The 57,671-nt window shown below is 46.1% G+C and carries 53 protein-coding genes (2 of these 53 cut by a window edge); 50 read left to right on the top strand and 3 right to left on the bottom strand.

What is annotated here, in order from left to right; translation table 11 throughout:
* Window positions 1-671, top strand: the 3' portion of a protein-coding gene (locus V3851_RS08950; RefSeq protein WP_331846179.1) for a galactosyltransferase-related protein. 25 nt of this gene lie to the left of the window's left edge; 671 of the gene's 696 nt are visible here — the last part of the coding sequence; the start codon falls outside the window, past its left edge; the stop codon is at window positions 669-671.
* Window positions 672-694: 23 nt separating this feature from the next.
* Complete coding sequence (locus V3851_RS08945; protein WP_331846178.1) at window positions 695-1,447, top strand: glycosyltransferase; 753 nt, start codon at window positions 695-697, stop codon at window positions 1,445-1,447.
* A gap of 75 nt (window positions 1,448-1,522) precedes the next feature.
* Here V3851_RS08945 and V3851_RS08940 read toward each other — a convergent pair whose 3' ends face one another.
* Window positions 1,523-4,159, bottom strand: coding sequence for a glycosyltransferase (locus V3851_RS08940; protein WP_331846177.1), 2,637 nt, complete (start codon window positions 4,157-4,159; stop codon window positions 1,523-1,525).
* A gap of 167 nt (window positions 4,160-4,326) precedes the next feature.
* On the opposite strand from V3851_RS08940, the gene V3851_RS08935 reads away from it, so the two are divergent.
* Window positions 4,327-5,157, top strand: a complete 831-nt coding sequence (locus V3851_RS08935) for a hypothetical protein (protein WP_331846176.1) — start codon at window positions 4,327-4,329, stop codon at window positions 5,155-5,157.
* 27 nt (window positions 5,158-5,184) lie between these two features.
* Window positions 5,185-5,388, top strand: a complete 204-nt coding sequence (locus V3851_RS08930; protein WP_331846175.1) for a hypothetical protein — start codon at window positions 5,185-5,187, stop codon at window positions 5,386-5,388.
* A gap of 1 nt (window position 5,389) precedes the next feature.
* Here V3851_RS08930 and V3851_RS08925 read toward each other — a convergent pair whose 3' ends face one another.
* Window positions 5,390-6,712 carry a glycosyltransferase family 2 protein gene (locus V3851_RS08925; protein WP_331846174.1) on the bottom strand — a complete coding sequence of 441 codons (1,323 nt, stop codon included), beginning with the start codon at window positions 6,710-6,712 and terminating at the stop codon, window positions 5,390-5,392.
* A gap of 168 nt (window positions 6,713-6,880) precedes the next feature.
* On the bottom strand, window positions 6,881-8,110 hold the full coding sequence (locus V3851_RS08920) for an aminopeptidase (RefSeq protein ID WP_331846173.1): 1,230 nt from the start codon (window positions 8,108-8,110) through the stop codon (window positions 6,881-6,883).
* A gap of 168 nt (window positions 8,111-8,278) precedes the next feature.
* Between V3851_RS08920 and V3851_RS08915 the strand changes: the two genes are divergently transcribed.
* From V3851_RS08915 to cysI, 46 genes are all read left to right on the top strand, one after another.
* Entirely contained in the window at window positions 8,279-8,548 is a 270-nt protein-coding gene (locus V3851_RS08915) for a hypothetical protein (protein WP_331846172.1), read from the top strand.
* A gap of 326 nt (window positions 8,549-8,874) precedes the next feature.
* Window positions 8,875-9,489 carry a uracil-DNA glycosylase family protein gene (locus tag V3851_RS08910; protein WP_331846171.1) on the top strand — a complete coding sequence of 205 codons (615 nt, stop codon included), beginning with the start codon at window positions 8,875-8,877 and terminating at the stop codon, window positions 9,487-9,489.
* A 177-nt stretch (window positions 9,490-9,666) separates the two neighbouring features.
* Window positions 9,667-9,921 carry a phosphopantetheine-binding protein gene (locus V3851_RS08905; protein WP_331846170.1) on the top strand — a complete coding sequence of 85 codons (255 nt, stop codon included), beginning with the start codon at window positions 9,667-9,669 and terminating at the stop codon, window positions 9,919-9,921.
* Window positions 9,922-9,934: 13 nt separating this feature from the next.
* The gene (locus V3851_RS08900; RefSeq protein WP_331846169.1) at window positions 9,935-11,542 is read left to right on the top strand and encodes a B12-binding domain-containing radical SAM protein; all 1,608 of its coding nucleotides are present in this window, start codon (window positions 9,935-9,937) and stop codon (window positions 11,540-11,542) included.
* A 61-nt stretch (window positions 11,543-11,603) separates the two neighbouring features.
* On the top strand, window positions 11,604-12,905 hold the full coding sequence (locus tag V3851_RS08895; RefSeq protein ID WP_331846168.1) for a B12-binding domain-containing radical SAM protein: 1,302 nt from the start codon (window positions 11,604-11,606) through the stop codon (window positions 12,903-12,905).
* Window positions 12,902-13,663, top strand: a complete 762-nt coding sequence (gene mtnN / locus V3851_RS08890; protein ID WP_331846167.1) for a 5'-methylthioadenosine/S-adenosylhomocysteine nucleosidase — start codon at window positions 12,902-12,904, stop codon at window positions 13,661-13,663. The genes V3851_RS08895 and mtnN overlap by 4 nt, the downstream gene beginning before the upstream one ends.
* A 14-nt stretch (window positions 13,664-13,677) precedes the next feature.
* Window positions 13,678-14,475, top strand: coding sequence for an ABC transporter permease (locus V3851_RS08885; RefSeq protein WP_331846166.1), 798 nt, complete (start codon window positions 13,678-13,680; stop codon window positions 14,473-14,475).
* Between the two features lies 1 nt (window position 14,476).
* Window positions 14,477-15,253 (top strand): ABC transporter permease, encoded by a 777-nt coding sequence (locus V3851_RS08880; protein WP_331846165.1) that lies wholly within the window; start codon window positions 14,477-14,479, stop codon window positions 15,251-15,253.
* A gap of 18 nt (window positions 15,254-15,271) precedes the next feature.
* Complete coding sequence (locus V3851_RS08875) at window positions 15,272-16,288, top strand: ABC transporter ATP-binding protein (RefSeq protein WP_331846164.1); 1,017 nt, start codon at window positions 15,272-15,274, stop codon at window positions 16,286-16,288.
* 13 nt (window positions 16,289-16,301) lie between these two features.
* On the top strand, window positions 16,302-16,742 hold the full coding sequence (locus V3851_RS08870; RefSeq protein ID WP_331846163.1) for a DUF3788 domain-containing protein: 441 nt from the start codon (window positions 16,302-16,304) through the stop codon (window positions 16,740-16,742).
* Window positions 16,743-16,787: 45 nt separating this feature from the next.
* Complete coding sequence (locus V3851_RS08865; RefSeq protein WP_331846162.1) at window positions 16,788-17,510, top strand: HAD family hydrolase; 723 nt, start codon at window positions 16,788-16,790, stop codon at window positions 17,508-17,510.
* 16 nt (window positions 17,511-17,526) lie between these two features.
* Window positions 17,527-20,088, top strand: a complete 2,562-nt coding sequence (locus tag V3851_RS08860; protein ID WP_331846161.1) for a PEP/pyruvate-binding domain-containing protein — start codon at window positions 17,527-17,529, stop codon at window positions 20,086-20,088.
* Window positions 20,085-21,389: a B12-binding domain-containing radical SAM protein gene (locus V3851_RS08855; RefSeq protein ID WP_331846160.1), complete on the top strand. Its 1,305-nt coding sequence runs from the start codon at window positions 20,085-20,087 to the stop codon at window positions 21,387-21,389. The genes V3851_RS08860 and V3851_RS08855 overlap by 4 nt, the downstream gene beginning before the upstream one ends.
* Window positions 21,386-22,024: a TetR/AcrR family transcriptional regulator gene (locus V3851_RS08850; protein ID WP_331846159.1), complete on the top strand. Its 639-nt coding sequence runs from the start codon at window positions 21,386-21,388 to the stop codon at window positions 22,022-22,024. Before V3851_RS08855 ends, V3851_RS08850 begins: the two co-directional genes overlap by 4 nt.
* Window positions 21,990-23,357 carry a B12-binding domain-containing radical SAM protein gene (locus V3851_RS08845; RefSeq protein ID WP_331846158.1) on the top strand — a complete coding sequence of 456 codons (1,368 nt, stop codon included), beginning with the start codon at window positions 21,990-21,992 and terminating at the stop codon, window positions 23,355-23,357. Before V3851_RS08850 ends, V3851_RS08845 begins: the two co-directional genes overlap by 35 nt.
* Before the next feature lie 8 nt (window positions 23,358-23,365).
* Entirely contained in the window at window positions 23,366-24,883 is a 1,518-nt protein-coding gene (locus V3851_RS08840) for an NHL domain-containing protein (protein WP_331846157.1), read from the top strand.
* Window positions 24,884-24,895: 12 nt separating this feature from the next.
* Complete coding sequence (locus V3851_RS08835) at window positions 24,896-25,147, top strand: phosphopantetheine-binding protein (RefSeq protein ID WP_331846156.1); 252 nt, start codon at window positions 24,896-24,898, stop codon at window positions 25,145-25,147.
* Window positions 25,144-26,757 (top strand): B12-binding domain-containing radical SAM protein, encoded by a 1,614-nt coding sequence (locus V3851_RS08830; protein WP_331846155.1) that lies wholly within the window; start codon window positions 25,144-25,146, stop codon window positions 26,755-26,757. The genes V3851_RS08835 and V3851_RS08830 overlap by 4 nt, the downstream gene beginning before the upstream one ends.
* A 20-nt stretch (window positions 26,758-26,777) precedes the next feature.
* Entirely contained in the window at window positions 26,778-27,680 is a 903-nt protein-coding gene (locus tag V3851_RS08825; RefSeq protein WP_331846154.1) for an SDR family NAD(P)-dependent oxidoreductase, read from the top strand.
* 1 nt (window position 27,681) lies between these two features.
* Entirely contained in the window at window positions 27,682-28,608 is a 927-nt protein-coding gene (locus V3851_RS08820; protein WP_331846153.1) for an NHL repeat-containing protein, read from the top strand.
* 18 nt (window positions 28,609-28,626) lie between these two features.
* Window positions 28,627-29,925 (top strand): B12-binding domain-containing radical SAM protein, encoded by a 1,299-nt coding sequence (locus V3851_RS08815; RefSeq protein WP_331846152.1) that lies wholly within the window; start codon window positions 28,627-28,629, stop codon window positions 29,923-29,925.
* A gap of 5 nt (window positions 29,926-29,930) precedes the next feature.
* Window positions 29,931-31,085, top strand: a complete 1,155-nt coding sequence (locus V3851_RS08810; RefSeq protein WP_331846318.1) for a thiolase family protein — start codon at window positions 29,931-29,933, stop codon at window positions 31,083-31,085.
* Between the two features lie 18 nt (window positions 31,086-31,103).
* Entirely contained in the window at window positions 31,104-32,438 is a 1,335-nt protein-coding gene (locus tag V3851_RS08805) for a coproporphyrinogen-III oxidase family protein (protein ID WP_331846151.1), read from the top strand.
* A 17-nt stretch (window positions 32,439-32,455) separates the two neighbouring features.
* Window positions 32,456-33,676: a beta-ketoacyl-[acyl-carrier-protein] synthase family protein gene (locus tag V3851_RS08800; protein WP_331846150.1), complete on the top strand. Its 1,221-nt coding sequence runs from the start codon at window positions 32,456-32,458 to the stop codon at window positions 33,674-33,676.
* On the top strand, window positions 33,673-34,650 hold the full coding sequence (locus V3851_RS08795) for a beta-ketoacyl synthase N-terminal-like domain-containing protein (protein ID WP_331846149.1): 978 nt from the start codon (window positions 33,673-33,675) through the stop codon (window positions 34,648-34,650). The genes V3851_RS08800 and V3851_RS08795 overlap by 4 nt, the downstream gene beginning before the upstream one ends.
* Window positions 34,651-34,681: 31 nt before the next feature.
* Window positions 34,682-34,933 (top strand): acyl carrier protein, encoded by a 252-nt coding sequence (locus V3851_RS08790; RefSeq protein WP_331846148.1) that lies wholly within the window; start codon window positions 34,682-34,684, stop codon window positions 34,931-34,933.
* Window positions 34,930-35,388: a 3-hydroxyacyl-ACP dehydratase FabZ gene (gene fabZ / locus V3851_RS08785; RefSeq protein WP_331846147.1), complete on the top strand. Its 459-nt coding sequence runs from the start codon at window positions 34,930-34,932 to the stop codon at window positions 35,386-35,388. The genes V3851_RS08790 and fabZ overlap by 4 nt, the downstream gene beginning before the upstream one ends.
* Entirely contained in the window at window positions 35,381-36,565 is a 1,185-nt protein-coding gene (locus V3851_RS08780; protein ID WP_331846146.1) for a beta-ketoacyl synthase N-terminal-like domain-containing protein, read from the top strand. The genes fabZ and V3851_RS08780 overlap by 8 nt, the downstream gene beginning before the upstream one ends.
* Entirely contained in the window at window positions 36,553-37,095 is a 543-nt protein-coding gene (locus tag V3851_RS08775) for a hypothetical protein (protein ID WP_331846145.1), read from the top strand. The genes V3851_RS08780 and V3851_RS08775 overlap by 13 nt, the downstream gene beginning before the upstream one ends.
* A gap of 24 nt (window positions 37,096-37,119) precedes the next feature.
* Complete coding sequence (locus tag V3851_RS08770) at window positions 37,120-38,421, top strand: B12-binding domain-containing radical SAM protein (RefSeq protein ID WP_331846144.1); 1,302 nt, start codon at window positions 37,120-37,122, stop codon at window positions 38,419-38,421.
* 5 nt (window positions 38,422-38,426) lie between these two features.
* Entirely contained in the window at window positions 38,427-39,851 is a 1,425-nt protein-coding gene (locus V3851_RS08765) for a B12-binding domain-containing radical SAM protein (RefSeq protein WP_331846143.1), read from the top strand.
* A complete protein-coding gene (locus tag V3851_RS08760) occupies window positions 39,790-41,424 on the top strand; it encodes a B12-binding domain-containing radical SAM protein (RefSeq protein ID WP_331846142.1) in 1,635 nt (544 codons plus the stop codon). The genes V3851_RS08765 and V3851_RS08760 overlap by 62 nt, the downstream gene beginning before the upstream one ends.
* A gap of 10 nt (window positions 41,425-41,434) precedes the next feature.
* Complete coding sequence (locus V3851_RS08755; RefSeq protein WP_331846141.1) at window positions 41,435-43,582, top strand: 2-hydroxyacyl-CoA dehydratase family protein; 2,148 nt, start codon at window positions 41,435-41,437, stop codon at window positions 43,580-43,582.
* Entirely contained in the window at window positions 43,566-44,339 is a 774-nt protein-coding gene (locus V3851_RS08750; protein ID WP_331846140.1) for an acyl-CoA dehydratase activase, read from the top strand. The genes V3851_RS08755 and V3851_RS08750 overlap by 17 nt, the downstream gene beginning before the upstream one ends.
* Window positions 44,340-44,421: 82 nt before the next feature.
* Window positions 44,422-45,594 (top strand): 2-hydroxyacyl-CoA dehydratase family protein, encoded by a 1,173-nt coding sequence (locus tag V3851_RS08745; RefSeq protein ID WP_331846139.1) that lies wholly within the window; start codon window positions 44,422-44,424, stop codon window positions 45,592-45,594.
* Window positions 45,584-46,366: an enoyl-CoA hydratase/isomerase family protein gene (locus tag V3851_RS08740; protein ID WP_331846138.1), complete on the top strand. Its 783-nt coding sequence runs from the start codon at window positions 45,584-45,586 to the stop codon at window positions 46,364-46,366. The genes V3851_RS08745 and V3851_RS08740 overlap by 11 nt, the downstream gene beginning before the upstream one ends.
* Complete coding sequence (locus V3851_RS08735) at window positions 46,350-47,099, top strand: 3-oxoacyl-ACP reductase family protein (protein WP_331846137.1); 750 nt, start codon at window positions 46,350-46,352, stop codon at window positions 47,097-47,099. The genes V3851_RS08740 and V3851_RS08735 overlap by 17 nt, the downstream gene beginning before the upstream one ends.
* Window positions 47,096-48,667, top strand: coding sequence for an NHL domain-containing protein (locus tag V3851_RS08730; protein ID WP_331846136.1), 1,572 nt, complete (start codon window positions 47,096-47,098; stop codon window positions 48,665-48,667). The genes V3851_RS08735 and V3851_RS08730 overlap by 4 nt, the downstream gene beginning before the upstream one ends.
* A complete protein-coding gene (locus tag V3851_RS08725) occupies window positions 48,667-49,599 on the top strand; it encodes an alpha/beta hydrolase (protein ID WP_331846135.1) in 933 nt (310 codons plus the stop codon). Before V3851_RS08730 ends, V3851_RS08725 begins: the two co-directional genes overlap by 1 nt.
* On the top strand, window positions 49,574-50,905 hold the full coding sequence (locus V3851_RS08720) for a B12-binding domain-containing radical SAM protein (RefSeq protein ID WP_331846317.1): 1,332 nt from the start codon (window positions 49,574-49,576) through the stop codon (window positions 50,903-50,905). Before V3851_RS08725 ends, V3851_RS08720 begins: the two co-directional genes overlap by 26 nt.
* Complete coding sequence (locus tag V3851_RS08715; RefSeq protein WP_331846134.1) at window positions 50,898-51,863, top strand: ACP S-malonyltransferase; 966 nt, start codon at window positions 50,898-50,900, stop codon at window positions 51,861-51,863. The genes V3851_RS08720 and V3851_RS08715 overlap by 8 nt, the downstream gene beginning before the upstream one ends.
* Before the next feature lies 1 nt (window position 51,864).
* Window positions 51,865-52,839, top strand: a complete 975-nt coding sequence (locus tag V3851_RS08710) for a cysteine peptidase family C39 domain-containing protein (protein ID WP_331846133.1) — start codon at window positions 51,865-51,867, stop codon at window positions 52,837-52,839.
* A gap of 29 nt (window positions 52,840-52,868) precedes the next feature.
* Window positions 52,869-53,135 (top strand): acyl carrier protein, encoded by a 267-nt coding sequence (locus V3851_RS08705; RefSeq protein WP_331846132.1) that lies wholly within the window; start codon window positions 52,869-52,871, stop codon window positions 53,133-53,135.
* Window positions 53,136-53,284: 149 nt separating this feature from the next.
* Window positions 53,285-54,277: a cysteine peptidase family C39 domain-containing protein gene (locus tag V3851_RS08700; RefSeq protein ID WP_331846131.1), complete on the top strand. Its 993-nt coding sequence runs from the start codon at window positions 53,285-53,287 to the stop codon at window positions 54,275-54,277.
* A 248-nt stretch (window positions 54,278-54,525) separates the two neighbouring features.
* Complete coding sequence (locus V3851_RS08695; RefSeq protein WP_331846316.1) at window positions 54,526-56,448, top strand: assimilatory sulfite reductase (NADPH) flavoprotein subunit; 1,923 nt, start codon at window positions 54,526-54,528, stop codon at window positions 56,446-56,448.
* Window positions 56,449-56,489: 41 nt separating this feature from the next.
* Window positions 56,490-57,671, top strand: the 5' portion of a protein-coding gene (gene cysI, locus V3851_RS08690) for an assimilatory sulfite reductase (NADPH) hemoprotein subunit (protein WP_331846130.1). It continues 540 nt past the right edge of the window; the window shows 1,182 of its 1,722 coding nt (coding positions 1-1,182); the start codon lies at window positions 56,490-56,492; the stop codon falls past the right edge of the window.

Raw genomic sequence — 57,671 nt, 5'->3', positions numbered from 1 at the left:
TTCCGTATAAACCGGACCAGGGGCCGCGGGATAAAGCCTTTGGCTATGTAAAGCGATTCTATGAAACTTACATGCCGGCCGCGCAGCTATGTATCGGGGAGGTCGACGGAGAGCCGTTCAGCAGGTCGCAAGCCATTAACCGGGCAGCGGCAAAAGCCAAGGGGAGCGTTTTCGTCGTTGTGGATAACGACATCATTTACGATCCTGCATTGTTGCTCCGTTCCATCGAACTGCTGAACGAACACCAATGGGTCATCCCTTTTACGACGATTCACCGTTTGTCGAAAGGTTATTCGGAAAGACTTGTCTTGACCGGGAGCGGGCAATGGCCACTGCCCGAGAAGCCGGATACGAAGACGGCAGGGGCGACTTATTTCGTCGGCGGCATGAATGTGCTGTTGCGCAGCTCCTTCGAGCAGGTCGGCGGATATGACGAACGGTTCCGCGGCTGGGGCGGCGAAGACGAGGCGTTTGCCTATGCCCTCGATACGCTGATAGGCAAGCATAGAAGACTGGAAGGAGAGCTGATCCATTTCTGGCACCCGTTCGTCGGACCCGGGGGGAATCCGCATTATGACGACAATTACCTGCTATACCGGCGGTATAAAAACGCGCTTAGCGACCCCGCGGCCATGCTACGGCTGATTCAGGAGAAGCGAGAAGCGAAATAACCCCAGGAAAGGAGCAAGCATAAATGAAATTGTCGGTCATCGTCCCGGTGCTGAACGAGGCCACATTTGTTCCCTTGTATCTGGAGAGCGTGGGAGCCTATGCCGACGAGATCATCATGGCGGACGGGGGCAGTACGGACGGGACCTTGGAGCTCATTGAGGAATATCGGCGCGAGTATCCGATTAAGCTCTTTGCCATGCGGCAGACCGGGCTCCCCTACTCCGACGATTGGAACGAATCCGCGGTCCGTAATTTCCTGCTTGATCAAGTTACCGGCGACTGGATCATGAATCTCGATATCGACGAACTGATGGAAGACCGGTTTGCGTCGGCGTTGACGGAACTCATGAACAACAGGGCCGTCGACATTTATCAGTTCCCGTTCGTCAACTTTTGGAAGGATCCTTGGACCCTTCGCGTCAACAGTCCCGGGGATGAGCGCTGGTCGAACGATATTACGCGAATGTGGCGGGCCGGCAGAGGTATTCGCTACCGTGATGAAAAGCATCATTGCACCCTGGAGGGGCCAAGCGGAGCCAGCATTTGGAGCATTCCGAGAGGGCGCAGCGATGTCAAAATATATCATTACCATTATGCGCTCGGCAAAAGAATCAAGTTCAACGACAACCGCCGCGGCGATGTCAATTTGCCGGAAAACGAAGGGGAGGCGGATTGGAATTTCCGCAATCTCCAATATGACATTGCGACCGTACCGTTTCATGGAGAGCATCCCGCCGTTGTGCAGAGGTATTTGCAAAAGCTGTCCGAAAATTAATAGAAAAGCCCTCAGCGCCAGGCGGCAACCGGTGGTTCGCCTGAACCGGTGAGGGCTTTCTTCTATCCGTAAGATTTATTGCAGGTTGTCGGCGAAGGATGGGGAGCGGCCGATCTCCTGCACGATAGCGGCCGGGTCACCGCCGCTCCAATACTCCAGCTGCGGCACGACTCTCCCGAGAACCTCAAGCTGTCCGGCGGTATAGGAGCCCGTATCCGCGATATGGCGTCCGGCGCGAAGCGGAGGCGGGGCAGCGTCGCCGCAATAGATCACGGCGTCAAATTTGGCTTCGGCAAAAAGATCGATCCGGTTCGTCAGGTACAACTGCGGTCCCGCTTTGCGGATTCCCGCCACGGGATGATTATAATGGCGCAGAACCGGGACGATGATGAGCCGGCTTTGCTCGGAAGCCAGCTCCCTGACGATGGTTTGCCACCTGGACCGGTTGGCCGTCCAGTTCTTGCCGCCCAGCACCAGGACGGTCCCGCGTCCGCTTGCTTCAAGCCGCCCTGCAGCGTCCGCCGGGTCCTCGGCACCGAAGAACAGATTTTCGGGACGCTTTGGATTCCGCCATATTTTCATCCATTTTTGTTCGAAATAAGCCTTGTTTTGGCTCCAAAGGGTTTCGTATTCGTCCGGCTGCATCTTCTTGATCGTTGCGCTCCCATGGTGATAAACAAAAGCATCCTCCACGATCATGAGCCGGTACCCCGCCCGCTTGACGCGTTCGCAATAATCGTCGTCCTCGAACATGCCGAGGCCGTAATTGGAATCGAGCGGGCCTACCGTTTCCCAAACCTTCCTTTTCATCGCTACGCAAAAGAAGCCCAGCAATTCCGTCTCCCGGCATTTTCCTTTGTAATAAAAGTAAAAGTCCTCCAGCCAATTCGGATTGGGCCCCGCCGAGCGGTCCCCGACAAAATGGTCAAGCGCCTGGTCGTTACCGACGAAATTGGACATCGGTCCGGCCATGCCGACGTCGGGATGTTTCATCAGAGGCCGAATCAGCCGGGAAATCCAGCTTCCGTCAGGAATGATCGTATCGTTGTTCAGCAGAATCAAATATTCGCCACCGGCCGATTCGCAGCCCGCGGTATTGCCGGCGGCAAACCCCAAATTGCGGTCCAAGGAGATTACCTTCAGGCGATCGTCGGAAATTTTGCCAAGCTGCTCCAAGGTTTGGTCGCCGGAGGCGTTGTCGACGACAATGGTTTCGAGATTCGGGTATTGGCCCGGCCGGAGCAGGCTGCGGAGACACTGCTGCGTATAGGACCAATTGTTATGGGTCACCAGGATAACGCTGACTTTCGGAAATATCCGCTGAGCAATCGCTGTCTGAAGCTCATCAAAGCGCTGCTTCCATGAGTTGGCCGAGGCGAATTCCGCCATTCGCTTTGCTTTGCCCGGAGTCGTAAACTTAAGGGCTTGCCCGATTGCCGCTTCGAACTGCTCCGGACCGTAAGCCATACTGATGAGATGGGGGGCTACGGCGGCGAGCTCCGGCAATGGACTTGCGATGACGGGTTTCCCGGCTGCCAAATATTCATACAGCTTGACGGGATTTGTCGCCTTGGTAAGCTCGTTGTATTTAAACGGAATAAGCGCCGCATCGAAGCGGTGCAAATATTCCGGCAGTTCGCCGTACGGTTTCTCGCCGAGCAGTTTGACGTTATCCAGACCTTCCACTTCGGAGATATCGCAGCCGAATGTGTTGCCGATCAGGATAAAGGTCCAGTCCGGCCGCCGTAAGGCAAGCCCGTGGATCAGGCCAATATCGAACCATTCCGAAATCGCGCCGAAGTACCCGATAATCGGTCCTTCGATCCCGGCCAACTCAGGGACGGATTTTCCGTTTGGCGATCTGAAATGCTCGACGTCGGCCCCATTGCGCAGCAGCACGACGGCGGGATGGAGCTTGCGGAGTTTGTCGTACAGTGATTGCGACGAGGCGAGGACGAGATCGGAAATCGATATTAGCCGTTCTTCCTGCAGCAGCATGGAAGGCGAATTGGTGGAGAACCCGGAATGGTCGTCCATACAATCGTAAATCACTTTATTGTTGTCCAGCGCTTCGACCAGGGGGGCCCAAAACGGCAGATCCACAATCGACAGCATATGCGTTATATGAAATTTCGCCTTCACGTGCTCTATAGACCACTGCAAAAAGCGCACATCCTCCGGGCTCATTTCATCCTGATAGAGATTCAGTTTGCGGTTTGAGCAAAGGGTGACGAGCCAGACCTGGGGGGCGGCTTTTTGCACTTTGACGTAGCGGATCACCTCATCCTTGGACAAACCGTCTCTGGTCAGTGCCGTCATCTCCGTCGTGACATAAAATACGCGCTGCCCATGATCGGCGAACTGACGGGATATTTGCTGCGGACGTTGCCAGCGGAAGTCCCAATCGATTACCGGGAAACGGAACACATCGTACGTGCCGGGCTTGAGACCTGCCGCACCAGCCTGAGAATATTCGTTTGCGCGCTTATGTTCCTTGAGTAGCCCGTACGGTATTGCGCTGGGACTCGCAGCTTCCGGCCTTGGCGGAAACAGTTCTCCGGCGCCCGCCAGCAGAGGACTTGATGACGGATTTGCGGAATGATTCGTGATTCGATGGGTCCGTTCCGGCCCACGGCTGCCGAGCGGATTCAGCAGTATGGGGGTCCCGGACCGGGTGTTCCTTTTCGGGAACCGGGATGTCGCCTTTTTCAACAGAAGTCTCCTCCCTAAACGATTGTCTATGTACAAAATATGATTCACTCGTGATATTCGCTTGGGTGGTACGCCCATTAGGCCATTTTCTTATCTTTGCCCGCTTGGGTTGCCGCCGAGGGGCGAATCACATAAATTACCATTACAAAAGTAAGGAGGTAGGCTAAGTGAATAGAATCAGTTGGGAAAAAGACCATTTGCCGGACTGCGATAAGCCTGTGGCGAAAAGGGTCGCGCATTCCAAAAAATCCGGCTCTCTGGCGAAAAAGTTCAAAATCTTGCGCCATAATCTGACCCGGAAATTCATCAGGCTGAAACTTCAGATTATAAAGTTGAACCGCCTGCTTGCCGAATTGACGGCCAGAGTGAACCTGCTACAGAATCAGGTGGAGACGATCAACGCCAGAGTCGGCTCCGCACCGACGGTTCCGCCTCCAAAGCCGGTCCCGCCGGGAGCCGCGCCGGGGTCGACACCACCCGGACCGCCACCTGGATTGGTACTCCCGGGACCGCCACCGGGATTGGTACCGCCGGGACCGCCGCCGGGTCCATCCGTGAAACATCCCGTTCAATCCACCCAACAAAATGTTACTCATGAACAGCCGTCGAACAACGGTACGACGGTTCGGGGAGGAGCGCCCCAGGAATCCGTGGAAGCGGTAAACGCCCGCGTCAGCGCGCTGCATCAATTGGTGGACAGTCAGCTGGTGCGGATGAACTCGCAGCAGCAGCAGCTGAACGAGGCCTTCGCCAACATTATTGCTTTACGCCAGTTGGTAGAACAAATCCAGCAGGGGTATGTCGGCGGTCCGTCCGAGGAATATCAAGGCTTGATTTCCGCTTTGACCCCGCGGTTGAATACAGTCGTAACCATCGACACGCCCGCCGGGCCGATCAACGGAACGCTTGTGGCGATCGGGGAAGATTATGTGGAAATTCTAGAGCCGGACGGCAGCACCGTTCTGATTCCGTTTGAGGAGATCCTGTCCGTATCTTAAAATCGAGATTAAGGAGGATAGATATTCATGAATTTTGAGGAGAGACTCAGCGCATTTATCGGAAGAATGGTCGAGGCGGTGTCCACGAATCAGTTTCTGGACGGGCGACTGCTTCGAACCGGCAACCGGCAGTTCACTATCCAGGTTGACAGTACCAGCTATATACCTCAGCCAAGAGAGGTCACGGTATTTACCGATAATATCGCTTATGTGCGGATTCCGCCTCAATAGGTCAATATCTCGGATCGGCTTCCCCTAGCCGGCCCAGCATCCAGGCGCGCCATTCGCGGTAGGTTTCTTTCCGCTGGCGGTGCGTGATGCTGGAAGGCCTGATCCGGCGGTGGTACAGCGGTTCGGGAACATAATGAAATTCATGATCCGCCGCCAGCCGGACAATCAGTTCCAGATCTTCATACAAACGGCTGTCGTAGGGCGCGGACAGATTCCAACCGGCTTTCTCCCGCAAGGCGGACACTCGGAACATCCGGGGGGCGACCGGAGCCGCCTCATCCAATAGCCGGCCCGGGGAAAGCGGCTGCGAAGGAAACTTGTGCCCCCGGTAAAGCAGTTCTTTGTTCATTCGCTCGGTCCATTCCGTATGACCGGCATAAATCATGGCCGCTTCGGGCCGCTCCCGCGCGGCCCGAAGCAGGCTGCCCGCGCATTCCGGGGCGAGCCAATCGTCCGCGTCCAGTTCCAGGATCCACTCGGCCCCGGCTTCCCGCAGCGCCCGGTTGAGCGCGTAAGCTTTGCCGTGATTCCGCTCCAGGACAATCGTCCTGATCCGTGGATCGCCGGCAAAGCGTTGGAGCACCGGCTCCGTATCGTCGGTGGAGCCGTCGTCGATCAATATAAGCTCCCACTGCGGAACGGTTTGTGCCATGACGGACCGGATGGCCCAAGGCAGATAAGCCGCATCATTATACGCGCATATGACGAAAGTGACAAGCGGCTTGATATCCCCGGCTGACGCTTCGTTCATCACAGGATGGGCCGGCGCTTGAAGAAGCGGGGAGATTAACGCCCATTCTTCCTCTTCCTTTTGCCAATATAGAGTCGGTTTGGGGCTTTGGACGATGAAATCCCCAGGGATGATAGCCCACGTAAAGCGGTGTGATAACTGGTAATATTTTTCCAAAATCGAATATTTTTCGAACGGGCAATCGGGCCGTTCCGCGAAGCCGGGATTCGGCTCCGCCAAGACGGCGGCTTTGCGCCATAAGAGAGGGGCGCGGGGAACCGGCGAGGCTGCCGGCCGTGGACCGGAAATCGCCGTTTCCGACGGAAACGCCGCTCCGGCGCTATGCTCCGGGAGCTTTGCAAGCAAAGCCTCCAGTTCCGGAGCAAACGATGGCTTAAGGCAATCTCCCGCCTCAAGGATTATAAACCAGGGGTCCCGGTCGTCCGTCCCCGTCAAGATCTCGTTGATCCGCCCGGCTATTCCGCCGCCCTGGATTTCAACCGGCGTAACGGACGGAAGCACGGCAGCCAGCGATTGTACCGACTGGCGGAAGAGATGGGGAAGGGTCTGCCCGGAAACAATAAACGCGATCATGGTGCTCCCCCTTTAAATATCACTTCTTTAATAATATGCGCTAAAGAGGCGAAGGGTCCATCAACCCGCAAAGCGGCGCAAAAAAAGATCATCGCCCCTTGCAAATCCCAAAATGGGTCAGGGGGGCGATGATCTTCATTATGCTGATGCGTAGGTACCGGTTACGGTTTAAGCCCAATTTCCGTTGCGGAACACCGGCTCGACCGTGCCGTCCGACAGCTCGCCGTCAATCTCGAGCTCGGCGGACCCGATCATGAAATCGACGTGCGTCAGGCTGACATTCGCGCCTTTGGCGAGCAATTCTTCCTTGGACAGCTTGGTGCCGCCTTCGATATTCACGGGATACGCGCTGCCGAGCGCAAAGTGGCAGGAGGCGTTCTCGTCGACGCCGGTGTTGTAGAAGACGCGGTTCATCCGCGAGATCGGCGAGTTATGCGGCACCAGGGCCACTTCGCCGAGGTAAGAGGCGCCTTCATCGGTTGCGAGCAGATTCGCGAGATGCTCGCGGCCGGATTTGGCATCGAATTCGGTTACTTTCCCGTTCTTGAACGTAAGCGTGATGCCCTCTACAAGCTGCCCGTTCAAATTGAGCGGGAGCGTGCTGGCTACGGTACCATTCACGCCCGTCCGATGCGGCATGGAGTAGATCTCTTCGGTCGGCATGTTGGCGACGAAATAGACGCCCGCTTCATTCAAGTCTCCTCCGCCGAGCCAAAGGTGGCCCTCCGGCAGCTCAACCCTTAGATCGGTACCGGGCGCGCGGTAATGCAAGCTCTTGTACCGCTTGCCGTTCATATATTCTTGCTTCTCTTTGAGCGTGCGAATGTGGTCGCGCCAGGCTTCGACCGGGTCCGCATCGCCCACGCGGTTCATTTGGAAGACCGCCTCCCACATCGCGTCGATCCGCTTCTCTTCCGGCAAATCGGCGAATACGATGTCCGCCCAGGCCCGCGTCGGCGCCTTGATCAGCGACCAGCTGATCCGGTTGTTGCGGGTGTAGACTTGGAATTTCTGCCGCGCCACGGCCGCCGCCTTGGTGGAGGCGGATACTTTGGCCCCGTCCACACCTTGCAGCAGCAGCGGATCGGGTACTTTAATGTGCAGCAGGGCGCCGCCCTCCGCGGCGAATTGCTCCATTCGGTCGGCTTCCCATTGCGGATAGAAGCCGAAGGAATCATCCGGCGCCTTGTCGTAGCGGATGCGCGAAAGCTGTTCGTCGATCCACTCCACCACCACATATTTGGCCCCGGCTTCATAGGCCTTGGTTACGACGAGCCGGGTGAAATCCACGGTCTCCAGCGGAGCCTGAACAACCAGCGTTTGCCCCTGCTGAACATTGACGCCGACCTTTACGACGAGCTCGGCGTATTTTGCAAGCAACATATCGAAATCTTTCACGTGTTGTGCCTCCCTGACAATTAAGCTTATCTCATCGATTATAAATCAAAGGCCCGATAGTGGCAAAAACCGTTGAAAAGCCGGACATCGGCCAGGCGAATAAGATCGGCGGAATTGTCCCAGATTAAAGTGGTAGATGAATCCCAGATTTTAAGGAGGGTGACAACTGTGGAAAATCCTTTTTCCAGTTTGCAATCGCAAAATCCGATCTCCCTGGCGCAGCAGTCCGTCGAAAATGTGCATCGCGCCGTTCAGCAGGCTGAATCCCATCCGAGCGAGGAGACGGTGCAAAACGCCCGCAATGCCCTGGAAAAGGCGGAAAGATCGATCGCCCAGGCCGACGGGCGCATGAATCCGGAACCGATCGAACGGGCCAAAGAGAGCCTGGAACAGGACCGTTATGCCCTGGAGCAGGTAGAGAACGGATTGCAGTCATAGATCTTGATTCCTTGAAGCGGAAATCAAGGTTGCAACGAGCTGGCGACGTTACGGTTGCCGGCTTTTTTGCGTGATCATAAACTTATTGAAAAATTAAAACAATTCCAGTCCAAAGTGTTAGTTAATGCAGAAGTGCACGATTTTCGGAGAACCGATACACTCCAAGAGCAAACCATCGACTGATGACCGAATAATTACATAGATGAAAGAAAGTAATCATGGAAGAAGTGTGAAATATCAATTAAACAGAAGGGATAATGTCCCAAATATAGAAACTAAAATAAGGAGTGGGAATTTCTTTTTTGAATAAGAGAGGATGGTAATATATGGTCAATGTTATGGATCCGATTTGTCAAAAGGCATGTAAGGATGTCAATTTAGAGGCGTTTTGCCCGGTTGTAAAAGTGAATACAGAAAATATAAAACTGATTATGATTTCAGAAGCATTACCGAAGGATATCCAAGATTATTTTTACAGCGGGAAAAGCGCCTCATTTTTTCAAACAACACAAACGGCTTTCGCGGATGCCGGTTTTGAAATTGATCATCCAAATGAATTAATTGAGAAAGGGATTTATTTAACCACCGCGATTAAATGCACAAAAAAGGATTATTTAGTATCGGCAGACACAATTAAGAGCTGCAGCCTTTTGCTCGAGAAAGAACTTGAAGTATTTGAGAATGCAAGGGTAATCATGTGTATGGGTGATTTTGCTATCAAAGCGGTTAATTATATATTCAAACGTAAATTTGGGGTTAAGGTAATTCCGTCAGGCTCAACCTATAGGATCCGTGACCGGGAATACATACATCATGGTATTAGATTTTATCCTTCGTACACTCAGACGGGGGATAGCTTTAATATTGAAAAGACAAAACGAATAATGATAGCTGAAGATATTAGAAATGCAATGGAATATCTCAATCGAGACATTCTGTAAACGTTGCTAACCGGGCAAAATTTATTGTGACTTTTGTAATACATTATAAAGTAGATATGGAATAATATTGTATGTAATATTATGGATGTATTGTATATATATCTTTGTAGAGTATTGTCTTCATCAACCGTTGTTTCATTTTTGTGCAAGTAATTGTATGATACAAGGGAGGAAAATATGAAAACGTTTACAAAAATAATGGATGTGCTTTGCGAGAATACTTCCTTAGGAGATAAAGTATATTTGCTGAAAGAGAATGATAATTTATTTGAGCACGGTTTGGATTCATTTCAGATGATGAGAGTGATTGTAGGACTGGAGCGATCTTTGAACTTCGTTTTTAAGGATGAGGATTTGCTCGTCGTCAATTTCAGTACGATTGAATCCATCGTCAATTCGGTAAACGCTATTACGATGAATCAAACCATATGAAAGGATGTAGACCGTGAACAGGATTTTATTATTGTTCCCTCCTCTCGGCAATCATGAGCATCCACACCTCGGTCTTCCCATTTTGAAAGGATATTTAGCGGAGCACGGTTATGATTCATGTGAAATCAGAGATTATAACGTTGTAATTATGGACAGGATTACGCGGGAGCTCATGACGGAAGATAGTGGCTCGTTCAGTCAATCAGGTGGAAATGTTATTCAAAATTACGATTTAGCTAGAAATATCATGAAAGGCAACAGCTTTTCGGACAAACTAAAAAGTGGCTGGGCGATGGATTTAATCGGGAGATATTTGAAAACGGTAGGCTTATACATTGTAAATCACAATATTGGATTTGACCCCACATCCTTCCAGGAAGTTGAGAAGGAATTCCAGCGGGTTGACCCTCCGACGGACAATAACAGAATCATTCGGTACATTTATGATGAAGTTATCCCCGACATTGCCGAATATAATCCTAACGTTATTGGCATCTCTATCGTATTTGCCAGCCAGGTTCTGTATTCGATTCTAATTTGCAGACTGATCAAGGAGCTTTATCCGCATATTAAAATTGTGCTCGGCGGTGCTCAGCCGACTTTATTCTGGACTGCTTTCCTGAACAGTGATGTTTTCTCTCCATATTTTGACGGGATTATTCGAGAGCAGGGAGAAATAGCGTTTGTGGCGTTATTGGATTATTGGACAAAAGGAATCGGAAAGCTCGAAGATATACCCAATTTTACTTATAGGACCGACGATGGCCTGCATAAAGTACATAATGTAATCAAAAGCGAAGATATGAATAATATTCCGACCCCTGATTTTAGAGATTTACCCATGGATTTATATGCTTACCCCAAATTACCCTATCAGATGTCCAGAGGATGCTACTGGGGGCTTTGTGCCTTTTGCGGCTATAGGGGATGCGCAACAGAATATATGATCGCATCGAAGGAAAAAATCACTCGCGATCTCTCCATTTTGAAGCAACGACATGGGATTCGAATATTTCATCTCATGGATGATGCTATCCCTCCCGATAAGATGCTGGAAACGGCAAAGTTTATTGTCGAAAGAGAACTCGATATTACTTATGCCGCCTTTTTGCGTGCTGAAAAAGGATTTACCAAGGAGATATGTGATGTTTTATACAAGAGTGGATTAAGAGGTGTTTTGTTTGGTATCGAATCGGCAAATTCCCGCCTTCTGAAACTTATGGATAAAGGCCTTTCTATAAGGACCATGAAGGAAGTATTGGCTAACTTTAGCGCAGCGGGCATCACTAACTATCTAAGCATTATCATCGGCTTCCCTACCGAAGAGAGGGAGGAAGCGATGGAGACCCTGGATTTTCTCAAAAACAACAAGGATATTTATTTCAAAGCCTATTTAACCCCGTTTCGTCTGTTTACCGGTATGACCGAAGAAACAGAAAAATATGAAATATCCAATGTTAATCTTAATAATCCGGTTCGACACGATGACACAGGTTATGTCTCTTTTGAATATACATACACCCCACATAAGGGCATGCAGATTCAGGAATTTATTGAGGTGTTGCGGGAGGGGAGAAAATTAGTTGATTCCTTACCGCCCGGTCCCATCTATTTCAGATAAAGCAAGATAAATTAACCGAAGAATAATTGTCTTGTTTGAGAAAGAGAAAGGAGATAAGGGTATGCCACGTTTAGCTTTGATTTCACCTAAAGGGGCTGATTTCGCTAGAGATGGGAGCCTATCGGAGTTTTTGCAGAATGAACCGAGAATGCGAAATATCCGTAACCTATGGAATAGCCCCAACCTTGGCTTATTAACAATAGCAGCCTTGACGCCATCACACTGGGATATTGAGTATATTGACGAGCATCTGCGAGCCATTGATTTTGACCGTCAGTATGACATAGTCGGTATTTCTTGTATGACGCAACAGATAGAAAGAGGTTATGAAATCGCCAGAATCTTTCAGCAAAAAGGTATTTTGACAGTTATCGGAGGAATTCATGCGACGGTTTGTCCAGAGGAAGTAGCGGAGGTGGCTGACGTTGTTGTGGCCGGTGAAGCCGAGCTGCTGTGGCCCATGTTTATCCAGGACTGGGAGTCCGGGAAATTCAAGCGTATCTATAAGGAAGGAAATCCCGGAAGACTAGATATGCGAATATCCCCGTTTCCCCGCTATGATATTATTAAAGATTACAATTATTCCACGATTACCGTCCATACTAGCCGAGGATGTCCTCATGACTGTAGCTTCTGTGCGGCATCTCGGGTGTATGGTCCGGTATACAGACGCAAAACAAACGAACAGATAATAAGCGAGTTAATCCTAATTAAGGAACACTTTGAAAATAAGTATGTTCTTTTTGGCGATGATAATATTTTTGTTTCCCGCGAGGAGTCCAAGAGTTTACTCAGAGAGATTAAAAAACTGAATATTCGATGGGTGGCGCAAACCGATATATCCATAGCGGATGATATGGAACTAGTACAGTTAATGGCGGATAGCGGATGTCAGTGGGTAGTAATCGGTTTAGAGAGTGTATCGCGCAAAAGCCTTGAGAAGGTAAATAAGTGGAAGACAAAGCAGCATGAAAATTACAAGGAATCCATTAACAAAATTCAAGGTAAAGGGATCGGCGTTATGGGGGCTTTTGTCTTCGGATTGGATTATGACGATGAGTCGGTCTTGGAGGATACGATTCAGTTTATCGAAGAATGCAATTTTTACGGTATACACGTCACGACGCCGACGCCCTTTCCCGGTGCAAGATTCAGAAATATGATGATAGACGAAGGAAGACTGCTTGACTTGCCCTGGTCATATTACACCCATTGGGATGTATTGATTCAGCCCAAGCACATGTCTTCGGAAGAATTACATGATTGCATCGTAAAGATATATAAGACATTTACCGCCGAAGAAAATGTAAATCGAAGATTTCAGATGTTTATCCAAAGACAACGGAATCTAATACAATCATGAGGAGAACCGGGCTAATTTGCGCGATGGCGGAAGAGTTTGACTGCAGTATCGAATTGAGGCGTAATGCAGTTGTCACTGACTGTTTCGGTTGGAAAATCCATACCTCAACATTACCCAACGGAAGTCAGTTGTCATCCGTCATGTCGGGGATCGGTAAAGTTAATGCGTCGTTAGCTGTAAGTATTCTTAAGCAGAAAATGGATGTTGACTTCATTCTTACTTATGGAATAGCAGGCATTCTCAACAAAGAACTGCAAATATTTGACCAAATCATCGGCAACGAAGTTAACTACCATGACTGCTGGCGCCCCAATGCGGAGCTTGATTCGCAATATACAAGATTATTTTCCATGGCGGAGACTTTTAAATTTGATTCGGTTCAGAACCAGCGTCTCATAGAATACTTGCAGCCTTTGTTGCCGGAATTACCGGAACCGATCGCAATGCGAGCGGTAAGAAATAAACCGGTTTTACGTACGGGTAAGATCGTAACTGGTGATATCCCATGTAATCAGGAGGAGACTGCCTCCCGCCTAAGAAGTGTATATCGGGCCGATTGTGTTGATATGGAAGGAGCCGCGGTTGCACAGGCTTGTTATATGCTCAACATTCCCTGTTTGACTTACCGATTCATGAGCGATTATGCAAATGAACATTCTAATCTTCACATCATGCGGAATGGTCCGTATTTGTATCCGTACATTTCCAAGGTATTACCTTTGCTTATTAACTATGTAACGGATTTTGGTGAAATTTGAAATGAGGTGCAGTCTTGAGGAAGTATATTCATCTGTTTTACTTATCATTCAGGACATCCAAAGCGTATAAGTTTGAAATTTGGTTAGGAATTTTAAACGCAGTTTTAATGCTTTGTATACAAGTTTTCCTATGGAAAGTATTGTATGCGAAAAATCCCGAAAACATCGGTCTGTCGCAGCAAGAGATGGTAACCTACTTCATTCTGGCATCCGGTCTGTCCGCTAGCTTATTTAATACAAGCGTAATCGATGAAATGGTGACGGATGTTCGGGATGGGAAGATAACTCATTATTTAAATAAACCATATAGTTATAAGCTCTCTCTGCTTTCAAAGTTTCTTGGAAGAAGTCTGTTTACGGTTCTCTTTATCGTAGTTCCAATGTTTATATTAGGAATTCTGTTCTTTGGCTTTGAAAGTCCTAATGATCCCGCAGCTTTACTATTATCGCTAGGGATTGTCATAATATCATTTCTTATTTTTTTCCATATTTTTTATATTGCCGGTCTGTCCGTTTTTTGGTTCATGGATCTTCACGGAGCAGTGAAGCTCCTCCTTGATAATGGAATTAAAATTTTATCCGGCGCTTATATTCCGCTTTGGCTATTTCCCGGTTGGCTGCATAATATTGCCAATATTTTACCATTACGAACTGGAGCCGATTTGCCTATTACAATCTATTTAGGAAAGAACGGGTATGAAGATATCGCTCTAAAACTTATGTTTAATGTGGGTTGGCTTATCTTATTGTGGATTACAAGTGCAATCATTTGGAGGATCGGGCTCCGCAAGCTGGTCATTCAGGGGGGATAGCATGTTTTTTCATTTGGTATGGTTAAATATCAAAGCCAGATTACAATACGGCCGATCTTTTTTATACGAAATGATTGCAAGCATTGCGGGTTATGCCCTTGAATTCGTGGCTGTGTGGATCATTATAAATCAATTCGGAACAATCGGCGGCTGGACTTTTTTTGAAATCTTATTTTTGCATTCCATGGGGTATTTTGTTAGGGCGACTGCCTCTGCGTTTTTATGGGATCCGATGTGGGTGATGAGCTATTATATGAAGAACGGCCAAATGGACAAATTTTTTGTTGCCCCACGCAATGCCTTTGTATATTTGGTCGGACGCCATTTCATCGCTTGGGCATTGAGCCATGTTATTTTGGGTGCAGCTACAATGGCAATTACGCTCTTCTTTCTTCCAATATACTGGACCCTCCTTAAAGTGCTGTTATTTATTTGCGCGCTGATGGGTGCACTACTTATTTACGGTTCGTTTATTGTATTCTCCGGAGCAATCTCATTCTGGACATTTAGTTCTGACGCCTTTCTGAGGGTTTTGACGAATTCGTGGAACGTGATCAATTGGCCGATGTCTTTTTACCCGCGAGGAATGCAGATCATACTTACCTTTTTTATTCCTTTCGCTTTGATCAACTATTATCCGACTATCTTTCTGCTGGATAAAAGGGGGGCCGGGGAATGGATAATGCTTGGAATACTTGGTGTAGGCCTGCTTCTCTTCGGAGCGATGTATAAGCTCTGGTGGCTTGGTGTAACCCGTTATCAAGGAGCGGGAAGTTAATGATTAGGGGGAGGACAAGTGGAAATAATCCGTGTACAAAATCTGTCAAAAGACTATAAAATCGCAAAGCCCCGAAAAGGAGCATATGGCGTAATAAGAGATATGGTCAAAAGGGAATGGGAGTATAGTACTGCGCTAAATAATGTTAGCTTCTCAATTGATGAAGGTGAAATTGTCGGATATATAGGTCCAAATGGAGCCGGAAAATCCACCACTCTAAAAATAATTTCGGGCGTTTTGTACCCGACTTCAGGTGATGTACGGGTGGATGGTATCGTTCCATACAGAAATAAAAAGGAGAACGCATCCAAAATTGCACTGATAGCGGGTCAACGGAGCAATTTATATTGGGATTTACCGGTAATAGATTCATTTAATTTGATGAAGACCATCTATAAAATTCCTAAGACAGTGTACGATGACAACATGGACAAGTTTTGTGACATTTTAGGCATCGGCCCACTGCTAAAGATGCCGGTGCGACAGTTAAGCTTGGGTCAAAGAATGAGGGCTGATTTTGCGGTTGCCTTGCTGCATAATCCCCGTATTGTCTATCTTGACGAGCCAACGATTGGTTTGGATGTGGTAGCCAAAGACAGTATCCGTGATTTTATCAAACAAGTTAATAAGGAACGTAAAACCACTATTATGTTAACTTCGCATGATATCGCAGATATTGAGCGGGTTTGTAATAAAGTTATCGTTCTTGATAAAGGGAGCATCATTTTCTCGGGAGAAATCTCCAAGCTAAAGCAGGAGTACGGTTCAAAGTATTGCGTTATGAATGTTAGTTTTGAAGATAGACATCCGGAACTTTACTTGCAAGGAATGAAGATCACTGAAAATAATGGCATTTACTCCATCCATTTCGATCGGTCTCATCATTCGCCATCCTCGGTATTATCGATGCTTTTGGAAAAAGGCTTGAAAATAGTTGATTTTACCTTAACAGAATCAAGCTTGGAAGATACGATCAAGGAAATTTACAGCACTAACAAGGATAATTATGAGGAACGGTTATTAGTGAATAATTAAGGAGTTGAATGCAATGAACTATACAAGAATGTTGGATAAATTGGCAGTGCCGACCATGGAGGATATTTATACATTTATGGGGGACAAGGCTACCGAGGCATGGGTAGACCTTGAGAAATTTCTTGAAGATAATTATGATTTTTCACCGGAAATTGTATTCGGAGGCAAGAACTATGGATGGTGTGTGAGATATCGTCGAAGCGGCAAGACGTTAACGGCGATTCATCCTGAATCTGGCGCATTTACAATTCTAATTGTGCTTGGAAAAAAAGAGGCCGAAGAAGCGCTATCCTGTCTTGAACAATTCAGTAAGGAAATGGCGTCCCTTATAATGGATACCGATCAATTACATGACGGGAAGTGGTTATGGATCAGGGTCTTGTCTTCCGAAAGTAATGAAGATATTAAAAAGCTTCTTATGATCAAAAAGAAACCAAAGAAGAAGACGGCATAATAACCAAAAAACTGGGTGAACTTGTTCGAGCAATGGAGGATAAGCATGGATCAGACGGAGATTTTTCCGAATGAGAATGTAGTTAAAGGAATTCGGGCCATTTGTTGCGATTGTTATGACACACTCATTGAGCTAAATCAGCCATTCGAACAGATCAGAAAGTTTATCACGGATCATCTGGATACTTTTTATCCCAATGTCAGCAGCTCCGCTTTTTTCGGCAAATTCTTGAGGTTTCGGGCGGTTTTGAGCAGTGAGTTGGAATTTAGAAGAGGAATTGATCTCTTGGAAGAAAGCATAATCAAGACTTGCATTTCTTTTGAGGTGAGCGATTTTTCCGGGCCTTTTAAAATGTACGTTGAGCGTCTGTTTGTTTCTTGCAAAGCCTATCCGGATGTTCATAAATTCATAGAAAATATGAGGAAATTTTACAAGCTGGGGTTGCTTACGAACGCTGACAATGACCTCCTGTCTCAAACGATTATCAAAAATGGGTTGAATATGGATTTTGTCATTACTTCGGAAGATGCCAGAAGTAACAAACCAAGCCGTCGGATTTTTGACTATGCTATGGAAAAACTTGATCTCACTCCCGCTCAAATTTTGATGATAGGGGATTCCCAGACGGATGATCTTATGGGAGCAGGAAGACTTGGCATACCCACGGCATGGATAAATAGGAGAGGGGAATCCTTAAAACCGGAAATTCCCGCGCCGTTATTTGAGGTACGATCACTTAGTGAGCTAATGCTACTATTGGTACAATAGGAGGGAGGCGATTCTAGTGAAAGCGCGTATTTGTGAATTGGCCAAATTGTCCGGATGGGATCATCAATTTTTCGGGCACAAAACTCTCCGCTTGGCGGAATTGTCTAAGCGCGGTTATCCGATTCCGTTAAGTTTTGCGATACCCGTTAATTATTTTCACGAATATTGCGGCTACAACGGCTGGTCAGAAGAATCAATTTCCGACGCAGATCCGTTAGGGGACGGTAAATATCCGGATGGGATTCTGAATGATATTAACCTTCTTTGGAAGCGCCTTTTGGAAACCGGCAAAGGGCCGTGGGTTGTTCGCTCTTCGGCTTTAGACGAGGATGGGACAAAGTTTTCTTTTGCCGGCATATACGACAGTGTTCTTAATATTTCAAGTTATGATTTATTTCTGAAGGCAATTCAAAGATGTTGGAATTCATACTTTTCCCCATATGCTGTCGCTTATCGGGCCAACGCAGGCGTCTCTTTTTACGGGATGAGTCTGCTTGTTCAAGAGATGATTGGCGGAGATAAATCAGGGTTGACTTTTACAAGGAACCCATTAGATTTACAGGATGATCATATCATCATCGAGGCACATCCCGGCTTGAATTTCGCTCTGGTAGATGATATGGTGGCCGCCGACAGGTATCGGGCCGACCGGGTGAATAATGATGCTGTAAGAGAGATAAAGACAAAATTTATTAAATATGTTCTCGACGAAGGAGTATCTTCAATCAACACGGTCAGCATATCCTCCGAACAACGCGAGCAGTCCACGTTAACGGAAGAAGAGGTGTTTAATCTTCGTGATACTGGAATCGCTCTGGAAATGTACTATGGATATCCTTGTGATATAGAATGGACCATGCGGGGTGATGATTGGTTTTTATTACAGGTGAGGCCAATCACTTGTCGTTCCGAAGAAGATATTTCTTTCGATTGTTATGACGGCAATATAAAGGAAAATGCGGAATGCAGTTTGCTTGACCGCTATTCCGAACCGGTTAGCACTTGTTATCTGTCCCTGCTGGACACATGGCAAGAACAGGTCTATCTCGATTTCTATTCGAAAACGATAGGGAAGTATGTAACCGAGAAGCCTCTTCAATTGTATTTCAACAGGGTCTATTGGAACCTGAAATATCAGCGTAAATATTATGACGATCTTCCATTCAAAGATCGAGGCTTGAGCTCGCTTCCCAAAAAACGGTCGCTAATGAGGCTAATGCTTAACGGTCATAGAAGCTGGTATAGGCGTATCGACAAATATGAATCCCGCATCGCCGAGTATGCTGCGATTAATGTGAATCAATTAGATACTTCCGAAATATATCGATTGCTGGAAGAGTTGATTGATTGGTTCTGTAATTATATAGGTAAGGACCACTATCAGTTTCTGGGTTTGGCAAACGTATGTTATCAATTAGCGATCGACAAGTTGTCATCATTGCCAAACGCCAAGGAAATATTGACGGAAGCTTTAAATAACGACCAATACGACAATATGACAATGAGGGCAAATAGAGAGCTGATGAAATTGGCGGAGGAAGCGAACCGTCGCAATGAGGTTAAGGAGATTCTTCTCGCCGATGACCCGATGTCAATATATGTTAGATTGTCAAACAAGCATGAAGCTTCTGATTTCAAGGTCAAATTTGATGATTTTATTGCTCGCCATGGTCATAGAGGTATATCCTGTGATGATTTATCGTCTCCACATTGGGTTGAACAACCCGATTATGTTCTCGGTTTACTAAGGCAATTCATTATAAATGGTACCGCCATTTGCAGTATAGACAACGAGAACCCTTCCCCTATTCATTGGCGGATCATCGCCGATACAATCTACCCGCATAATATTACTTACATTAAACGGAAATATGAACTTTATAAATTGAAATCGCTAATTCGGCTGACGTCAATCTATATGAACTTAAGAGAAAATCAAAGGTATTATTTCGATAAAAGCTGGTTGCTTTTGCGAAAATTCATGCTGGAAATCGGCTCCAGAATAGCTGAAGACGGTTTGATTAATGATAAGGAAGATATTTTCCATTTAACCGTTAGCGAGATTATGGAGCTGAAGACAGAATCGAGTAAAGATCATAATTGGAAAAGAAGGGTCGATTTCAGAAGGAAGATACTAAATAAAAACAAAAGTATTAATCCTCCCTATTTAATTAAGGGAGCGGATTTGATTCGTTTACAAACCGCCCGAAAAAAGAGGAGTTATAAGGCTACAGGCTTAAGCCCCGGTCAAGTCAGCGGCAGGGCTAGAGTCGTATCTTCGTTTCGCGATTTGGAGAGAGTATGTCAAGGCGATATTTTGGTTGTTTCCAACTTTCATCCGAGCTGGACACCTGTGTTACAAATTGCGGGCGGGATGATCATGAATTTCGGCAATATCCTTTCTCACGGCGCGATTATCGCCAGAGAGTTCGGAATTCCCGTTGTTGTATTTAACGATAGGGCCACAGATTTGTTTACCGATGATTGCTGGATTGAAATCGATGGCACGCAAGGCCGAATTCGTCTGGCGGAGATCGAGGTGTCGCCAAAGAATGACTTAAGAGAGGTGACGGTATGAGGAAGCTTGCCCTTATTGTTCCCTGTGGTTCTAAATACGGAAAAAATCAATACCTGAAAAGTTTTCTGGAACAAAATGATGTTGTCTCAAACTTTTACGGGGCATGGGAGACACCGAACTTAAGTTTGCTAACCATTGCCGGGATGATTCCGGATTCATTTGAGGTTACCTTCATCGATGAAGATCATGGCCAAACGATCAATTTTGATGCAGGCTACGATATTGTCGCCCTTACCGGTATGACCCAGCAAATTCATAGGGCTTACGAAATATGTGATAATTTTCGCAAAAGAGGAGTTTATGTTGTTCTCGGCGGAATTCATGCGACGATCATGCCGGAGGAAGCTATGCTTCATGCCCATACAGTTATCGTTGGGGAAGGGGAAGCCACGTGGCCTGCATTCCTTCAAGATTATTTGAGCAACAGACCAGAACCGCTTTATGTGAGTAAAGGAAATACCATTTTTTCGGATTCTCCTGTACCCAGGTACGATTTAATCGATAAAAGATTGTATAAGTCTTACAGTGTGCAAACTACAAGAGGATGTCCCAGAACTTGCAGCTATTGTACGTTACCGATTATGTATGGAAATACGTATCGGCACAAGACTCCTCAACAAGTCATTTACGAAGTCAAGATGATTCAAGAAGTTGATAAGAACCCGTTTGTATTCTTTGCCGATGACAATATGTTCATCGCCAAACAAAAGTCAAAAGAATTAGTAAGCGAAATTGGTAAGCTGCAAATTACCTGGGGAACGCAAACCGATATTTCGGTTGCCGAGGATGAGGAATTACTGAAGGCACTTTATGCTGCCGGCTGTCACTGGTTATTTATTGGCTTTGAGAATGTATCCGAAACCGGGTTAAGCTTTTTGGACAGTCGTCAATGGAAGGCGAAGCAATTAAAAAAATACGAAAGCTCTATTGAAAAAATTCATAAGTATGGCCTGAATATTTGGGGGTCTTTCATGTTCGGCGGAGATCACGATACGACATCGGTTTTCTCCGATACGCTTGATTTCACTCTGAGAAACGGTTTGTATTCGGGAAGCTTCACGATTCTTACACCTTTACCCGGAACAGAACTATTTCAGGAGATGAATCGGCAAGGGAGGATCATTGATTATGACTGGAGCCGCTATACTTTCTGGGACGTCGTTTATCAACCCAAAAACATGTCGCCACAGGAATTGGCAGAAGGGGTGGCCTGGGTCTATAACAAATTTTATTCCGCTGAAAATGTGCGAGAGAGAACCCGCAAGATCAAAGAACGGATAAGAAAGGCGATTTGCCAATGAGCTTAAAGACTTACTCGCGGAAGGAAAAGGTAGTGTTAGAGGCCGCTTTGCAACTGATGTTCTTAAATGGTTATGAAGCAGTAACGACACAGGCCGTCGCTGAACGCCTGGCGATTAGCCAAGTTTATCTCGAAGAAATGTATCCGGCATGCGACGAGTTACAGATGAGTGCAATGACCTATGCGGCGGTTGTCTGGGTGAAGAAGACGAAGGAGGAACTTGCCAAGATTGCCGATCCTGAGCAACGTTTTCGTCGATTAGTCAGATTGTACGCGGAAGGAACCGGGAATTATCCCGAATCGTTATCTCTTTATCTTGATGCATGGAAGCTCCTGAGGGATCGCCGAAGAAATGTTGAGCTTATTAGAAGCGTATTGTTTGAAATTTATGATTTGTATGTCGGCCTGTTTATAAAAACGGTTGAACAAATAGGAACAATTCAAGCTGATAAGCAACTTGTTGAAACCATTGCGTGGATATTTGTTGTAATAAGTGACGGTTTTCACATTCAGAGTTTGATTCAGAATAGGCTTCCCGATTTTGACAAAATCAGCGATGTATTGTTTCTTCTGACAGGCGGACTCGGGAAAGAGGGTATAGATGAAAAATGTCTTTCTGTATTACCCAAGAATTAAAGGAGAAGCCGATTCAAGTTCATTGTATCTTGGCCTCCCTTTATCTGTTTTGGCTCTTGCAGCTCAATTCGATCAAGACCGGTTTGAAGTTCGGATACTAGATGGAAGGCTGTCTGATGGCCTTTCGGAGACTTGGCGGGAATTGGTTGATGACGAGACCCTATGTTTGGGGATCAGCGCTATAACCAGTTATCAGATACGTGACGGACTTAATTTGTGCCGAAACGTTAAAGAAGCATTTCCTGAACTTAAGGTGGTTTGGGGAGGCTGGCATCCCAGTCTGATGCCAGTACAAACGCTTAAACATGATTTGGTCGACATCGTCATAACGCATCAAGGCGAGTTTACCTTTCCTGCGTTGGTATCTTGTCTGGATGAAGGGAGAGACCTCGAGAGCATTCCAAATCTCGTTTACAAAGACAGCGACAGAAATGTAATAAGTACAGCAAGTAAACCATTTGTGAATCTGGCTGATACCTTGCCCATCGAACGAGCATATCATTTAGTAAACATGAACAAGTATATTCAGCCGCTATGGGGGAACAAAAGGGTAGCCGGATATGAATCAAGCCGAGGGTGCCCTTATGCTTGTAAGTTTTGTTCTATCAGTTCGGTATACAGAAGAAAATGGAATGCTCTTCCTCCAGAGCGAGTGGCTGATGGTGTCGAGTGGCTGTATCGTAATTATCAAGTGGATGCCATCCATTTTTACGATAATAACTTTTTTGTCGATTCCCGGCGTTCAATGGAGTTTGGTTCCGAACTGGTAAAGAGAGGCATTGACATTAAATGGGACGGTACAGCTGTCGCCGAGCAGTTTCTTCGTTTCTCTGACGAATACATCGAAAAGTTAAAACGAAGCGGGTTTTACCGGGTTATCGTCGGAGCCGAGTCCGGAGATGAAGATGTACTGCGGAAAATTAATAAGAGACACAATAATGAACAGATTGTCCAGACGGTTAAGAAATGCGTTCATCACGGTCTCCAGGCTTCGTTGTCTTTCATGGTTGGATTTCCTTGGGAACCGGAAAAGGATTTCCATGAAACTGTAAAACTTATAGAAACCTTGAAACGGATTGATTCAAGTGTAGAGATATTGTTGTTTATTTTTTCTCCCTATCTTGGCACTCCGCTATATGACATAGCTCTTGAATATGGAACCATTTATCCGGAGTGCTTGGAAGAATGGGCGGATTTTACTTATGAAAGGGTCAATACACCATGGATTAGCGATCCGTTAAAAAGGAAAATTGGTCGTTATCTCAGTTTTTTTGGAACAAAAGATCTTTCTGAAACCGCTGCAGCTTTCTTTAAAGGAGGTGACGGAAATTGAGGTGGCCGATGGAGGAAATTGTGAAATACTCAGATCAAATGCTTAAGAGCGACATCCCGTTTGGGGTGGCAATCATTGACATCGATTATCTGATACGCCTCTGTCTTCGATTCGAACCGGACGAGATTCAAATAATCATGGACGAAATTAGGCATTATCTGCGTGACTATTGTCCTCCTCAAGTGGGATTGTGGCAATCCGATGGGGATGAGTTTATCCTGGTTTGGCCAGGAAACGGCATCCAGGAATTGACGTCATATCTGAATGCTCTGAAAACTGATTTTCGAAAGCAACGCTTTTGCTGGCAGATCAACTCAAGCTTATCAAACATTCGAATTACTTTTAGCGCGGGTTGTGCAGTTATGCCGAGAGATGGTCAAGGCCTACAATCCTTGATGCGAAAAGCGCTGGTGGCTATGTTTCTTGCGAAAGCGCACAGGAGGGATAAAGTAGTCGCGGCTCCTCATCCTGACGATGAAAGCGGAAGATTTAAACCAGCTTTTCCCTCCTCCCGCGTAAAGATTGTAATCGGTGATTACGGAACTGTAGGATATGCGGATGACAGGATTCCGGCGTCCGAAGCGCGTTTGTGGGAACCGCAGGCCATGGATACCGATGATTTAGGGAATTTGTATATTGCGGACCAGAATAATCACGCCGTATTAAAATTTGACGGAACTTTTGTTCATCGAATAGTGGGTAACGGGCATTACGGATATTCGGGCGATGGAGGAATTGCGGTTCGGGCCAGTCTGAACAAACCAACAGGGCTTTTTGTTCACAAGCATCACCTTTATATCACGGATACAGGAAATGATGCAGTTCGCAGAGTGGATCTTAAAAGCGGAATAATTGAAACTGTAGCGGGAATGGGAAAACCAGGTTATGAAGGGGACGGCGGACGGGCGTTAAATGCCTTGCTTAATAAGCCAGGGGGGACGGTAGTTGACTCGGAAGGCAACTTATTCATCAACGATATCGCTAACAACGTTATTCGAAAGGTTGATACGGAAGGTACTATTACTACTTTTGCAGGTACGGGGGAATATGGATATGAAGGGGATGGCGGACAAGCGATTCATGCATCGTTCGCAGAAATTTACGGCATAGGCATCGACCAAAGAACGGGGGATTTATATATAGCCGACTATTTTAATCATTGCATTAGAAAAATTGAGAGACAAACCGGAATTATTCGCACAATAGCAGGTTGTGGAATTGCAGGTAAGGGACGTGACGGTAAGACCCTGCTGTCAGCTTGTCTCGACCGTCCGGTAGCGGTTACTTGTGGTCCGGACGGCAGCATTTATATCGCCGAGTCAGGAAATAATTGCGTGACAGTCATTTCCGAAGAAGGGACCCTGCTGACGCTCGTAGGAGATGGAGTGGCGGGAATCGGACCCGACGGTTCGTCTGCGGCATTTCGGTTAGCGAATCCCAATGCTTTGGCGGTCGGTCCAGAAGACCGTTTGTATATTCTTGATGGAGCGAGCAATCGTATTTGCGAAATCCAAATATCAAAGTAGGAGGAGTTCTCTATGAACACAAGTGTTGATGTTGAAGAGACAATTAAGCAGATTATCGTATCCCGTCTTAGGGATGAAGAAAAAATTGAGAGTTTGAATTATGAAACACCATTGTTGGCGCTGGGGATTGACTCTATACTGGCTTTGTCCATCCTGGTGGAAATCGAAGAAGAATTTTCCATTGAAATTCATGATGGTGATCTTAATATGGATCGTATCAAGAATATAAAGGGTTTCGGAGAGCTGGTGAGGCAATATACATGAAAAAGGGGGGAGTGTGCTTAATCTACCCGCCATTAAGCGTGCATGAATTCCCTCATTTGGCTCTGCCGCTCCTCAAATCTTATTTGGTGAGTCACGGAGTTCGCGATGTAGTGGTTAAGGATTTTAATGTGGGTATGATGAATCAGATTATCAGTCTGGGTTTCGATAAGGTTGAGAAATATTTCACATTAAATAACATCAAGCTTACAGCATCAGAAGTTGAAAAAAATTTTGATCGGGCACGCCATATTCTTAAGGAACCCAGAGAAAAAGGGAAGGATGAGTGGGCCTTTAGACTGCTTAATACTTATATCAAAATTGCGGGCTCCGGAATTTCTGATTTTTGCTTCTCCCCAAGTTCTTTTAATGAAATAAAAGAAAGATTTGATCTTGATGCCGTCGATCAAGAAAGCGGCTACGTGATGGAAGATATTCGAAATCGAATTATTCCAAATATATGTGAAGAATCGCCGCAAATCGTAGGAATATCAATTCCTTTTGCCAGTCAGATTTATTACTCCCTGGCTATCGGGCGTGAGCTGAAAAGACGGCTTCCTGGCATCAGGATTGTACTGGGAGGTCCGCAGGTATCTCTATTTCGGAATCTTATTGCGGGTCATCCTACGTTTAGGGAGGCATATGATGCTCTAATTTGCGGGCAAGGGGAGAAACCCTTACTGAAATATGTGACATCGGTTCGGAATGGAGAGGATCTCGGCAATGTTCCAAATCTGACTTATTACGATGATAAACAGGGCCGTATATTGCAAACTCCCGAGGCTTCTTCTCCGGATGTAAATGAACTGGCTGTTCCCGATTTCTCGGATTTGCCCTTGGATCAGTACGTCTATCCTAAATTGCCGTATTTTTTATCAAGGGGATGCTATTGGGCACGTTGCGCCTTTTGCAGTTACCGGGATACGAATGGCTATGGAAGGAGAGAGATCGATAAAATTGCGTCAGATCTTGCTGTTATGAAAAGAGATCATCATAACCGGTTTTTTCATTTTATTGACGATGCGATACATCCCGAGCAAACCAGGGAAATCGCCGAACGGCTTATTCATGAAAATTTGTACATCAAATACGAATCTTATCTAAGGCTGGATAGGAGATTCACAGCGGAACTCTGCGAACTGCTCGCTAGAAGCGGAATGAGATCGGCTTTATTCGGATTTGAATCGGGAAACGAACGTATTCTAAAGCTAATGAATAAAGGTATCCACTTGCCTCAGGCAGTTCAAGTTTTGAAAAATATGAAGGCCGCGGGCGTTTACTCCGTATTGAGTTGCCTAATCGGGTTTCCAAGTGAAACTGAGGAAGAGGCGAAGGAATCACTACGTTTTCTTAAAACTAATAAGGAATGGTATGATCAAGCATTCCTTGTTCATTATGGATTAATATCGGATATGTTCAATAATAAGGATAAATATTCCATTTCCTCGATTTCTTTGGACAATCCCGTCAGATATGATGATACGGGATTTCTGGCCTTGGGATATGAATACACGACCAATACCGGTATGTCCGTCGAGCAGGCGTTGTCCGTTATCAAATATGGCCGGGAGTATTTGGGTATTCAAACATTTGAGGATTGTTTTTTCAGTTGATATTAGGGAGGGAACCGAGTTTGGCACAAATATCTTTTCACAATGAGGTGGCCGTTATAACCGGTTCTGCCCTGGGCCTGGGCAAAACCTATTCAACTCTTCTGACTGACCGGGGAGCCAGTGTTGTAGTGAATGACATTGCCACAGACAAACATGGAGATTCCTTGGCCGAAAAGACGGTATCCGAACTCAAAAAAAGAGGTGGAGACGCTATTGCCGATACCCATTCTGTTGCAGTCAGGGAAGGTGTCGACGCTCTTATTGATCAAACAATGGAAAGATACGGAAAAGTGGATATTCTTGTTCACAATGCCGGGAAGATGATAACTAAGCCGCTGGAGATGATGAGCGATTTAGAGTGGAGTTCTTTAATGGACGTTCATTTGCAAGGAGCCTTTTATTTGCTGCGTCGTGTACTCCCTATTATGAGAAAGCAGGAATACGGAAGGATAGTTTTGATCGCGTCATCTACCGGAATGTTTGGCTTACAAGATCATGCTGGATATGCCGCGGCGAAGTCGGGTGTGGTAGGTCTAGGCTTGTCCGTAGCGGCTGAGCTGGAATCGAGTGGAATATGCTGCAACCTGGTTTCACCGTTTGCCTCGACGGTTCAAACTTCAAATGCGGTTAATCCGTTAATGGCAGATCAGTATGATCCGGAATGGGTGGCACCTCTGGTTGCTTACCTTTGTTCCGGGATTTGTAAAAGTAATGGGAATCTATATGTCGCCGGGGGAGGATATTTTGCCAGGTCGGGAATCTGCGAAGCCGAAGGGATAAGTATAAATCGGGAGTCCCTGAATATTGAAGAAATAGCTGACAGATTTGGAACGATCTCCGATATGAGTAACAGTGTGTATCTCCCTTCTATTACGCATGCCGGCAGGAAATTGTTCAAAAGTTTGCTTCGAAGGGAGCGTTGAGATGCAGGAAAGAGTTATCAATGTGAAGGTAGAATTGATTGCCGGACAGGATAATTGTTTTAATTATCCTTCAGGAGTTACATATGACAAAGAAAATAAGGTATTGTACATCGCGGATTTACATAACAACCGGGTGTGTATGCTAGACGAGCAAACAAGACATATTCATAAACTTACCCGAGAGATCCGTTTACCGGATGGAACTACGAAGTTTCTGGATAGACCCCTTGCCATAAGCATTGGTGCCGAAGGAGGGATCTACATTGCGGATGCCGGTTTGCATGAAATTTTACGTTTAAATAAGCATCGGCAATATTGGGAGACACTGGCCTACAATTGTAGTGATAACGGGATAACATCACAGAGTTCACCCTTTTGTATGCCAAGCGGAATTGCAGTGGATGATCGTTTGAACGTCTATACAAATGACTTTTTTAACAACAGGCTTTGTATGATATCGCCAGAAGGTAATTTGAAATGCTTGACGGCGGATAACGGAGAATATGGATTTGAGGATGGCGACATAAACCATGCACTAATCAATAAACCATATGGAGTTTGTGTGAGCGGCTCGAAACTGTATTTTGCCGATACCGGTAATAATGTATTGCGCTTTGTTGATCTCAATCTTTACCGGACAGAGACGGTATGGAGCGCTTCTCCGATATTGCATCCTGTAGCGGTAGCGGCGGCTCCGGACGACACCGTCATTATATGTGAACAAAGAAGAATTTTGCTGTACTCGCATGAAACTGCCAGCCTTACAACTTTAATAGACAAAGAGGTATGGAAGATTCTGGCGGATGTCCACGGTTTACCCGCGAAACTTGGTTATACCGGGGCTGTCACGGCTCCTTATAATGGGTTGATTTATTGGGTAGATACGGTAAAAGGGATGGTCTATAAACTGATCTATGATACTACATAAGGAAGAGGTGATTGCTGAATGAAGGTCGCAATGATAATTCCTAATGATGGGTCTGTCTCCGCGGATATTCTTAAGAACGAAAAATGGGAGCATCTATGGGAGTTTCAAGCCCGAAAACGTTTGTGGTCATCACCTTCTCTCAGTTTGTTAACCATCGCAGGGATGCTTCCCAAGGATTTCGATGTGGATTACATCGATCTGAATTATAACCGAAGAATAACGGAGCAATACGAGTTGGTATTTATGTCACCGTCGACGCCCCAGACAGAGGCCGCCTATTGTTTAGCGGACGAGCTGCGGGCGAATGGAACAAAGGTTGTAATGGGCGGAATTCATGCAACCGTATTACCGGATGAGGTATTGAAACATGCGGATACTGTATTTATAGGGGAGTCCGAAGATACTTTTTCGCTATTTCTTTCGGATTTATCCGAACGGAGTACGTCACGGATTTACCGTTCCGTACAATTGCCTGATCTGACTGTAAGCCCGGTTCCCAGATATGATTTAATTCGGGATTATTCATATAAGAGTATTCCCATACAAACTTCAAGAGGTTGCCCGCATCAATGCGATTTTTGTGCTTCCTCTGCCATTTACGGTAAGAAATACAGGCGCAAATCGATAGAGCAGGTTAAAAGGGAACTGGACGCAATTGTGGGGATATGGCCAAAACCGTTCATCTTTTTTACGGATGACAATATGTTTATTGATCCCAGATATTCCATGGAACTATTGAAGCTGCTTAAACAATATGGAGTTCGATGGTATGCATTTACAGATGCCAGCGTCGCCAACAAGCCGGAACTGTTGAAAGAAATGCGGTTAAGCGGCTGTAGTCAATTGCTTATTGGTTTCGAAAGCCTGTCGAATGAAAATTTGGCACAAGTTGATTCCGCAATGTGGAAGCGAAGGAAACGAGAGGATTACGCCCGAATTATCGAGATCATCCAGTCTCATGGTATTGGGGTGGTCGGAAGTTTTGTACTTGGATTCGATGCCGATAATGTGCAAACTTTTGAAGAACTATATGATTTTATTCTGGAAACCCGGCTTTACGCGACTAATATTACGATTTTGACTCCGTTTCCTGGTACAAGTATACATGACAAGTTCGTAAAGGATGACCGTTTAGTCACCAAAAGTTGGAGTTCGTACAATGGATTTGAATTGACCTTCAAACTGAGACAACTTACTCATGATGAATTTATAGAAGCGTATGACAAGTTGAATGAAAGGTTGAACTCCCGGGAAAGGATTCATCAAGTCATTAATGGATTTAAAAAAATTTACGGTAAAAAGGAGCAAATGATTTGAACAGGGTGCTCATAATTACTGCATGCCGCACTCCAATTGGTAGGACTGCCGGAAGACTGAGCAAAATTTCTGACGTTCGCCTTCTGGCACTTGCATTTAGCGAAGCAGTTAGAAGAATTCAGAAAGTTGATGTGGCGATTGATAGTGTGTATGCCGGTTGTTGCTTTCCACAGGAAGATTTTAATATCGCCAGAAAGGCGATTCTCCGTGCAGGACTCCCGGCTTCGATACCGGCGGCGACGATAAATCGGACTTGTTGTTCTTCCATGGAGGCTCTTGTGCAGGGAGCCAGACAAATAATGCTGGGTGAAGCCGAGGTCGTGCTTGTTGGCGGGGTAGAAAATATGAGCAACTCTCCTCAAGTCATGAAGAATGCGATACGAACAGCAAGAGGATTAATTAATGGCAAGTTGCCGACTTTTGAGCAGATTAGTGGAGACCTTATCGATGAAATGGGCATATCCACAGAGCTACTTGCGCGGAGATTTGGTATTACTCGCGATGAGCAGGATGAGTATGCTTGTTTAAGCCATAGCAGGGCTGCGGATGCTCAAAAGAAGGGATATTTCAAGGAGGAAATATTCCCCGTTTGGGATGAAGAGACCGATGGATGGTTTTCAGAAGATGAGACGATTATCTCTAATCTGTCCAAAGATGTCGCTTCCAAGGAGGCTACCATTTTTCTCTCTGATGGAACACTGACCAAGCTTAACTCTTCCTCGATTAATGATGCTGCCGCTGCTATGGTGCTGATGTCCGAGAAGGCGGCTTTAACCTACGGCGTAGAACCCATGGGAGAGTATAAATGCTCGGGTGTAGTGGGGGTTGCACCTGCTGAAATGGGACTTGCACCCGCTGAGGTGATTCAGGCCATGCTTAACAAGAGCGGGCTGAGAATGGAGGAAATCGACGGGATTGAATGCAACGAAGCATTTGCAGCACAGCAGCTGATCTGTCAAAAAAAATTGGGCTGGAGTTGGGATCGCGTAAATGTAAATGGAGGCGCACTTGCACTTGGACATCCCCTAGGATGTACGGGAATCCGTATCTGTACCACATTGTTATACACCATGAAAAGGAATAAATGGAACAGGGGAATCGCGGCGATGTGTGCTGGAGGAGGGATGGGGCAAGGTATCTTATTCGAGGCCTGGAATTAAATTTAGGGGGGCTAGAGGATGAAACGGTTGTATAAAGTTGCGATTATGAATTATCCCCTTATGGATCCCAAAATCCAGACGGAAGACTGGAAATCATATTTCGGGCTGGATCAACCTACCGTAAGCTCATGGAAAACGCCTTTATATATTCACATACCCTTCTGCGCGAAAATTTGTAATTTTTGCGTTTACAGTAGACAAGTCCCCCATGACAACAACATCATTCAGAGATATGTAAATGGTTTGATACGCGAAATCATGCTCTATGGTTCTTCACCGTATGTGCAATCTTTAACCATAGATGCCATTTTCATTGGCGGGGGTACCCCTACCTGTCTTTCGTCCGAGCAAATAGGCCAATTACTGCATGCTTGCAGGGACTATTTGCCGTTGTCTGAAGATGTTGAAATCTCAATAGAATGCAATACAACGAATGCGGATGAAGAAAAAATCCACCGATTGCATGAAGAAAAGGTGTCTCGGATCAGTGCCGGTATCCAGACATTTAATCCATCTTACAGGAAGTTGTTGGGACTTCAGGCATCTGAGGAGTCCGTAGCGGAATGGATTCAAATGGTTGACCGTTATAAATTCGACTCGTTGGCGATTGACTTGATGTACGGCCTTCCGGGGCAGAACATTGAAGAATGGCTTGAAGATATTGCTATCGGTTTGTCTTTACCTGTACGCCATTTTTCCATGTATGAGCTATATATAATAGCCGGCTCTAAAATGTACAACAAAATGATTAAAGGTTTGATTCAGCCGGCAGCAACGGAGGAAGTTTTGTTTGAAATGTATATCAAGGGAAACAAAATGCTTTTGGATCGCGGGTATGAACGCACAATTTTACCGGAGTTCCATCAAGCGGGATTACATGCGGACTATTGGAAATTGTCTTATGACGGGTACGGGGATAACCTCGCTGTTGGCGCATCAAGTTATGGTTTTATCAATGGGATGACCTACCAGAATGCTACCGAAGTGAATACCTACCTGAAGCAGGTGGAATCTGGAGATTTCCCTATATCGATGTGTAGCGGACGAGCCGGCCTTAAGCAAATGATGGAAAGAACCATGGTACTGGCACTGAGAAGAGGTTATGTTGAACCGGATGTTTTTAGAGCTGAATATGGGGTGGACATTAACGATGTGTTTGGAGAAATCATAAACTCTTTGATTCATGAAGGCCTGTTATTCTACGATGGAGAACGTTACCATTTAACAACGCAAGGTGAATATGTACAAGGAGATGTGAGTGTTCGTTTTATGGAATCGACTTTCCGTAATGTATCATCATTAAAAAAACAACTCTCGATAGGTTCTCATGTTGTACCGGCAACTATTTCATGAAGAAGGGATGCCTGCGTATGGAACAGGTGGTTGTTACCGGAATGGGAGTCATTTCTACTGCGGGTCATAATTTGTCTGATTTCTGGACTACTCTGGAATCCGGAACAATAACTTATGGAGTTATCCGGGAGTTTGCCGAAGATCTCAATTATCGAATTAAGATCGGTTCCCGTATTGAAGATCAATCATGGCAGCGACATTTGGACGAGTCCATTTCCCGACAGTATGGAAGAGCAGCGCAATATGCTATGTCAGCATCGCTAGATGCCCTCGAACATGCCGGATTGAACAGAGAAGAAATTCGGGAAGCGAGAACGGCGATTTGTATTGGAACAACCATGGGGGAAATTCAGGCGGAAGAACAACTGTCTGAGTGGCGACATCGGACTGGTGGTGAATTACTGCCCGATCATTTGCTGAGACAGTATAGCACGAACCGAATTTCTTATGCCGTTAAGCGGGCTATCGGTGCTCATGGACCAATATTTACCATACCTGCGGCATGTGCAGCCGGAAACTATTCCCTGGCGATTGCAAAAAGATTCATTGAGTGGGGGCAGGCAGATATAGCGATAGCTGGTGGAGTTGATATATTTTCCAGAGTTGCATTTGTCGGATTTCAGCGATTATTATCCCTGGCAGACAATTTATGTCGTCCCTTTGATCACAAGCGTAAGGGGCTTGTCGTTGGAGAAGGCTGTGGCATAGTAATTCTTGAGAGATTGAGTCACGCCAAAGCACGGGGGGCGAAAATATGGGGAGAAATCGCGGGAGTCGGTCTTACCTCCGACAGATATCATATGACTGCTCCTCATCCTGAAGGAGACGGCGCGGTAAGGGCAATGGAACTGGCAATCCAAGAAGCGGGCTTGTCTGTTCATGAGATCGATTATATTTCAGCTCACGGTACAGGCACTGTCGCTAACGACAAAACGGAGGTAAAAGCGATGAGCCGAGTATTCGGTGAAGAGAGTATACCTCCTTTCAGTTCCATTAAGTCGATGCTTGGGCATTCGTTAGGCGCAGCTGCTTCGTTGGAATTGATTGCTTGTTTGCAAATGCTGGATAAGGGGGTCATGCTTCCGACGGTTAATTTTAGTGCGGCACAATTCGATTGCAGTATCGATTGCGTCCCGAATACTCCGCGTAAATCAAATATTCAGCAAATCATTTCCAATTCTTTTGCCTTCGGCGGACAGGTCAGCAGTATTGTCGTGAGGGGAGAGGAGGGCTTATGACTCGCGTGTTTATAACCGGGGAATCTTTGCTAGTAGGTACGGAGCGGCGCGAAGCTTCAATAGCCAGTATACCGTCTGGAGATTATGATCTTGCTTCGAAGGGAATACAGACCAGGAGCATGGACCGGGTCAGCATTTTGACTCTTGCAGCAGCTACGTCCGCGTTGGAGAAGGCAGGCGGATTCAAAGGGGTTGATTCAACCGATACCGGATTAGCTTTGGGTACAATGTATGGCCCTCTCGACAGTATTCATAACTTTGACATGGTTTCGTTAGAAACTGGGGCACTTAGTGTAAATCCGGCATTATTCCCGAATACCGTAATGAATTCTACTGCATGCCGAACGGGTATTCATCTTGAAATTGCAGGTCCCTTGTACACGGTATCCAATGGAATTACATCAAGTCTGGACGCCGTAGGGCTCGCATATGAACATATTCGGCATGGTTTTGCGGTATCGATGCTTGCAGGAGGAGTAGATGAACAAAGCTATTTGCAGGCGCGTATTCATAAGTCGCGTTTTCCTCTGGTTGAGACATGCGGTTTTGTTGTTCTGAAAGCCGCTGATCGATTTGAAAGCGACTTCGAATATGTACTTGCGGAGATTACAGGCTTCGTTTCGGCTGGTAATGATTCCGAGCATGAATTTCCCTCAAGCCTCTTTGAAAAAATCGGAGACTGGCTAAGAAGTTCCGGTATGAACAGCAACGAGATTGGTCTTGTATCCGTGTGCTCGGATAGCGGGATATCGGAATCAGTCGACTGGCAGAATGCGCTTTGTCGTAACCTGAACTATTCTGGTCCGGTTGAAACTCTTATGGAAGATCGAATGTCGGCATCCGGCATATATCAGATTGTCACGGCTTTACGAGCGAAGGATAAACTTCTCGCTAACGGTCGCTATCATATGATCCTGAATGTTTCCGTGGAACAATTTTCATGGTTAGCATTGGATGTATCCCCGCAATTTTGATTTCAAATTAAATTTATGGAGGAGATTGGAAATGGAACTTTTGAAAACGAATGTGGCAAGTGAAGTAAAGGGATTAGTGGCTGAAATTGTTGGGGTCGAGAAGGAGGCCCTTGATCCGGACGCCAATTTCATGGATGATCTTGGTCTGGATTCATTGAAAGCATTAGAAATTCTGGCTGCAATTGAAAATCAATATAAAATAACTATCGATCCTGAAAGACTCCAGGAAATGACTAGCCTGAATCAAGTTATTCAAATTACGTTTGAATATTTGAACCTATGAGCAAAGATAGCTTATTGACTCCCGCAGAAATAGGAAAACTTCTTAAGCAAAAGCCTCCGTTTTTATTTATTGACAAGGTTCTGGAATTAGAACCGTGCAAAAGGATTAAGGCGATTAAAAATGTTAGCGCAACCGAATTGTTCGCCACATGTCATTTTCCGGGAAAACCGATCTATCCGGGGGTTTTTCTCATCGAAGTTGCAGCTCAGGCCGCCTCGATTCTTTGCTCTTTTGCACCCGGGGAGATGAATCTTTCAGAGGAGAGTATTTTAGTGCTTGGGGGAGTACAGAGATTTCAATTCTTGCGAGTGGTCCAACCAGGAGACATTTTACAGATTGAAATCGAGATAGTTAAGATGGCGCCCGGTGGAGCTATCGTAAAGGCAGTGCACCGCGTCGATGGTGAAAAGGTGGCAGAGGGACAAATGACGTTTGGGGCTATCGCTAATGGGTAAGGATTATACGCCCGGATATGAAGTCATTGTGACGGGACTGGGGGTTATATCTTCATTCGGACGCACATTTACGGAATATATGGAAGGATTGGAATCAGCGGATAAAACGGTTATTCCCCAAGGAATTTCAACAAATGATGAACGAATTTACGGAATTGGCGTTGATTACCCGGAGGACTGTCTGACTCCTGAAGAACGGCTCCTTTACCTTTGCAAGGAATCGATCTTGATGGCTTTGGCGGATTGGCGGGGAGAAATAAGTCAATATGATCGTGTCGCACTGCTAATTGGCTCCGGAATGGGCTTCGCTGATCAGTTATCCGAACTTGATTATCACACGCTTGATTCAAGATATCTATCATCTGTGGGGCAGCGGCTTGCCGACATTCTTCAGCTAAACTGCGAGATATTCTATATCGGGAGCGCTTGTTCGGCGGGGAGTCAAGCTATCAGCTATGGAATGGATTTGCTTCGCTTTGGAAGAAAGGATCTTGTCATTGCCGGCGGAGCCGAAATTTTGTCGAAAATTACTTATTCAGGATTTCGGCGTCTGAATGCGATTGATTACAACGGCTGTAAACCGTTTGATAAGCGCAGGAAAGGGATCGTTCCCGGGGAAGGTGCTGCATTCTTTATTATGGAACGGGGGGACCGTTTACCGGAGCACGGAAATGTGTACTGTCAATTGGCCGGGTCAGGAGTAACCGTGGACGCTCATCATGTGGTTCAGATAAGGCCGGACGGTCGGGAAATAATAGCCGCTATCGATCAGGCTCTTGCGTCAGCGACTTGCGGAAAGGATGAAGTCGATGTGATTGTCGCGCACGGAACGGGAACGATCCAGAATGACAGAATTGAATCCGCCATAATCTCGAAATATTTTGCGGATACTCTTGAGCGAATTAAAGTCACCGCTCCCAAAGGTGCGATTGGCCATACCGGAGGGGCTTCGGGAGCTTTTGGTTTATTAACCGCTATTGGCATAATTCAACGCGGGGTAGTTCCTCCTGTATGCAACCTCGAACAGATAGATCCGGAATGTCAAATTCCGATAGTTCATAGCTTGGCGGAACAAGTTAAGGCTCGGACAGTAATGGTGAATTGTTTTGCTTTTGGTGGAATGAACGTCATTTTGCTGTGTAATAGATGGAAAGGAATATCCTCATGCCGGAAATAGGTATCACGAGCCTTGTTTACATCAGTAGTAGCCATGCGGAAAATATTCAATTAAATTACCCTGATGCCCGAGTAATGGATAGATACAGCAAAATGACTCTGGCGGCAGCGATACGGTTGTATGAACGGATAGACGGCCAGTCGCTCGATCCTAATCGTTGGGGAATTGTTCTGGCAACAGGAACAGGGCCTCTTAATTCCGTAAAAGCTTTCCATCATGTCCTATCTTTACAGGGTTATGTCGGGATAAATCCTAGTATGTTTCCGAATATCATGACGGTTACAGCTTTGGCCAGAACAACTATTGCGTTGCAAGCAAAGGGCCCTTCGATACCGCTATGGCATGCCGATCACCCGATCCAAGCTATTCGATATGCGGTTTTGCAACTGATGAAGGATGTTTGTGACGGAATGATGGTATTGTATTCGGATAACGAAAAAAGATGCTGGGGACTTTTTATTGAAAGCGAAGAAGCCGCGGCTGCAAGAGGGCTTACTCTTCGGTTTCCCGTTGATATTAACGAATATTAAGTTTGGACAAGGGGTGAAGATGATATGCGGCTAGCATTAATTTCTCCTAAAGGCGTTGCCATGGGCACCGATGAAGAAAACAAGAGAACACGCTCTATCTATGAACAGTTAAATCATATCGAATCGCTAAAAGAATTGATGTCTTGTCCAAATTTACCTCTGCTGGCGGTTGGGGCACTGGCCAAAGACGACTTTGACGATATTGTCTATATTGATGAAGAGATTGAAACGATTCCGTGGAATACCCCGTTCGATATGGTGGCAATGTCGTTTATGACTCAGCAGGCAACAAGAGCATTCGAGTTAGCGGATAAATTTAGGGAAATGGGGACTTATCTTATCGCGGGTGGTATGCATCCGACTAATTCACCTGAAGAGACTCTACAATATTATGATACCGTGTTTATAGGGGAGGCCGAAATCACCTGGTCTGAATTTATATCCGATTTTCGCAAGGGCTTACCGAAAAAGACATATGTAAATGATTGCGAAATTGATATGAACCAAGTTCCCATTCCTCGTTATGATCTCTTGAATATGACCAAGTATAAGACAATCCCGATACAGATTTCCCGGGGATGTCCGCACAATTGTGAGTTTTGTGCCTCAACAAAGGTTTACGGGCCGAGATATAGGCATAAAAGCGTGGAAAGGGTGCTCCAGGAAATCGAAATTGTAAAAAGTTATAAAAAAAATCCACATATATATTTTACCGATGACAACATGCTGGTGAACAAAAAGATGGCTATTCGTCTGCTTGATGGCATGAAGGACGGTGGCTTCCGTTGGATGACACACACCGATATCAGTGTTGCCGATCACGACGATGTGCTGGAAAGGTTGTATCCGTCGGGTTGTCGGAAATTGGTTATCGGGTTTGAAAGCATTGTTCCCGAGTCTCTTAAGAACATAGAAAAATGGAAATACCGACGTTTGGACTCTTACGGAGAATCAATCGCAAAGATTCAATCCCATGGCATTGGCGTCTGGGGGACTTTTATTGTAGGATTGGACAGCGATGATAAGTCGGTATTTCAGAGAGTTATAGATTTTACAATGAATAATCATTTATACGGAGCAATGATTTCTGTCCCCACACCTTTTCCCGGGTCCCGGTTTTACTCCAGGCTGGAAGAAGAAGGGCGGATTTTGACTCGTCACTGGGGAAGCTACACATTGTGGAATGTGGTAGTCAGACCAACCAATATGACAGTACAGGAACTTCAGGACGGATTTGAATATACGCTTAATCAAATTTATTCGAAAGAAGCCTCTTTGCGAAGAATGACCCACTTTAAGGAGATCTTTCAGACGATGCGGAGGTAACGTGCTTGAAACGAATACTGTTTCTTGTTCCGAAGGTTGCCGGTCCAGCGGGTGGAGGGAAGTGGAACTCCCAATGGACACATACCTTAAATGAGATAGTTCAGTCCAGTATATGGAAAGTAATTACTCCCGGTGTTTTGACATTGGCCGCGCTTTGCGACCCCGATAAGTACTTGATTGACCTCATTGACGAGGAGTTCGGGGAAGTCGACCAAACAATGGAATACGATATTGTGGCGATTTATACAGTTACTCCGAATGTTAAAAGGGCTTATATGTGGGCTGCTCATTTTCGCTTAACCCGGGCTCATGTCGTATTAGGCGGTGTACACGCTTCCATGTGCCCGGATGAAGCAAGCCGGTTTGCGGATACATTGTTCGTTGGGGAAGCGGAAATAACATGGCCTGAATTTCTGCTGGATTATGAGCGGGGAACGGTGAAAGCTACTTATGTACAAGCTTTGGGACAAGTGGATATACAATCTTCTCCCATTCCGGCGTTTAATCTACTTCCTTCTAACGGGAAGAGAATAATCCCGATTCAGACCGCAAGGGGTTGTCCTCATGGCTGCCGGTTCTGTAATTTGCGCAGTTTATACGGAAGATCATATCGGGCGAAGAGCTTAAACCAAGTGTATGCCGAGCTTGAAGCGGCCCGCAAAATTAACCCGAGAGCTACGATTTATTTTACGGATGATAATCTGTTTTGCGACAAACAACGTTCCACAAAGCTGTTTGAAATCATGGAAAGGCTGAAAATGAACTGGTACGCTCACTCCGACATCTCGTTTGGGGAAGATGAACGATTTATCGCGCATGCTTTTAGAAGCGGTTGCCGGCAAGTGCTTATTGGACTTGAGAGCCTAAATCGAGGCAGCCTCGAAGAATTGGACGAGCACAATTTTAAAGCTAATTATGTGGATAAATATAAAATGATGGTTGAGAACATTCAGCGTGGAGGAATCGGGGTTATAGGAAGTTTTATCGTAGGCTTGGATGGCGATGACGCCGGCATTTTTGAGCGCATTTCAAATTTTATCGAGGATGTAGGATTATTAGGGGCCAGCGTGACAGTGAACACTCCCTATCCCGGAACGTTGAACTATGAACAATTGCATGCGGAAAATCGCATAAGAACTTATGACTGGAACAGTTATACCATATTTGAGGCGGTAATAGAACCAGCAACGATGAACTATCGACAATTGAATGAAGGTTACATCCGGCTTCTAAACATGATCTATGATCAACACAATATTATGAATCGAAGAAGCAAGCAGTTTGAAAGAATGAAGGCCGCTTTCCTCCGGGCTCTAAATACCCAAACGGGAAGCCATGGTTCCCAATCGAATAGTAACGAGGTGTATCATGAAAAGGTTCAAGATCTTGTTAGTATCCGTATACAGCGACAAGATGATTCTGAGTTATGACGATATCGGCTTGGCTTCTATCGCTGCCTACTTGCGTAAATTCGGTTATGAGGTGCATTTGATAGTACATTTTTTCAATAAAATGGATTATAAGAGAATCGTAGACTTGGAGCCTGATTTCGTGGGGATTTCTGTCTACAGAGATTCAAAAGATGAGGTTATACAATTCTGCGAATACATAAAAACGCTTCTCCCCGAAGTGAAAACCTGTTTGGGAGGGGCCTTTGCTACTTACTATCACAAGGAATTATTGAACGAGTCCATGGCTATTGACTACATTATTAGGGGAGAAGGAGAACTGGCGCTGCGCAACCTGCTATCCACTTTGGAAGCGGGCGGGGATTTGCCCGGAATTAAAGGTTTGACTTATAGGTCCGACGGTAGGATTCATGAGAACGAGAAGGAATCTCTTATTGCGGATATGAACGAGTTGCCGTTCCCAAGCCGCGATATGCTGCTTGACCATCAGATGAATGTTGCGATTATATCAAGCACTAGAGGGTGTTTTGGAAAATGTACATTTTGCGAGAGCCCGGATTATTGGTCTGAACACGGAGATCAGAGATGGAGAGGAAGATCAGTTGAAGGGCTTGTGGATGAAATAGAGGAAATTGCGCAACGATATGGAGTTCGCCGATTCAATATCGTAAACAATTCCTTTGAAGATCCGGGCAGTGATGCGAAAAGTGTCAAAAAATTTGCGGAAGAGATATTAAAGCGCAACTTGACCATATCTTATTCCATTAATTTGCGTACCATCTTTCAGCGAAAATGTACGCCCGAGCTGGTCCGGCTGTTAAAGAAATCAGGTTTATGCAGTGTATTTCTCGGCGTTGAAGCCGCTAACGCTTTCGATTTGCAGTTTTATGGGAAATATGGCACTACGGAAGATAACATGAAGTGTGTCGAGCTTTTCCGTGAACAAGGAATTAGGGTTATTATCGGTTTTATCAATTTCAATCCTTACTCTACCCTTAAAGGTCTGCGAAGTAATCTTGCTTTTTTACAGAAATACGAATATACAGGTTTTCTATCCTTTCTTCACCGTTTGAGAATTGAGAAGGGGACCAAACTGTTCCACAAACTCAATGAGGATAAATTATGGAAGGACGAAAAAAAAATATATCTGGATGGACTCAATTATAAGCATACGGATGAGAGGATTGATTCCCTTGTTGCATTTCTTCATAACCGGTTTGTGGAAGACAGAGAGACGGAAGCCATTAATTATAGAATTTTGTACTTTGAGCGTTTCTTTTATACTTATTTGGCTTATAACAAGCATTTGTTTGAAGCAGAACAGGATGAAACAGGCCTATCCTACGTATTGGAATGCGAGAAACGACTTGACGAAAGCTTCTCGCAATTTTCTTGCATTTGCTCTGAATGGTTTAGCGGTTTGCTGGATTTGGCCGAATCCGGTTGGGATGATCGGGAGGCCGAATTATGGTCCGAACTGAAGCTAAACAAGCAATGCATGGAGAAATATGATACTCAGTTCGGTTTAGAACGGTCAAAGCTGTACAAGAAACTGATGCGTCTCGGAAATAAGTATGAAGAATATGTCATTTAGGAGTGAAAGCATGTCAAGAAAGCCGATTATTGCTTACACCTGTTCATATTTTCCGGATGAGTTAGTCCAAAGTTTCGGTTTTGAAGTGCTTCCCCTTCATGAGTTGTCTTTGGATGACCGTGGACTGGTCACGAAGCTTCCGGTGAATCTATGCGGTTTTTTAAGATACTGCGACAAAATTCTTGACCAGCTTGATATAGACGGTCTGGTATTGGCCAATTGCTGTAATGCTTCTCAGCGATTGTACGATATTGTCCGTATGCAACGTCCTGATCTGTTCTGTAAAATATTTGAAGTTCCTCGAGATCGAACCCCTTCCGCATATGAGCTTTATTTCAGCCAAATTGAGGAGCTACTCTTTTCTATGACCCAGCACTTTGCTATCCCTTACAAGAAGGAAGGGATGGAGTTGGCTGTCCGGCCCGAATCGGCAACACCGGCACTGACTCTCGAAGATCAGACTATCTATGTATTCGGAAGCGGTATTTCACCCGAATTAAAAGAAATAGTCTCGGAGAAATTGAAACCCTATCCGGTTGCGATGAACTATTGCGCGAATCGAAAAAACGGAAATCTATTGTTTGCCAACCGATTCGCTCAAAATCCCGACGGTTCATTTGCGGATGAGCCATGCGCGTTAAGCGCTCATTTTCTTGAATGGTTCAAGCTGTTCATCTCCAAAAACAGGAATAAGCTTGCTGGTGTGATTTATTTATCATCTCGCAATTGTGACCATTATCTTTTTTCTTATCCTTCAGTCAAACGAATTTGCCGGGAGCAAAAAGTACCTATTATAGGAATTGAAGAGGAGTACCGCAATTTTTCATACGGACAAATATCAACAAGGCTGGAAGCCTTTATGGAATGTTTGGAATACTCCTCCGAAGATGCCGTTGTTCATCAATCGGAATCTATCGGGACAACTGCCGTCGGACATAAGCATTTTCGTGACAGTATGAAAAAAGTCGCCGGAATTGTACCGGGCCTATCTTTGTCCGCAATTCAGCTGGTAGTATCCAATCAGATTGATTTATTCGCAGATCGTCTGTGGACGCACCCTGAAAAGGCGATTTGGACAAACATGGTAATGCCTGTGGAGGTGTTCTACGGGGCAGATTTAGTACCTGTCAATATGGAACTAGCGGCAGGCTGGTCCGCTTCGCTTGGTTTATCCCAATCTTTTGTCTCCACGAGTGAAGGATTAGGTTTCGGCTCCGGGCTTTGCTCTTACCATAAAGCGGCGATCGGTATGTTGGAAGAGGGACAATTGCCAAAGCCGCGTGCGGCTGTCGTTTCCTCGCATATTTGTGACGGGGGGCCCGGGGTAGCCAATTTCCTTGCAGAGCAATATGGTACGGAAACTTTTACTATCAATGTTCCATTTCACCAAACGGAGATGAATAATCGCTATCTGAGAAATCAGTATGAAAATTTGATAGGCTGGCTTGAGTGTTACTGCGGATACAAGATTAAGAAAAAAAGGTTGATTGAGGCACTGGAATTGTCTAATCAAGCCAGGGATTATTGGACTAAAGCGATGGAACTGCGCCAGGGAGCACCTTTAATGCCGGGCCGTTTCTCGCTGCGTAATTTATTCGGCGCCACCTTTCTGTTCGGCTCTGAATTAGGTGTTAGTGTGGCTAGAGCTTTTTATGAGCAATTACTGGACTTGAGCAGGATGAGCCGGACGGAAGACATGGGCGGAAAACGGATTTTGTGGATACATTTTGCGCCACTGTATGCTAATCGACTAATGCAATATATGGAGGAAACACTCCAATGCCGAATCGTAATGGATGTTACCGGATATATGTACTGGCCCAGACATGATTTGGACGAGCCGGTGGATTCGTTGGTCTCTAAGACGGTTGCCCATTTTTATCTGGATGAACCGATCAAGCGCCAGGCCCTATACCGCAAACTGATGGAAGATTATCGTATCGACGGGATTGTACATTTTATGCATAGCGGTTGCAGGGCCATCCCTGGAGGATCGTGGCTTGTTCGCGATCTGGCATCCGAGATGAGAATCCCTTATTTGGAATTGAGCGGTGATTGCATCGATCCCGGAGGATTCTCGGAGGAACAGATGAAGTTGCGTCTTGAAGCGTTTAGCGAGACTTTGGAAGGAGGGGGCGGCTATGTATCTAGGAATTGATGTCGGATCGGTAAGTACCGACGCCGTATTATTAGACGAGGAGTCGCGTATCGTAGCTTACTCTATCGAGAAAAGTGGATTTGATCACAAACAAGCGATTCGTAATGCGACGGATCGAGTGTGTGAGGCCGGAGGTGTTTTGCATTCGGATATCAGAGGAACGGCGGGAACCGGCTACGGAAGAAGAAACGTCGAAGGCGCTTGCGTAACCGTAACAGAAATTACCTGTCATGCCAAAGGAATCGCCGCAGTATATCCGGAGGTCCGGACACTTATTGATATCGGGGGGCAAGACAGTAAAGTAATCCGCATCATGGAAAACGGTTTTGCAGAGAACTTTATTATGAATGATAAATGTGCCGCGGGGACCGGCAGATTTCTCGAAGTTATGGCTCATACGATGGGCGTTGAGACGAGCCAACTTGGCCCCTTGTCGTTGAAAGCCAAAAAACCCCGTCCTATTAGCAGCATTTGTACAGTATTTGCAGAATCCGAGGTCATATCCAGAATATCCGAGGGATGTCCGCTGGAAGAAATTATAGCGGGAATACATCAAGCCATCGGGGATCGGTTATTGGCAATGTTTTCCTCTATTGGAGTAGTCCACCCCGTTGCTTTGACAGGCGGAGTGGCTAAAAACTCTGGTGTCGTTAAGGCCATTTCGGATCGTCTGGGCCGGGAGTTATTGATCCCGAACGAGCCGCAAATAACGGGGGCATTGGGCGCGGCCATTCTGGCTCGTGAATACGGCTCCTGAATTATACCATTAAACTAAGGAGAGAGTGCCGATATAACGATAATCGGCATGAATGGATATGAAGAATAGGCTTCGGCATTATATGGATATTGCTTTAAGATATGCCCGATCCAAAGGCGACAAATACCATGAATATTTTATAGAAGCGCAATTAAACGTCCTGGATAGAATTTTAGAAGGAGAGCCTTATTATGCTTCTACCTTTTATATTCCAGGCGAGTGGACTCCTCTTCTTGACAGACCGGTACTTTATATGGAACGTATTTCCGGATTTGCGGCAGCAAATCGCCTCGTACGCCATTTGTCCGATAAACGGGTGCAAGCGAGTACGCCGGGTTGCGACTGTACTTACCAGTTAATGTTTCAGTGCTTGCTTGATGAAGGGTTGATTCCTCCTCCTTCAGGCTATCTGGCTATGAGTTACGCCTGCAACAACGCGTTCTCTTTCAGTAAAGCATCCGCTGCCCGATACGATGTTCCATGCTACTCCATTAATGTTCCTAGAATTCCGAATATGCATACCATCTCGGATTTAGGTCGTTCTTTAGCGAGGATGGGGGCGTCTTTGAATGTTTGTTTGGATAGTGATCGTTTAACAAACGCCATAAAACTATCTAATTCCGCGCTTGCAATTAAAAATCAGATTGATCAATTGAGAATACTGTATCCCGGGATTCTTGACGCCACCGACGGATTCAAGCTTTTCACCATTTATAACGATTTGGGCAGTAATCACGCGGTGGCAGTGCTTGAACAGTTGCTGGCTACCATTGAAAAACGGATTTCCGGATACCGCCCGCCACTCGGATCTAAATGGATTTGGCTTGGCGTCATTCCCTTATATCGTAACAATTTATTAATGGAGACCGAGTGCAGACTTGGAGGAAGATTCGTATATGAAGAGTTGTTCAGCTTCGGAGATTTGGAGCCGATTCAGGCGGACAGCTTCTATAAGGATCTCGCCCGCCGGATTGTAAATTCCCACTTTTTCTCCGTTCAACGCAGGGCCGACTTTATTATGGATATCGCCGCAAAAATGGGTGTCGAAGGAATCGTCTGTTTTTCTCAACGGAATTGTTCGTTCCTCCCTCCCACAGTTCCGTATTTGCGGCGAACTCTAAAATCGACGGGTATGGCGTTTATGGACTTTACCGGGGATGTTATAGACCCGAATTATTTTGATGAAGGAAAGTACTGGCTCACGATGGAGGAATGGACTGGTATGCAAAATGGGGGTGCATGCCGTGTTCGTTGACATGGAGGTTCGGGGAGGTTCGGTCGGAATCATTACGATGAATCGTCCTGCAACAAACAGTTTGAATATTCTATTACTGTCTGAGCTATCCCAAGCTATAGATGCATTCGAGGAGCAAAAGGAGATTCATGTCGTACTCATAAAAAGCAGTCTCTCGTTCGGATTTTCTTCCGGACTTGATTTGGGAAGCTTCTATAAAGCAGGAGATCGCGAAAAGACGGGGTGGAATATTTATAATTCCGTCAAACAAGTTTTTGACATCAATCAAAAAATTGTGAAGTCCGCCAAAATCTATATCGCCGTTTTGTCCGGCCCGGTCATCGGATCCGCAGTGTCCATAGCCTTAAGCTGTGATCTGCGAATCGCAAATGAGACAATGTGGTTGTGGTTGCCCGATCCCCAATACGGAGGTTTGCTTGCTGACGGGGGAAGTGAGATGCTGGCCCATTTAATAGGATCTTCAAGGGCTAAGATGGCGTTATTGACCAACGATCGTATCAGTGCCAAGAAAGCATGGGATTGGGGTCTTATCTATGATATGCCGGATGGTCCTAATCTTGAGTTGATTTCGTTAAACATCAGCCGAAGGCTGGCCAGCTATTCGTACGCCACTTTACGGGAAACCAAAAAAGCATTCAATGATGGAGTATTCGGGACGTTTCGGCGTGACGAGTTGATGAATACCGCCTTTTCGTTTGAAATGTACCAGCGCCTTGAACAGTACTGCCATAATGGCATAAAAGGGAGGAATAACGATGTCGCTTCAAAATAAAGTGGCACTTGTCTCGGGAGGGTCGAGGGGAATCGGAGAGTCAACTGTTCGAACTCTTGCCGCAAAAGGTGCATTTGTAGCGTTTACTTATATTCATGAATCCCCTTCACTATCAAATCTTCGGGAGGACCCGATTTGGTCCGAAGGAAGAGTGAAGGCTTATAAAGCCGATGCCCGAAGCAGAGAACAGGTCCGAGAAATGGTAGGGGATATAATACATAATTGGGGCAAAATAGACGTTGTTGTAAACAATGCTGGAATTCGCAAGGACAGATCGCTTGTCATGATGACCGAGCAGGAATGGTTCGATGTTATGGACACCAATATAAATGGAGTATTCCATCTTACGCAAGCCGTTATCTTCCATATGATCAAGAAGAAATGCGGACGAGTTATAAATATCAGTTCTATAAGCGGAGTCAGCGGAATTTCGGGTCAAACCAATTATTCAAGCTCAAAAGCAGCATTAATCGGATTTACTCGCTCTCTTGCGAAGGAAGTAGCTCCTTACGGAATTAGTGTCAATTGTATCGCACCAGGAGGTGTGGAGACAGATATGACAGACAGTTTGAAAGCAAATGAAAGGGAGGGTTTATTGCGAGGCGTTCCAGTCGGAAGACTGGGAAAGCCGGAAGAGGTTGCGCAGCTGGTTGCTTTTTTGGCTGATGAAGAGTTATGTCCCGAATATTTGACTGGAAGTGTACTTCATTTAGACGGGGGATATGGATTGTGAATGCTAATGGTACATTGGATTCGCTTACGAATATCTGGGACAGAAAAACGATGCTCGCAAAATTATCGGCCATACATGCTTCGGGAAAGAGGTTTGGAGTTCTGCTATGCGATGTGGATTTTTTCATAAATATAGATTCTAAAGTTGGCAGTGTTGAAGGTGATTTGATTCTTCAAAGGATCGCATCGTTCTTTAAGAAGATTGAATTTTTTACAGTAGGCAGGTATGGAGGAGATGAATTCATTTTAATAGCGGAAGGGGTGGATCAAAAGCAGATTGTACAGATGGCGGAACATCTGCGTAAGAACTTCAGAAAGCAAAGATTTGTCAGCGGCGATTCCATATATGCGAAGGTGCCCATTACAGTGAGTATTGGCGCGGTCATTGGAGGTTTGACCAAGACTACGGAAAGCTTGCTTAAAAAGGCTGAAATTGCACTGGCTATGGCCAAAAAGCAAGGAAGAAACCGAACGGTGTTATCCGACGACAAGGACATTGTTCTTTATTATGACCATACAGCAAATGTTTCTACCATTGTCGGAGGGCAGTTAAAAGGTTATGCGGGTGATGGCGGTCCATCCGTTCAGGCATGTATCGCGGAGCCTTACGGAGTGGAATTGATGAATAATGGTGAGCTTCTCATCGTAGATCGTGGAAATCACTGTATACGACAAATTGATTCCAGGGGTGTAATCTCGTCCTTCGCCGGAAAAGGGAGGTACGGTTACAGTGGGGATAATGAAGATGCCGTGAACGCTCTAATGAATAAGCCTAGCGGTGTCGCGGCTTCCGCGGACGGGAACGTGTTCATAGCCGACACTGGCAACCACTGTATCCGGAAAATTAATAGGAACGGCAACATCTATACGATCGCAGGTTGTGGGATGGAAGGGTATGAGGGCGATGGAGGCTTGGCGATTAATGCTAAATTAAGTCGTCCGGGAGGTGTGGCCGTAGATGGAAAGGGAAATGTGTATACGAACGATTACGGCAACAATGTCATTCGAAAAATCTCGATAGATGGAATCATTAGTACTGTGGCAGGTTCGGGAAAGTTTGGTTACGAAGGAGACGGGGGAAGCCCTTTAGTGGCTTCATTGGACCGTCCATACGGTCTTGCCGTTACGCCTAACGGTCATAAGTTGTATATCGCTGATTACGGTAATCACTGTATACGGGTTGTCGATATGGAGAACAACAGCATCCGAACAGTTTGCGGCAAGGGAATACCAGGGTATGCAGGTGATGGAGGACCTGGTGAGGCAGCTCTTTTAAACGGCCCATTCTGGGTCAGTATTTGGAACGAAGACTTCATACTAATAGCCGACAGTGAAAATCATTGCATACGTTTGTATGATGTTGTTTCCGACAGAATCACGACTATAGTAGGGAACGCAAAAAGCGGATACCATGACAGCATGCTCGATAAAAGCGAGGCTTCGTTCAATTTGCCGGCGGGCCTTGTCGCCGACAACAATGGCGGAGGATGTCTGTATGTAGCCGATTATGGAAACAATGCGGTTCGACGCGTCCTTTTCAATTCATCCTCCTCCGGGGGGCGACAGTAATGTTGATTGTCATAATATCCGCATTGATTGCAATTTTTATCCTATATAACGTATATTGTGCTTCACGCGCGTACGCTAAGGCCTATTCCCTAAGTCATCCAAAAAGAGTTAAATATGATATCGCCCCCGGTAGAATACCGATGAGAGTTGAGAAATTCGAGTTCATGGCCTCTGACGGAGTGGTATTGAAAGGGATAGACTACATTCCCTGCTCAGAAAATAAAATAGGTACCCTGCTTGCTTGCCATTATCTGGGGGGCTCAAAGGAATCAATTATACCGACGGTCGAGGGATTGTTGAAGGCCGGGTTTCGAATTCTCAGCTTCGATTACAGAAACCACGGGGAAAGCGGCGAAGAACGGAAAATCCGATTTTGCCTGGAGGATGATTTTTATTGCTTCTATGAAGCTTGTCGGAAAAGAGGGATAACCGAATCCGTCGGGGTCATCGGTTTCTCGATGGGAGCAACACCTTCATTGCTCGGTTTGGCCAGATATCCGGATATTAAGGCAGCCGTCATTGACAGCGGGCCCTTAATAGATGTCAAAGCGTACTTTCTTTATGTACTGGAGAATGAGAGAGTGAAGAATCCGCTAGTCCGATTCTGGTTCTTGTATCTGTATCTGATTCGGGCCGGTTTTTGCAATATGGCCAAACATACTTTGTTCATGATGAGAAGGATAAGATCCAAACCCGTTTTGTTCATTCATGGCGGTCGGGATCACATTATTCCGATTGGCAATGCTGTAAAAGCTGGTCAATGCCTTCACCCAAGCTTTTATAAAATATGGGAAATTCCCGAAGCCCGGCATTTGACCAATTTTTACGTACGAAAGGAAGAATATCAGCAAAAAGTGGCTGATTTTTTTCAAGCTAGCTTGAATCGGGGGGATAGCATTGAAGAAGGTGGCGTTAATTTCTCCGAAAGGTAACATGTTCGGTAGAAGCAAAATTATGAGCGAGTTTTTAACCAATTCGGATTATATGAGCAGTTTTAAGTTACTGTGGACAGGCCCAAACCTCGGCTTGTTGACTGTTGCCGCTTTGTTCCCGGAGGACTGGGAATGCGACTATATTGATGAAAATTACAAATCGATCAATTATGATAAAGACTACGACTTCGTCTTCATTGGTGCGATGACTCAACAGGCAAACAATGCTTTCCTTATTGCATCGGCTTTTCGAAACAAAGGGACATTGACAGTAATTGGCGGGATTCATGCAACTCTCATGGCAGAGGAGGCATCTCATTATGCGGATGTTGTCATATCCGGAGAAGTAGAGCCGTTATGGGACGATTTTATGCGGGATCTTGAAAAAGGATGTTTAAAACAAATTTACCGGGAGGAGCAGCCTGGACAATATAAATATGACAATTCCCCAATCCCGCGATATGAGCTCCTAAAAGGCTATGATTATCCTTTGGTAACGCTTCAGACGACTCGAGGATGTCCGCATGATTGTTCCTTTTGTGCCGCATCCAAGGTTTATGGCAAAAAATACAGACGCAAAGGAAACAAACAGATTTTGCAGGAGCTTATTATTCTTTCTCAATTGTATCCGGACGCCCTTATTTTGTTCTCCGACGATAATATGTTCGTCGACCGTAATAGTAGTAAATCTTTGCTGCAGGATATGGCGCCTATGAAGATCCGGTGGATCGCGCAAACGGATATTTCGATAGCCGCAGACGAAGAATTGCTGAAGCGTATGGTAGTTGCTGGGTGTCAATGGATCGTTATCGGATTCGAGAGCACATCCTATGAAAGTTTGTGCAATTTGGATCAAACTAACTGGAAACTTAAGCAATTACCACGATACGAGAATTCGATTCAAACTATACAATCGTATGGGATAGGTGTTTATGGAACCTTTATCGTGGGCCTGGACTATGACGATGAAGATGTATTTAAGGCGACGGCAGATTTCATTATCGCAAATAATTTGTATGGCGCGAACATAACCGTCCCGACCCCGTTACCGGGAACAAGATTACGGCAGCATATGCAAGAAGAGCAGCGGATTGTAAAGAAGGACTGGAGTTTCTATACATTCTGGGATGTCACGATCCAGCCTAAGCGAATGTCCAGCGCAACTTTGGAAGCAGGATTATTTTGGATTTATAGTGAAATCACTCAGCAACATGTTGTCGAACAGCGCTTGACTCAAATGAGAAAAATAATGAAAAGGCGAAGGCAAATATTAAATGAGATTTCGGGAAGTGCGGCTGATGAATGATCCCAAATATTCAATAGTTTTTCCTGGAAGGGAAGCCTTTTATAAAGGGCTTAACCGTTCTTTTCATGATGCATTTCCTTTATTTCGCCGTATTTACAAGGTTGCGAGCGATAGCTTAAAGGAGGACTTATTTCGGATATCTTTTGTTGCTCCCGGGGAAAGGCCCGATTTGCATACGGTTTGCTTGATTACATACTGTTATGGAATTGCGGCAGTATTGTTATCCAAGTCCAAACACCTGTCTCCGTCCGCTGTAGCCGGTTTTAGTCAAGGCGAATTTACAGCTTCGACTTTTGCGGGAGCACTCAGTTTGCCACACGTCCTGGGGCTTGTCCATCGACTTGAAAAACTGCTATTAAACCATTCCCATTTGATTAATGGCAGTATGGCGAGAATTGTCGAATTGGATAGGGGAATATTGGAGCAATGTTGCCGAAGGATAGATCCTGATCGCCGCGCGGTTTGCATTGCAATATACCTGTCTTCCGACCAGAATATTATTTCAGGTGCTGCAACAGAAGTCGAACAAGTTTGCCGGCTTGCCAAAGCTTCAGGAGCCCGTTGGGCAATACCTCTAAACGATGGGGCTTATCACAGTCCTTTATGCCGAAGTATTCAGATGATGTCCAAGCCGATCTTTGATGAATATCGATTTTGTGAGACTTCGTATCCTTTGTATTCATGCACTGATGGCAAAGCATCCACTGCAGGACCAGAAATACTCAAGAAGCTATCCGTGCAAATCGGGATGCCGGTTCTCTGGGATACTGTTGTTGAAAATTTTCGCAAAGAGGTGATTAGTCATGTTTTTGAATTGGGACCCGGCTGCACCGTCTCGGCGAATTCTCGTTTGATATGTCCTGAACTGAGATATATGTGGATTAATTCTCCGGAGGATTTAAATCATGCTGTCGAAGGTTTGGCGGAATTGAATAAGAAGCCGATGAGGGGCCATTAATATGTTAAATATTCAGCCTAAACATGAAGATTACCGTAGCTGCCTAGAGGATATTCTCGCTTCGGTATCAGCATATTGGAAAAGAGATCATGAACTTATGTTTATTGGCTCGTGGAATTTTTGTTTTAGGAGTTCCTGCACTAATACAAGCGAGACTTTGGGGAGCCGGCTTCATGAAGGAGAAGAGAACACCCGGAGGTATCTTGATTATTACCACGGAATTGTGCTGGAAACGCACGATCCGATCTCTGAGAAGGAACTTTGGGAAATTGTCGCAAGCGAATTGACCGGAAATAAGCCAGTAATCATTTACGTAAATGATTACTGGTGTCCTTGGTCCAAAAATTATCGGATACGCGAGGAAATGCACCCATGTTTAGCCGTGGGAATGGGTTCCGACGATAACGGGTTGTTCTGTCTGGATCCTTACAACGTAAGTAACATACAGTTTCTTTCGGCCGATCTTTGTGGTCGATTACACAGGAAATGCGGCACTTTCCAATTACAGGATCGTCAAGAAAAACCGCACAATTGGTCAGAAATTATTTATAAAGCTTCATTCGGAATGCTGAAAAAGGAGGCCGATTTTGGAAACAGGTTCGACGATATGAGGGCATTTGCACAAGAAATTGGCCGATCATTGGATTTGGACGTTGAGGCAAGAGAAAACGGTTGGATGCTGGACTCGCTTCTGCTTGATAGATTGAAATATATAATGAGGAGACGCAAACAGTTTGCTGTTGTATTGAACTATTTAGCGCTTAATTGCGAGGAGGAAGCAGTTCCTTATCTTTCGCATCACAGCCGGCAAATGCTGGAGGCAGCCCAACAATGGGAAATTATACTGCAATTGTTGCTCAAAATGTTTTATACAAAAAGTTGGGAGACAGGGAGATTAAAAATTGCCGATAAATTACGAGAACTAGCAGATTTTGAGGAACAAATTGCTTTGGCGATGATCCAAATATCCAAGTAGATAAAAGATCTTACTAGGAGGAATACGGAATGAATAGGACCAAGGTGGAAGAAGAAATCTTCCAAAAAGTAAAAAAAATCATTTTAGCCAGAGTCGAAAATCAGGAAGAGTTCCAGCATTTTGGGATGGATGACGACTTTTCCAAGCTGGGTTTAAGTTCTTTATCCTATATAAAAATCGTGGTTGACATAGAAAATGAGTACGGTTTTGAGTTCGAGGATGAAGACCTAGATGCTAAGCGGTTTCCCGATATATATAGTTTGATTTTATATATTCACACAAGAATGAACCGTTAATGAGCACATATACTTGGTGGGCGGAATAATTGAGAAATTTCATGATAGTTTATTGCAAAAAAGAAATTCGTTGATAAAAATCGACAAAATTAATTCAAACGGGTGACTATCTGTTAAAACGTTAAATCAAAGAAGGATGGATTATAACAATGAAAATATTAAAGATTAACGTTCCACCCATCACGCTTATGACCCACCACGCCGCAGTTTTTTCGATTATTACGAATAATGATTCATATATACCGTGGGTTATCAGTAACTATTTGCAATTATTTAGAGACAGATATACCACGGATTTTTATATACATCAGCATACTTTAGTCACGTGTCCATGGCTAGAATGTTCCCCTCTTACTCTAAATGAAATGAGAAATGGTAACCTGATAAAAATATTAACCGAGTTAATAGATAAGAATAGTTATATATATGCGGTCGTTGAAGCTTATCATATTTCCTCATACCGCTTTTCATATCAAAAGTTTAGTTTCCCTCATCCTTTGTTTTTCTATGGATACGATAACGAGAAGAGAATTTTTTATGTAGCCGATTTTTTTTACGAGGGAAAGTACAGTTACTCTACAGCAAGCTATGATGAAATACACAGATCGATTAATTGTGAATTTGACTTTTGGACAAAGGGAGGAATTATTCTTAATTACTTACCCAATATTAACTATTCATTTAATATTGAAAATATTAAAACTTCGTTAAAAGATTATTTGTATTCCAACAATAAGTCAAAGCTGTATAGGCCATATCAATATTTTGAAGCAAGCGATTCCGTTTATGGATTAAACCTGTCTATAGAAATAGCAAAAGATATAGAGCTTCTTGATGATGATAAAGTACTTGATATAAGACCTATGGCGATGCTTGTCGAGCATAAAAAAGTACTTTTACTCTTAAACGATTATCTTTACAAAAATAATTATCTGAGTCATAATTTTAATTCCAAACTAAAACCGCTATATGAGCAAACCCTTTTAATACGAAATTTGCTTTTAAAATATTCGATTAAAAAGGACAAGGATTTAATTAAAAGGGCGACGAATCAACTTATTTCACTTGTTGAAGAAGAAAGAACGATCATTGAAATGATACTAGACAATATTAAAGTTTTGGGGCCCGGCCAGGCAACATAAAAGCCGGGTTATTTATGGTAATCTTTTCAAAAATACTGTCAACTACCTCGTCAAGACTCCCCGCGTATAAACGGACGAATCTCCGAAATGTTAAAAGTTTTTGCAAAATCTACTTTATCAGCAATTCTGATAGCATCTATAAAATCATTCGAATTGACCATTTTCACCGGCTATGATAACTTCAAATAAGGACTAATTCTGACCGTATTAGTAGGAATTGATTATGTATGCTACGTGAGGTGGATATGTTGGAACTTCAAGTTACGAACAGCCCTTTTGATCAGGGGCAAGCGGATTTGCTCAACCGTCTGCTGCCGACGCTGAACGGGGTTCAGCGCGTGTGGCTGAGCGGTTATCTGGCGGCAGGTTTAGGAACGGGGGCGGCGGATATATCGAAGGCCGGTGTCCCGGAGGCGACCGTCTCGGCGGTGGCCGCCGCGGCGGACGCGGCGTCTGCATCTGCGGCGGTACTTAGCGCCCCGGCGGCTGCGCAGAGTGCTATTTCCAAAGAGGTTACGGTCTTGTTCGGCTCGCAGACCGGCAACGGGAGCGGACTGGCCAAGAAGCTGGCCAAGCGCTTGGAAGATCAAGGCTTCCAGGTTACCCTTTCGTCGATGGGAGACTTTAAGCCGAACGCGTTGAAAAAGGTGGAGAACCTGCTCGTTATCGTAAGCACGCAGGGTGAAGGAGAGCCGCCGGACAGCGCGATCGCGTTCTACGAGTTTCTGCACAGCAAAAGAGCGCCGCAGCTTGACGGCCTGCGGTATTCCGTGCTCGCCCTGGGCGATACGTCCTACGAATTTTTTTGCCAGACCGGCAAAGATTTCGATCAGCGCCTGGCGGAGCTTGGAGGCAAGCCGTTCGTACCGCGGGTCGATTGCGATGTCGACTTCACGGATGCCGCCGCAGAGTGGATGGACCGCGTGGCCGGCGCTTTGGCGGAAGGAGCGGGGACCGCGGCGCCGGCCGGCGCAAGCGCGGCTGCGGCTTTGGCATCCGGCGTGACCGCGGCGCCGGGAGAGGCTTCCAGCGAAACACCAGTGGAATATTCCCGCAAAAATCCGTTCCGGGCCGAGGTGCTGGAGAACATCAACCTCAACGGCCGCGGATCGGAGCGGGAAACCCGTCACCTCGAAATTTCGCTGGCGGGCTCGAATCTGACGTATGAACCCGGCGACAGCCTGGGCATCTTCCCGGAGAATCATCCCGCGCTGGTCGACGAGCTGATCGCGGCGATGGGCTGGAACGCGGACGAATCCGTCAGCGTGAGCAAGGAAGGCGATTCGCTGCCGCTGCGCGAAGCGCTGGTGCGGCATTACGAAATTACGCCGCTGACCAAGCCGGTGGTTGTGAAGGCGGCGGAACTGAGCGGGAACGCCGCTTTGAAGGAGCTGCTCGAGCCGGGCAAGCGCGAAGAGTTGAAAGCCTATTTGAACGGGCGCGATGTGCTGGATCTGGTGCAGGATTACTCGCTGCGCGGGATTCCGGCGCAGCAGTTTACGGAAGCCCTGCGCAAAATTCCGGCGCGGCTGTACTCCATCGCGAGCAGCTTGAAGTCCAGCCCGGACGAGGTGCATCTTACTGTCCGGGCGGTACGGTACGAGAATGCCGGGCGCGACCGCTACGGCGTGTGCTCCGTGCAGCTCGCGGAACGGGTGCAGTCGGGTGAAACGCTGCCGGTGTTCATCCAGCGCAACCCGAACTTCCGGCTCCCGGACAACTCGGATACGCCGGTCATCATGATCGGCCCGGGTACCGGTGTAGCGCCGTTCCGCGCTTTCCTCAGCGAACGGGAAGAGACGGGGGCGCAGGGGAAGACATGGCTGTTCTATGGCGATCAGCATTTTACGACCGATTTCCTGTATCAGGTGGAATGGCAGCGCTGGCTGAAGGACGGCGTGCTGACCAAGATGGATGTGGCGTTCTCCCGCGATACGGAGCAGAAGGTATATGTGCAGCATCGGATGCTGGAGCACAGCCGCGAGCTGTACGAGTGGCTCAAGGAAGGAGCGGTCGTCTACGTCTGCGGCGATAAATCGAAGATGGCTCACGACGTGCATGCGGCGCTGGCCACGATTCTGCAGCAGGAGGGCGGACTCAGCCCCGAGGAAGCCGCCGACTATTTGACTACAATGCAGCAGCAGAAACGTTATCAGCGGGACGTTTACTAAGAGGGAACGAAAGTCGCTACCCGAGGGAGGAGAACACAGCGATGTCGGAAAACAATTTGTTGTCGCCAAACAGTGCGCCGCACAGCGACGTGGAAGATATTAAAATAAGAAGCAATTACCTGCGCGGGAAGCTCGCAGAGGTGCTGGAGGACCGGATTACCGCCTCGATTCCCGAGGACGAAAACCGGCTGATGAAGTTCCACGGCAGCTACATGCAGGATGACCGCGATCTGCGCAACGAGCGCAGCAAGTCGAAGCTGGAGCCGGCTTATCAGTTTATGCTGCGCGTCCGCGCTCCGGGCGGCGTCGTCACGCCGGACCAGTGGCTGATGATGGACCGCATCTCGGCCGCCTACGCGAACGGAACGATCCGCTTGACGACGCGGCAGTCGTTCCAACTGCACGGCGTGCTGAAATGGAATATGAAGAAGACGATCCGGGAGGTCCACGACTCCTTGCTGACCACGCTTGCGGCCTGCGGCGATGTCAACCGGAATGTGATGTGCAACCCGAATCCGGATCAATCGGAGGTCCATGCCGAGGTATATCACTGGGCAAGCCGGCTGAGCGAGCATCTTGAGCCGCGCACCCGGGCTTATCACGAAATTTGGCTGGACGGCGAGAAGGTGGCCGACAGCCGGGGGGATTCCGAACAGGAGCCGATCTACGGCAAGGTCTACCTGCCCCGCAAGTTCAAGATCGGGATCGCGGTGCCGCCGTCCAATGATGTCGATGTCTTTTCGCAGGATTTAGGGTTGATCGCCATCGTGGACAAGGGCAAGCTCCAAGGCTTCAACGTCGCCGTCGGCGGCGGGATGGGCATGACGCACGGCGATCCGAACACGTATCCGCAAGTCGGTCAGGTGATCGGGTTCTGTACGCCGGAGCAGGTCATCGAGCTGGCGGAGACGACGGTGACGATCCAGCGCGATTACGGCGACCGTTCCGTGCGCAAGCATGCCCGGTTCAAATATACGATCGACGACCGCGGCATCGACTGGTTCGTGGCCGAGCTGACCCGCCGTTTGGGCTGGAAGCTGGAAGCTGCGAGAGCGTATCATTTCGAGCATCACGGCGACCGGTACGGTTGGGTGAAGGGCGTCGGCGGGAAATGGCATTTTACTTTGTTTATCGAGAACGGCCGGATCAAGGATGAAGAGAATTATCTTCTGAAAACCGGGCTGCGCGAAATCGCCAAGGTTCATACCGGCGACTTCCGTCTG

The sequence above is a fragment of the Paenibacillus haidiansis genome, assembly GCF_036553665.1.
In the GTDB taxonomy this organism is placed as follows: domain Bacteria; phylum Bacillota; class Bacilli; order Paenibacillales; family Paenibacillaceae; genus Fontibacillus; species Fontibacillus haidiansis.
Note: the sequence above shows the minus strand (reverse complement) of the source record. Positions and strands in the feature narration are given on the sequence as shown.

Bases quoted from the DNA above. Each gene is read 5' to 3' on its own strand.
- V3851_RS08780 (WP_331846146.1), top strand. From the start codon at position 35,381: ATGGGTAAGGATTATACGCCCGGATATGAAGTCATTGTGACGGGACTG.
- V3851_RS08855 (WP_331846160.1), top strand. From the start codon at position 20,085: ATGAGGAAGCTTGCCCTTATTGTTCCCTGTGGTTCTAAATACGGAAAA.
- V3851_RS08745 (WP_331846139.1), top strand. From the start codon at position 44,422: ATGGATATTGCTTTAAGATATGCCCGATCCAAAGGCGACAAATACCAT.
- V3851_RS08925 (WP_331846174.1), bottom strand. From the start codon at position 6,712: ATGATCGCGTTTATTGTTTCCGGGCAGACCCTTCCCCATCTCTTCCGC.
- V3851_RS08870 (WP_331846163.1), top strand. From the start codon at position 16,302: ATGAACTATACAAGAATGTTGGATAAATTGGCAGTGCCGACCATGGAG.
- V3851_RS08930 (WP_331846175.1), top strand. From the start codon at position 5,185: ATGAATTTTGAGGAGAGACTCAGCGCATTTATCGGAAGAATGGTCGAG.
- V3851_RS08750 (WP_331846140.1), top strand. From the start codon at position 43,566: ATGTATCTAGGAATTGATGTCGGATCGGTAAGTACCGACGCCGTATTA.
- V3851_RS08710 (WP_331846133.1), top strand. From the start codon at position 51,865: ATGTTAAATATTCAGCCTAAACATGAAGATTACCGTAGCTGCCTAGAG.
- V3851_RS08895 (WP_331846168.1), top strand. From the start codon at position 11,604: ATGCCACGTTTAGCTTTGATTTCACCTAAAGGGGCTGATTTCGCTAGA.
- V3851_RS08735 (WP_331846137.1), top strand. From the start codon at position 46,350: ATGTCGCTTCAAAATAAAGTGGCACTTGTCTCGGGAGGGTCGAGGGGA.
- V3851_RS08760 (WP_331846142.1), top strand. From the start codon at position 39,790: ATGAAAAGGTTCAAGATCTTGTTAGTATCCGTATACAGCGACAAGATG.
- V3851_RS08725 (WP_331846135.1), top strand. From the start codon at position 48,667: ATGTTGATTGTCATAATATCCGCATTGATTGCAATTTTTATCCTATAT.
- V3851_RS08700 (WP_331846131.1), top strand. From the start codon at position 53,285: ATGAAAATATTAAAGATTAACGTTCCACCCATCACGCTTATGACCCAC.
- V3851_RS08835 (WP_331846156.1), top strand. From the start codon at position 24,896: ATGAACACAAGTGTTGATGTTGAAGAGACAATTAAGCAGATTATCGTA.
- V3851_RS08845 (WP_331846158.1), top strand. From the start codon at position 21,990: ATGAAAAATGTCTTTCTGTATTACCCAAGAATTAAAGGAGAAGCCGAT.
- V3851_RS08770 (WP_331846144.1), top strand. From the start codon at position 37,120: ATGCGGCTAGCATTAATTTCTCCTAAAGGCGTTGCCATGGGCACCGAT.
- V3851_RS08840 (WP_331846157.1), top strand. From the start codon at position 23,366: ATGGAGGAAATTGTGAAATACTCAGATCAAATGCTTAAGAGCGACATC.
- V3851_RS08790 (WP_331846148.1), top strand. From the start codon at position 34,682: ATGGAACTTTTGAAAACGAATGTGGCAAGTGAAGTAAAGGGATTAGTG.
- V3851_RS08910 (WP_331846171.1), top strand. From the start codon at position 8,875: ATGGTCAATGTTATGGATCCGATTTGTCAAAAGGCATGTAAGGATGTC.
- mtnN (WP_331846167.1), top strand. From the start codon at position 12,902: ATGAGGAGAACCGGGCTAATTTGCGCGATGGCGGAAGAGTTTGACTGC.
- V3851_RS08775 (WP_331846145.1), top strand. From the start codon at position 36,553: ATGCCGGAAATAGGTATCACGAGCCTTGTTTACATCAGTAGTAGCCAT.
- V3851_RS08945 (WP_331846178.1), top strand. From the start codon at position 695: ATGAAATTGTCGGTCATCGTCCCGGTGCTGAACGAGGCCACATTTGTT.
- V3851_RS08815 (WP_331846152.1), top strand. From the start codon at position 28,627: ATGAAGGTCGCAATGATAATTCCTAATGATGGGTCTGTCTCCGCGGAT.
- V3851_RS08705 (WP_331846132.1), top strand. From the start codon at position 52,869: ATGAATAGGACCAAGGTGGAAGAAGAAATCTTCCAAAAAGTAAAAAAA.
- V3851_RS08755 (WP_331846141.1), top strand. From the start codon at position 41,435: ATGTCAAGAAAGCCGATTATTGCTTACACCTGTTCATATTTTCCGGAT.
- V3851_RS08800 (WP_331846150.1), top strand. From the start codon at position 32,456: ATGGAACAGGTGGTTGTTACCGGAATGGGAGTCATTTCTACTGCGGGT.
- V3851_RS08795 (WP_331846149.1), top strand. From the start codon at position 33,673: ATGACTCGCGTGTTTATAACCGGGGAATCTTTGCTAGTAGGTACGGAG.
- V3851_RS08880 (WP_331846165.1), top strand. From the start codon at position 14,477: ATGTTTTTTCATTTGGTATGGTTAAATATCAAAGCCAGATTACAATAC.
- V3851_RS08830 (WP_331846155.1), top strand. From the start codon at position 25,144: ATGAAAAAGGGGGGAGTGTGCTTAATCTACCCGCCATTAAGCGTGCAT.
- V3851_RS08715 (WP_331846134.1), top strand. From the start codon at position 50,898: ATGAATGATCCCAAATATTCAATAGTTTTTCCTGGAAGGGAAGCCTTT.
- V3851_RS08850 (WP_331846159.1), top strand. From the start codon at position 21,386: ATGAGCTTAAAGACTTACTCGCGGAAGGAAAAGGTAGTGTTAGAGGCC.
- V3851_RS08905 (WP_331846170.1), top strand. From the start codon at position 9,667: ATGAAAACGTTTACAAAAATAATGGATGTGCTTTGCGAGAATACTTCC.
- V3851_RS08805 (WP_331846151.1), top strand. From the start codon at position 31,104: ATGAAACGGTTGTATAAAGTTGCGATTATGAATTATCCCCTTATGGAT.
- V3851_RS08865 (WP_331846162.1), top strand. From the start codon at position 16,788: ATGGATCAGACGGAGATTTTTCCGAATGAGAATGTAGTTAAAGGAATT.
- V3851_RS08820 (WP_331846153.1), top strand. From the start codon at position 27,682: ATGCAGGAAAGAGTTATCAATGTGAAGGTAGAATTGATTGCCGGACAG.
- fabZ (WP_331846147.1), top strand. From the start codon at position 34,930: ATGAGCAAAGATAGCTTATTGACTCCCGCAGAAATAGGAAAACTTCTT.